We start from the raw sequence: 57031 nt of genomic DNA on the forward strand, positions 1-57031 counted from the left end.
TTTCGGTAACCGGCAGTTCCTGCTCGCTGAGTTTGGCGTAGCGAGGATCGTGGCCCGGATAGCGCTCATCTTCTTTGGTTAACTCAGGAGGTGTAACGGCAAAGCCACGACGCCACAGTTTGACCTGATCGTCGCCATATTTTTGTGCGGTTTCAGCCTTATTCAGCCCCTGCAAAGCACCGTAATGACGTTCGTTCAGTTTCCATGATTTTTCAACCGGCAGCCATTGCTGCTCCAGTTCATCCAGCACATTCCACAAGGTGTGAATCGCACGTTTCAGCACTGATGTGTATGCAAAATCAAAAGAGAAACCTTGTTCTTTTAAAAGCTTACCCGCCGATTTTGCCTCGGAACGTCCTTTGTCAGAAAGCTCAACATCCGTCCAGCCAGTGAAGCGGTTTTCTTTGTTCCACTCGCTTTCACCGTGTCGTACCAAAACTAATTTAGTCACAGCCATGGGTAAACTCCTTAGCGTAATTTATTAAATGATAACTATTATCATTATATTGCCATCGTATAGGAAACAGCAATAGCTGAGTCTAAACATAGCTAATTTCAGCGCGTATGTGTACGTGTTGAGTGGGGAATTCGTGCGAGATGCAATGTGTTATGTCTGTGGATGGATGGGGAAATAAGCTCGCGTCCTCCCATAACGTGAAGAACGCGAGCCAGACCGCAGAATTATTTTTTCTTCAAGCAGTCGCTCATGAAGGTTTTACGTTCGCCTTCTTTAAAGGTTTTGCTTTTGGCTTCCGCGTTACAGGTTTTCATTTTCTGCTGCTGTGGCGTTAGCGTGGTGGCGGTTGGATTCGTTTCCGCTTTTAAGCAGGTGCTCATAAAGGTTTTACGAGCGTCACCGCTCAATGACTGGCTGCTTGCCTGCTGGCTACAGTCGGTCATTTTCTTTTGCTGAGCTAACTGTTTTGCCGAAGGCGCTTTTACTGCTTTTGCATCGGTAGATGCCGGATCTGCCGCCAGAGCGCTGCCAGCCAGCAGTAAACCCGCCATTAAAGGGAGAACTTTGCGCATGAACATAACTGTTTCCTTATTTGCCGAATTGTAGCTTTTTAGATGAATTTTTACTGACCCATTCATTTACGTAATAAGCGTAGATGGCAAATAGCAGAATTGGAATGAGACTTTTATAAAAAGCGCTTTAAAACAGTGAGAAACGGATAAATCTCAGAGGAATAGACAAAAAAAACACAGCCGAGACAGGCTGTGTTTTGACTTCAAACGTCGATTTTAATGTGGTTGCTTGGGAGCCGCTTTAACCGGATGAAGTAACAAATACACCGCAGGGATAACTAGCATCGATAGCAGCGGGGCGCTGACCATCCCGCCAATCATCGGCGCCGCAATGCGCTGCATGACTTCTGAACCGGTTCCGCCTCCCCACATAATCGGTAATAAGCCCGCCATAATGGTGGCAACCGTCATCACTTTGGGTCGAACGCGCAGCACCGCGCCTTCATGCAGCGCTGCCAGCATTTGTTTATGAGTGAGAGGTTGATCGCCATGCTGATGTTTGGCTACCGCATGGTTGAGGTACAGCAGCATAATGACGCCAAATTCTGCCGACACGCCCGCCAGCGCAATAAAGCCAACGGCTCCGGCGACCGAGAGGTTATAGCCCAATAAATAGAGCAGCCAAACGCCGCCGATCAAGGCAAAAGGAAGGGTGCCCATGATCAGCAAAGCATCGCGAATTTTGCCGAATGTGATATAGAGCAGCACGAAGATAATCATCAATGTTAACGGCAGAACCATCTGTAATTTGGCGCTGGCGCGTTCCATATACTCAAACTGTCCTGACCAACTTAAAGAAACGCCTTCGGGCAGTTTTACCTGTTCTGCCACGGCCTTCTGCATATCTTCCACCGCTGATTTCAGATCGCGCCCGCGCAGGTCAACGTATACCCAATCTGACAAGCGCGCATTCTCGCTTTTTAACATCGGCGGGCCTTCGCTGATCCGAACTTCGGCTAAATCTCCCAGCGCAACCTGAGCGCCGCTCGCCGTGACTACCGGCAAAGCACGTAGTTTTTCAACGGAATCGCGCACTTCACGCGGGTAACGGATATTGATAGGAAAACGCTCGCGGCCTTCAATGGTTTCACCAATATTTTCACCGCCGACAACGCTGGAAACCAGAGACTGAAGCTCTTTGACCGTGACGCCATAGCGAGCGGCTGCGGTGCGGTTAATATCAATATCGATATAGCGCCCACCGGTCATGCGCTCGGCCAGAGCCGACGTGACTCCGGGCACTTTTTGCACTACGCGTTCGATCTGCTCAGCCACTTCGCCGATCTGCTGCAAATTGTTGCCGTTTACCTTGATCCCTACCGGACTTTTGATGCCCGTAGACAGCATATCTAAACGGTTACGGATCGGCGGCACCCAAATATTGGCGATGCCGGGAACCTGTACGCGAGCATCCAGTTCGGCAATCAGTTTGTCCATCGTCATACCCGCGCGCCATTGGTCACGTGGTTTGAAGCGAATGGTCGTTTCCAGCATCGTGAGCGGGGCGGGATCGGTCGCGGTATCCGCTCGGCCTGCTTTGCCAAATACGGTCTCAACTTCAGGCACGGTTTTGATCAGGCGGTCGGTGAGCTGTAACAGTCGGCTGGCTTCGCGCGCTGAAATACCGGGCAATGCGGAAGGCATATACAACAAATCACCTTCGTCCAGCGACGGCATAAACTCGCTGCCTAAGCGGCTTAAAGGATAAGCCGTTGCCAGCAACAGCGCGGCGGCAATCACCAACGTGGTTTTCGGGCGGGCCAACACCCAGTCTAATAACGGGTGATAGGCTTTAATCAGCCAGCGGTTTATCGGATTAGCATTTTCATCCGGTATCTTGCCACGAATAAAATAGCCCATCAGCACCGGAACTAGCGTAATCCCTAAACCGGCTGAGACCGCCATGGCATAGGTTTTCGTGAACGCCAGCGGGGAGAACATTTTCCCTTCCTGCGCCTCAAGTGCAAACACAGGAATAAAGGACAGCGTAATAATTAATAAGCTACAAAATAGCGCTGGGCCCACTTCGACCGCGGCTTTCTCTGCGATCTTCCAATATTCTGCGCTGCTTGGCGTGCGGTTTTCATGATCGTGTCGCCACTGTTCCAGCACCTTATGCATGTTTTCGATCATCACGATCGCCGCATCCACCATCGCCCCAATGGCGATCGCGATCCCGCCGAGTGACATAATATTGGCGTTGACCCCCTGATAATGCATGATGACAAATGCACAGAGTATTCCTAACGGCAGGCTGATAATTGCCACTAACGCCGAACGGAAATGGAACAGGAACAGAGCACAGATAACGGCGACCACCACGAACTCTTCCAGCAGCTTATGTGAAAGGGTTTCGATAGCGCGTTCAATGAGCTGAGAACGATCGTAGGTGGTGACGATCTTCACGCCCGGTGGCAAACTTTTTTGCAGCTGGTTCAGCTTGTCTTTCACCGCGTTAATGGTGTCTAAGGCGTTTTTCCCTGAACGCATCACGATGATACCGCCAGCTACTTCGCCTTCACCGTTAAGCTCGGCCACGCCGCGACGCATCTCAGGCCCTAAACGCAGCGTTGCCACATCTGAGAGCATGACGGGAACGCCGTTACGCGTGGCGATAACCACGTTGCGGAAATCATCCAAGGATTGCAGATAGCCCGAGGTGCGAACCATATACTCCGCTTCGCCAAGCTCTAAAACTGAGCCTCCGCCTTCCTGATTTGCCGCCTTAATGGCCGCCGTTATTTGCTCATGCGTCACGTTAAGCGCACGCATTTTTTCAGGCTGCAAAACGACCTGATATTGACGCACCATACCGCCCACGCTGGCGACTTCTGATACGTTTGGCACCGTTTTTAATTCATATTTCAGCGTCCAATCCTGTAACGCGCGAAGATCGGCCAAACTGTATTTCCCGGTGGTATCTGTGAGCGCATATTCATATACCCAGCCGACGCCGGTGGCATCGGGGCCAAGAGAGGCTTTAGCCTCAGGCGGTAGCGTTGACTGCACTTGGCTGAGATATTCGAGAACGCGTGAACGCGCCCAGTAAGGGTCTGTGCCATCGTCAAAAAGTACATACACATAGGAATCACCAAACATCGAAAAACCGCGCACGGTTTTCGCACCGGGCACCGAAAGCATGGTGGTGGTGAGTGGATAGGTGACTAGGTTTTCGACCACCTGTGGAGCTTTTCCCGGATAGCTGACACGAATAATGACCTGCGTATCAGAGAGATCGGGCAGCGCATCCAACGGGGCTTTTTGTACGGCCCACAGCCCCCAGACAGCTAAACCGATAGCCGCCAGCAGGACCAATAGACGGTTTTTGAGCGACCAGCGAATAACGGCGGCAATCATGGGCGGCCTCCCGACATATCCATTTTCATGTCTGCGGGCATGATGTGGCGGATGACAATTCCGCTGTCATCCATCGTAAAGCTAAAGCTGACATGCGACCCAGTCTGGACGCCTTCAGGGAGCTTGCCGCCTGGCAGGGTGAAATCCATGGTCATCGGACCCCATTTCAAGGCCGGAATCGCTTCGTGGCTGATCGTTAAACTCTCGCCCGTTATCGCCTTAATCACGCCGGTGGTGGAGTATTGAGTCTCCTCCGGCTCTTGCTTAGCTTGAACTTCAGTAGACGTTTTTGCCTCGCTAAACTGCGGCAGCGCGTTACGCAGGCTGGCTTCAGAATCCAGCATAAATTGACCGGACGTTACGACCGGCTGGCCTTCTTTTAGACCCTCTAAGATCTCCACCCAATCGCCTTGGCTCTCGCCGGTACGCACCTCCACCGGGGTGAAATGCCCGTTGCCATCGCTGAGCAGCACATGGCTGTTTTCACCGGTGGTGATTAACGCGGATTGCGGAATCGCCAAGGCGCTGCGTTCGTGACTGCTGGCACTTGCGACGTTGAGGTACATCCCCGGTTTTAATTGTTGCTGCGGGTTGCTGAGCTCAATTCGGGCTTTCAGGTTACGGGTGGTGGCATCGAGTTCGGGCAAAAGCTCGCTCACGCGGCCATCATAGCCGACGCTAGGCCATGCGCTGCTGGTGGCGGTGACGCGATCGCCCAAGCGGATCCTCTCGGCCTGTGACTGCGGATAGTCAATAACCACCCAAACTGGATCGAGGCTTGCCAATTCAAATAGCGGCTGAGCGGTGGCAACCTGCTGTCCTTCACGCACTTCCAGTTTAGATACGTAGCCACTGCGTGGTGCGGTGATGGTCATTCGCGGCTGCACTTTGCCGCTACGTTCTACGGCTCGGATAACGCTTTCGGGCATGAACTGTAGCGCTAGGCGCTGACGAGCTGCCTGCGTTAGCGCCGAATCGCCCACGGCGCGGATAGCCAGATACTCCTGCTGAGCGCTGCTCCAGCTAGGGTTCCAGATAACAGCCAGCGTTTCACCGGCTTTAACGCTTTGCTGTAGCGCTCTCACTTTCAATTGCTCGATAATACCCGCGCTGGGCGCAGAGAGCGTGCTCAGCGTGCGCTCGTTAACGGCGACGGTGCCATAGGCTTTCAGGTTGCTGCTAAACGTATGATGCTCGGCGGGTGCCGTTTTAATGCCGAGATTCTGCTGCTGGCGAGCGCTAATGCTGACGCCGGTATCCGATTCCGACCCTGATTCACTGGCATAGCGTGGCACAAGCTCCATATCCATAAACGGAGATTTCCCCGGTTTATCAAATCGCTGGCCGGGAACCATCGGATCGTACCAATACAGCACTTTACGTCCCGCTTCGGCGGTCTGTTTGCTGGGGACTGCACCATTGTTATGTTGGGATTGTGAACCTAATTTGTATCCGCCCCAGCCCGCAGCGAGCAAGGCAATGACAATGGCGCTAAGGGTAAATTTGTTATTCATTGGGCAAACTCCTGCGGGATGAGATAGCGGATCGAGGCCCAGATTTTGGCCATTTCACGTTCAGCCGTGACGGATGCCAACTCGCTCTCTAACAGGGCGCGGCGACCACTCATCACCTCGGCTAAGGAGCTGCTGCCTGCACGATACTGTGCTTCTAGCAGACGGATTTTCTGTTGCTGTAGCGGCACGATTTCCTGCTGCTGGCGCTGCCAGCGGCTTTGGGCGGCCTGATACTGAGCGATTAACGTATCTAACTGTGCGCGATGATCGCGTTGGAGTAACGTAAGCTGGTCGTTCGCTTCCATGCTGCGGGAAACTTCGGCAGCGTAATCTTTATCCTGCCGTTTGGATTTAAACAGCGGGAGATCGACGGTAAACATCACGCCAGCCATATCTTCGTAGTCATCCCCACGCTTGGCGTAATAAACCTCAACGCCCACGTCGGGTACTGCGGCCAGTGCGGTTTGCTCAGAACGGGCATGCGCAACGTCTGATTCACGCTTGGCCTGTAGAACTTCAGGATGTTCATCAATGGCCTGAATCAAAACATCGCGCTCGGCGGGTAAACGCTGATACCGCGGCAGCGAGCCCGCAGTACGCACATCGTTTTCGCCGGTCAACTGCATCAGACGCGCCTGAGCAACCTGAACATCACGGCTGGCATCGGTCACGAGATCCTGCATGGCGGCGAGCGTAAGTCTGGCATCAATTGCGCTGCTCGGCGCACTGCCGTTGGCGACGCTGGCATTTTGCAATGGAACCTGACGTTGGCCTTCATGCACCAGTTTTTTTGCCTGTTCTTCGCTGCGCTGTGCCAAGGCCAGATCGAGCCACGCTTGCGCGGTATCTCGCTGGAGCTGAGCGCGGATCGCTAGCGAATTGGCCGCGGTTTTTGCCGCTTCAGCGCGTAAGGTATCGGCCTTACGTTCGCGTTTTTCGCTGCTGACGTAGTCCTGCATGATCCCTATACGCTGCATGGTCATCCCTTCGCGCGTAAGACGACGACCGTTATCCCCACCGACGGGGACGTTTTCGATGCCAAATTTTAATTTTGGATCGGGAAGTTGCGTGGCAGAGTCAGCCATGTTTTCCAGTGCATTAACCTGATGTTGGTTGGCCGAGAGCGCCGCAGAATATTTCTGCGCGGCGTTCAGGGCTTCATCCAAGCTCAGGCTTGCCGCCTGAGTGGCGGCAGGCAGGAAAAACATCGCCGCCAGCCACGCCGCAATGCGGCGCTGCTTTCGGTTTTGCATGATGTTTCTCCGTTACTGAGCTGGGGTGATTTCAGTTAATTGATAACCGGATTCAGTTTGAATAAAGCTGAAATTCACTTTGCTACCCACGGCCAGTGGCTTGATGGCTGGCGCAGAGGGCAATGCAAAGGTCATGGTCATGGCTGGCCAATGCAGTTCAGGGATCGGGGCGTGCGTTAATGAAACGCCGCTTTCTTGGCTCCAGCTTTTTACCACACCGGTCGCGTGGTAAGACGCCGCGTTTGATTCATGATGCGGCATGTCACTCATGTTATGCATGGTGCTCATGTCGTGGCCGGTGTTGGCCATAACTGGTGCAGCAAGAGTAAAAACAGAAAAAAAGGCAGTGGTTGCGAGTAGAGCGCGGATGTTTTTAGCGTAAGACATAAGATTAACTCCTGTAAAAATAACGAAAACCCGCTGCGTATAGGCGACGCCACGCAGCAAAACGACATTGAGGTTTTACGTCAGGAGTTATTCTCTAAAGCGGCAAAAACGTATTTCGGCTGGAGGGCCGATAGAAGGGGGCTGGCGCCATTCGGTATCGCAAGGCAGTTCTACTGCGGCCACATCAATGGCGGCGAGTTCAGAACTGACAGGGATCGCGTGGAGCGTGAGCTGGGTTTCACCGTTGTCTTGTTTCATGCTGTCAGGGGAACAGTGTTTTTCACACATGGTTTCCGACACTTGCATGTGATGCGCCACAACGTCGGGTGCGCCTTGCATATGCGTGATGTGCTGCACCATCGGCGCAGGGCCATCAACGTTCATATTGCATTGATGTCCAGCGATGGCGAGCTGAGCGTTCAACAGCGTCCAACAAGCCACTAATACAATCGCCCACACGTTTTTCACGCGTAGATTATGCATTTGTTGCTGAAGCTTGCTGCTCATAAACATAGAAATTGACAGTCACCCTAATGAAACGGCTTTCAGTGTAGCGTTTAGCATTGCGTGCTAACAAGGAATGATGGGTAAAGAACTGTCAGGAGGAGATATTTCGGATAATCAGGGAGTTGATTTAACTTTTTGGTTACTGGGGGGATTCAATTTTGTATCAATTATATTTAAGTCCTGTCGAGTTTAGTGTTCCGTTTGGCTTGAGCCTATGGAAAAAAGGGAGCCCTGCGGCCTTTGTCCTACTTTCTTTCTCGATCATGGATGAGTACTAACGTGTGCCGGTAATTTTTCCATTGGCGCTGTCGACTGGGAGGTTGATACCGTGGCTCATACCGATAACTTCAATACTGCCTTCACGAACTTCGACGTCAACTGATATCTTTGATGTCAGCGCCGCCATCATCTTAAGCCATAAGTACGGATGATTGGCGTATCATTCGCCCCTGATTTTTCTAATTGACTTCATTGCAACCCAATAGATTACTGTGGTTATCGAGAACACCGTTAGGACGTCGAGATAGAAATAAGTGTCATAAATGGTTTCGGCGTTAACGTCGCCGTAGAAGAAATTGCATGCCTGTGATGCGAAGTCTTGGTTAATGTAGACTTCAGGATTATTCAGCGTACGGCATATTACCAGGGAGATAGCGATATAGACTGCTACCTTCCCGACCCTACGGGCAAGTGTTGGTATAGCCACCGTCTACCACCTCAACCCATCCACGGGCCATAAGGGAACGCATACAGGGAACCTGCATAGGGGGAGTATTCAGAAGGGCATTGCGGATAATAGCGAAATCAGAGTTATGGACAATGGTGATACAGCCTTCAGACAAAGTACCGGGATGCAGCCGGAACAGGCCACGGTAAACGTCACCAATCCACGTATTGTCATCAATGCTCCAGTCATCCTTGTACAGTGCAAACCATTCATCACGTCCGAACGCGGCACCGTGCCGGTATTTGTTCCAGGTGTCCTGTATCTCAGCCTTACGCTTTGAGAAGAAGCCACCGCCTCCACGCTCAACAATCCAGTATTTACCCGGCGGTAATGGACCATCCCCTTTAACAGTCCGGCAAGCCGCTTTATTGCGATAAATGCCATTTCCAGAGAACGCCATGAACACGCCGACGCTGAACAGATTGAATGGCGCGTAATAGGCACCGTTTAAAACCAACTTCCCTTGTAACGCCATAAACCACCAATATCCATGTTATTTGTATTGGTAATACTACGAGCAAACACAGGGATTAAAATCGTTTTTTTGTTACATAAAAATACCAGGAATCAATATATTGAAAGGACAAATAGCTCAGTGGTATTCATTATGAAAATCCGCATTGCGCGCTATTTTTAGAAGTTTAAAGTTCGATAGTACGAACACATGAATCGGCACCGATAATCTAGACATTTCTGAGTCGTTGATAATCTTGATTTTCATAATCCGTCGGTGGCATTTGCTCACTCGAACCATGCTGACGCTTAATGTTATAAAACATTTTGATGTAATCAAAAATATCACTGCGGGTTTCTTCCCGCGTTCCGTAGATCTTTTCTGTATCCGTTCACGATTCAGTAACTGGAAAAAACTTTCTGTAACAGCGTTATCGTGACAGTTATCACGACGCCTAATACTGTCCTCCCCTTTACGCGCTCGTGGACTTAGGTACCCGCCCTGAATTTTTATTCCGGCACGCTTCATCAACTGCCAGACTTGGTCAATCCCGCACTGTTGCTCGCTATTTCTCAGTTCGATATGGATCTTGCGATAGCCATAAACGCAACCGGACTCCAGCCAGAACTGTTTGATTTGTCCTGTTAGCCCCAGATCTGCCTGGTGCCGTCTTGAATGTGGTTGTTGAAGCCAGATGAAAATCCACTAGGATGAACATCTAGCACCCGACAAAGCAGATGAATAGGCCAGCAAAAGGTGCTGTCACAAATAAAGGCGTACCTCATCGGACGCCTTCAATAATGTACTAATTTAGCTCGATACAGATAGGCGGATGAAACCTTACACCAAGCCCCCACAAACGGATACGTCTGAACCCTTATGGGTTATCCCCTAAAAAATCAGCTTAAACACGCCCGTAATCGTCAACAGCCCCACAATAAAGATAATCGCAATAACCCATAAGAGAATTTTCATTTGCTGCTCCTTATCTATTTTTAGTCGCTGAAAAAAACGCCCTAAGTGGGCGTTAGTCATATTGAGTATAGATCAAGAAAAGCAAATGCTTAGGATATTGCGATCTACCACCCTTGTACGGCACCGCCGTTGAATATCTTCTGAGCTGCGGCGGCAACTTCTGGTGATTCATAAGATTTCACGAAGTCTCGGACATTCTCGGCGTCTTTATTATCTTCGCGGGTGACGATGATATTGACGTAAGGCGACTCTTTATCTTCAATAAATACGCTGTCTTTGACCGGCGATAGCCCGGTTTGCTGTAGATAGGTAGTGCTGATAATCGCCACGGTGACTTTCGGATCTTTTAACACGTGCGGAAGCTGCGCGCCTTCAAGCTCCATAATATTTAAATCGAGCGGGTTGGAGGTAATATCAATCGAGGTTGGCAACAGGCCTTTATCCTGTTTTACCGTAATCAGCTTCTCTTTTTGCAGCAGCAATAATGCGCGACCCAAGTTGGTGGGATCGTTTGGAATTGCGATGGTGTCTCCCTTTTTCAGCTCAGAGACAGCTTTGATTTTGTCTGAATAGCCTGCCATCGGAAAAACAAAGGTGTTGCCGACGGCGACTAATTTATAGCCGTGCGCCTGATTTTGTTCGGCTAAGTAAGGGCGATGCTGGAAAACGTTAGCATCGAGTTCGCCTTTATCGGTGGCATCGTTAGGCAGCAGCGAACCACTAAATCCAACCAGCTCCACGTCGAGGCCATATTTTTCTTTTGCTACTTTTTGAGCCACCTCAGCCACATCCTGTTCAGCCCCGTTAATCACGCCCACTTTTATATGATGGGACTGATCGCTTTTTTGATCACAACCAGAGAGCAATGCAGCAGTGCTAAATAGCGCAACGAATAGCGTTGCGTTAAACGCAGATTTCATGAGTACCGTCCTTATGTTTTTCAATGGGGTGAGAAAGGTGCAACGCCAATATTAATTGCTTTTCTCAACCTTCCGCTTAATGGCTTTTGCCGACGTTAGCGCTTCTGTCGAAAGGTTATTTTGACGTCATATTCAGCATCGCTTTTTCACCTGCGTTTGTATGCTGATTATTTTTCATCATGCAGCCTGTTCTGCCCACTTAGCAAAGTAAATACCTGTTTTATAAGTCACCTCAATCATTACTCTCTGGCTAACGATTACGTGAATTGGTTAATTGATAGACGACTTTAGGAATTTTATGCTGGCCTCACTGCAAAAATTCTTACTCGCATGATGCGCTAATGAATTAAACCGGGGAGGTTTAGGTATGTCGCTTCATCAAACACCCACTCGCGTCTGGGATACCCGCCGTCAGGAAAAAAGACGTCGCGTTGAAAGCGTGCAGGGGCTCATCAACGGAAAAGTGATTCCAACCGATGATTTAACCGCAATTCTCGAAAAACTGATTGTCTCTGGCGACCGCGTTGTTATGGAAGGTAACAACCAAAAGCAGGCTGATTTCTTATCGCGCAGCTTGGCTGAGGTTGATCCGGCTAAAGTCCACGATTTGCATATGATCATGCCAAGCGTGGGTCGTGCAGAACATCTGGATATCTTTGAAAAAGGGATTGCTCGCAAGCTGGACTTTGCCTTCTCCGGCACCCAGAGCCTGCGCATCTCACAGCTGCTTGAAGATGGGCAGTTAGAAATTGGTGCCATCCATACCTACATCGAACTGTATTCACGCCTTTATGTGGATCTGGTGCCAAACGTGGCGCTGGTCGCCGGTTTCAAAGCAGACCGCCACGGCAATCTTTATACCGGACCCAGCACCGAAGATACGCCCGCGTTGGTTGAAGCTGCGGCGTTCAAAAATGGCTTAGTCATTGCACAGGTTAATGAGCTGGTCGATGACGAAACCGACCTGCCACGTGTTGATATTCCGGGTTCTTGGATTGACTTCGTTGTAGTTGCCGACAAGCCATTCTTTATCGAACCTCTGTTTACCCGCGATCCTCGTTTGATTAAACCCGTGCACGTCTTAATGGGCATGATGGCCATTAAAGGTATTTATGCCAAGCATCAGGTGCAGTCCCTCAACCACGGGATTGGGTTTAATACCGCCGCCATTGAATTGCTGCTGCCAACCTACGGTGAGCAACTGGGGCTGAAGGGCAAAATTTGTAAACACTGGACACTGAATCCGCATCCAACGCTGATCCCTGCTATCGAAAGCGGCTGGGTTGAAACCGTTCACTGCTTCGGCGGCGAACTGGGGATGGAAGATTACATCGCGGCACGTCCGGATATTTTCTTCACCGGTAATGACGGCTCTATGCGTTCAAACCGTGCTTTCTGCCAGATGGCAGGGCAGTACGCGGTGGATATGTTTATCGGCTCCACGCTGCAAATTGACGGCATGGCGCACTCTTCAACGGTTACCCGTGGTCGCCTGTCTGGTTTCGGCGGTGCGCCAAATATGGGACACGATCCGCACGGTCGCCGTCACGCGACACCAGCTTGGCTCGATATGATCGAAGAGCCGGATATGTTAGCACGCGGCCGCAAGCTGGTGGTTCAGATGGTTGAAACCTTCCAAGCCGGTGCGAAACCGACCTTCGTTGAAAAACTGGATGCGATTGACGTGGCCAAAGAATCGGGCATGCCGCTGGCTCCGGTCATGATTTACGGCGATGACGTAACTCACGTACTAACCGAAGAGGGGATTGCCTATCTCTACCGTGCCCGCTCGTTAGAAGAGCGTCGTGCGATGGTGGCGGCAGTGGCGGGGATCACCGATATCGGTTTGGGCGTTGATGCTAAGCGCGTTGCCGACCTGCGTCGTGAAGGCAAAGTCGCCTTCCCTGAAGATATGGGGATCCGCCGTACCGACGCAACGCGCTCGTTGCTGGCTGCGGGTAGCGTATCCGATCTGGTTGAGTGGTCTGACGGTTTATACAACCCACCCGCTAAATTCCGGAGCTGGTAATGAAAATCCAACCCTATTCACGCCATTCCGACGCCGATGACGCGGCCAGTTTACTCGCTAAACAGGCAACGCAAGCGCTGCTGGACGAGGCTCGTCTGTCTCCAAAACCTGGCTTGGTTGATAGCCGCGGTTCTGGCGCACATCAGGATTTAACGCTGGATCTGATGGAGCGCTCGGCACACAGCTTAACGCCCGCGTTTCAGCAGCTCGCTATCGCAAGCTGGCAGCGTCCGGTAGACAGCGCGCTGCGTCAGGAGATTGGAAGAATAGGGCGGGACGGTGAGCGCAGCATGATGCTGGCGACGCAGGGCGTTAATACCCACCGTGGTGCTATTTGGGCGCTGGGATTATTGGTGAGCGCCGTCGCCATGCAGGCAGCGAAGGGGGACGTGTACTCAACGCTCAGTCTGGCCGCGCAGGTTGCACGTTTGCCCGACCATGCAAGCCCAAAAGTATTCAGTAAGGGGCTTCGAGCGACTCAACGTTACCAGGTTCCCGGTGCACGTGAAGAGGCACAGCAAGGCTTTCCACATGTGATAACGCTGGCTTTACCTCAGCTGTGGCGCAGCCGTCAGCAAGGGGCAACGGAACAAGAAGCTCAGATTGATGCGCTGATGGCCATTATGACCTCGCTTAGCGATACCTGTGTGCTTTCTCGTGGTGGTTTATCTGCCCTGAAAGCGATGCAACAGGGGGCCGCCGAAGTACTTGCCAACGGCGGATATCAAACGCCAGCGGGTCGTGTAGCGTTAGCGCATTTGGAAGCCCGTATGCTGGCTGACCACGTTTCTCCCGGTGGAGCCGCAGATTTACTGGCCGCCGCGCTGTTTTTAGACAGAACCTGCCGCCAATAGGTGGGGCGTCAAGATGCGCGTCGGCGGTTAGACAACGAATAAAGAGGACGTTATGGAACGTATTGAACTGAGTTATCCGGCAAGCGAAACGCTGCCGAACAAAGCATTAAGCGGCGTCGTCGGTTCCGGCGATATGGAAGTGCTGTTTGCGCCTGAACAGAGCGCAGGCACGCTGTCCGTGGTGATTAAAACATCGGTAGACGGCAGCGGTCTGCGTTGGCAACACCTGTTTGAGCGCTTAGCTAGCCTGCGTACTTTGCCCGCAGGGCGGTTAGAGATTAATGATTTCGGTGCAACGCCGGGTGTGGCTCGCCTACGTATCGAACAAGTCTTTGAGGAGGCAACTCATGCGTAACGATCTCAGTTTTATCGAACTCAGTGCTCGCGAACGTGCGCGTCGTTTACTGGATGCCGGTACTTTCCGTGAATTATTAGGCCCCTTCGAGCACATCACATCGCCGTGGTTAGAACCTCAGGGTATTGTGACGCAGGCCGACGACGGCATGGTAGTAGCTAAAGGCACCATCGAAGGGAAACCCGCGGTCGTGGTTGCGGTTGAAGGCGCTTTCCAAGGCGGCAGCATGGGCGAAGTGTCCGGCGCCAAAATGGCCTCAGCGTTAGAGCTGGCCGCAGAGGATAACCGCAACGGTATTCCAACGCAGGCTGTTTTGCTGTTAGAGACCGGCGGCGTGCGTTTGCAAGAGGCTAATCTCGGTTTGGCAGCCATTGCGGATATTCATGCGGCGATTGTCGATCTGCGTCGTTATACGCCGGTAGTGGGTATTGTTGCCGGTACCGTTGGCTGCTTCGGCGGTATGTCGATTGCGGCCGCGCTGTGCAGCTATTTGATCGTAACCCGTGAAGCGCGCTTAGGCCTTAACGGCCCGCAGGTGATTGAGCAAGAAGCGGGGATTGAAGAGTATGACTCGCGCGACCGTCCATTCATCTGGAGCATGACCGGTGGTGACGTTCGTTATCGCAATGGTTTTGTTGATGTCGAAGTCCCTGATGGTTTAAACGCGGTAAAACAGGCGATGAATCAGTGCATTGCCCGTGGCGTTCCGGAACAACATCGTTCAGATAAATTCGCCCAGTATCTGACCGCGCTGCAAGGGTTCGATACTCGCCAGCAGGCAACGGCTGAACTGGCCGCCGAACTTTTCTCTCAGAATCATCTCTCTGCTAAAGACCGTTCACAGGAGGATCGCGCATGAGCACCTCAACAGCACACACCGCCAGCCGTGGCCGCTACTGGTTTTCCTTACTGACTCAGGGCGCCACTCAGCGTCAGGGGCAATGCGAATCGGTGAAAGCCGCCGATGGTGAAATTGATGGCCAGGCCGCACGTTTTATCGCGGTGGTTCCAGACGCAAACAATCATTACCCGCGTGCGGTTAACGGCGAAGTCGGTCTGCTCGAAGGCTGGACGTTGGCACAGTTGGTGAGTGAAGTCGTTGAAGCTGACCAAGACAAGCCGCAGAAGCGCGCCGTCGTGGCCGTGATTGATGTGCCAAGTCAGGCCTATGGCCGCCGCGAAGAGGCGTTTGGTATTCATCAGGCCTTAGCCGGTGCCGCAGGCGCTTACGCTAAAGCGCGTTTGGCGGGTCATCCGGTGATTGGCTTAATCGTCGGTAAAGCGATGTCCGGCGCTTTCTTAGCGCACGGCTATCAGGCTAACCGTCTGATTGCGTTCAATGACGCGGGCGTAATGATTCATGCGATGGGGAAAGAGTCTGCGGCGCGCATCACGCTGCGTTCCGTGGAATCGCTGGAGAAATTAGCCGCGACTATTCCGCCGATGGCCTATGACATTAAAAACTACAGCACGCTGGGCCTATTAGACCAGCTGCTGGACATCAACGATCCGCTTAATGCCAGCGCAGACGATCTGGCTCGCGTGAACAGCGTACTGAGTGAGGCCATTGCCGATGCTCGCCAACAGGGCGTTGATCTCAGCAACCGTTTAGGCGCCCACAATCGCCAAAGCTCTTCTCTGGTTCGCAGCCGTATGCGCGCCGAGTGGTAACGCGTTAAACACTCTAAGACCGACCGTTAGTTTTAATTATAACGCTGGGAACGATGCAAATGTATCGCACCCAGCGAGTCTTCACCTGCCCGCTAACGACTGTTTTATAAAAAGAAAATAACGTTTTAACTGAATTTTTCTGTAACGCTTTTTGTTTTTATACAAGGTGATTTATGACATACGTAATTATTCACGCCCTCGCTCCCATCTTCGTCATCATGCTGCTCGGCTTTTATGCCGGTAAAGCAAAGATGGTCGATAACAAAAATGTTTCTTTACTCAATATCTTCGTGATGGACTTTGCTTTGCCTGCGGCGCTGTTTAGCGCCACGGTGCAAACGCCGTGGAGCGGCATTGTTCAGCAGTCTCCGCTGATTGTCGTTCTGGTATTAGGCATGTGGATTACCTATGCCGCCATTTATTTTATCTGCACCAAAGTCTTTAAGAAAACCCCACAGGACGCAGCGGTTCTGACGCTAACCGTAGCGTTACCTAACTACGCCGCACTGGGCTTACCAATTTTAGGCAGCGTGCTGGGCGAAAGTTCTGCTACGTCGCTGTCGGTTGCGGTGGCTATCGCCTGTGGTTCCGTGCTGATGACGCCGTTCTGTCTGCTGATCCTCGAACGTGAAAAAGCGCGTGAGTCGGGTGCGATTCAGGGTTCAACTCTGACCATGCTGCCGGTTCTGATGTGGCGTTCGGTGAAAAAACCTATCGTGTGGGGGCCGTTGCTGGGGGTTGTGCTGTCAGCCATCGGTATTCATATGCCTGAAATGGTGCTGGCTTCAATTAAACCGTTGGGCCTGTCTGCCACGGCTTCGGCGCTGTTCCTGACCGGTGTGATCCTGTCTGCGCGTAAACTGCAAATCAACACCTGCGTGGTGCTGTCTAGCGTCACCAAGCTGCTGATTCAGCCCTTCATTGCGTGGGGAATCGTGTTGGCGATGGGCTTGCATGGCGATGTTGCCGTCACGGCCATTCTGATGATCGCGCTTTCTGCGGGCTTCTTCGGTATCGTATTCGGCAACCGTTTCGGTGTGCAGTCTCCTGATGCCGAAGCCACGCTGTTGATAAGCTCCGTGCTGTGTATCATCACACTGCCGCTGTTTATTACGCTCACCGCAGGAATTTAAATAAGGAATCCGTATGTTACGCCCGCATGACTTGATCTGGATTAACAACGCACAGTCACTGACCACGCAAGACACCATGCCGGAGTGGGTGACGCAGCAGTGGCGCACATCATTGCCATTGGTAGTGCGACGCGATGTTCAAGATGGCGGGCGTATTCCAGTCGGGATCCGTGGTATGAAGCGCAGCCAGCGTGCGGCGGGTTGGGTCGATGAGCAAAGCGTGGTGCGATGCGTCACGCCGGAGTCGTTAATCGCCGATCCTATCGCGTTACTGCAATCTTCTTTTGTATCCCTGCCTCCGGTTCAGGTGCTGATTATGTTGATGCAGACGCCGTGGCCGTGGGTATGGGGCGTGACAGGAAGCTGCGGTTACGCCTTAGCGACGGATATTCCGGTGATGCATACCGATAGCGATCTCGATTTAGTGTTGCGCTGTCCGCAAAAAACTACCGCGGAAGAGTTGGCGCACTTTGCCGAGCGCATTGCTCAGGTTCAGCTCCCGTGCCGAACCGACGTTCAAGTTGAAACCCCACTCGGGGCTTTTGCTCTGACAGAATGGCTACGCGATAAGCGCGTCATGCTGAAAACGTCAACCGGACCGGTGTTAACCCGCGATCCGTGGTTGCCGTCAGAGGAGGCATAATGAAGGTCTTATTTACTTTTCCCGGTCAAGGGCAGCAGCGCCCTGCGATGCTGCATGACTTACCTGATAATGCTCTTTCACGCTCGCTCATTGAACAGGCTAATACCGCGTTAAACGAAGACGTGTTGGCGCTAGACAGCGCCTCTGCGCTGCAAAGAACGCGCGCAGTTCAGCTATGTTTACTGATCGCGGGCGTTGCCTATGCCAGAGAGCTTCAGACGGCAGGCGTTCAAGCTGATTTCGTTAGCGGCCTGTCTATTGGTGCTTTTCCCGCGGCGGTGATTGCGGGGGCGTTGGACTTTTCGGACGCCGTGCGTTTAGTCGCCCTACGCGGTGAGCTGATGGAGAATGCCTATCCTACTGGTTTTGGCCTTTCTGCCATTGTTGGTCTGAATTTGAATCAGCTAGAACCGCTGATTGCTGAAGTGAACTCGGCGGATTTGCCGGTTTATTTAGCCAACATCAACGCGGAAGAACAGTTTGTGATTGCCGGTAGCGAAGCCGCTATGCAGCAGGTGATGGGGCTGGCGCAGGCTAAAGGCGCGCATAAAACGCAGCGTCTGGCGGTAAGCGTTCCTTCGCACTGCGCGCTGTTGCTGGAGCCCGCACACCAGCTGGCGCAGGCGATGCAAAACGTGGTACTGCAACGACCGAACATAGCCTATCTCAGCGGCAGCACGGGGCGTGTGTTATGGCAACCCGAACGCATTGCCGACGATTTAGCATTCAATATGTCGCGCACCGTGCGTTGGCATGAAGCTATGGTTGCGGCCTATGAACGAGAAGTGCGTTTGGCGATTGAAATGCCGCCGGGAGCGGTACTCACAGGACTAACCCGAAAAGTGATGGAGCAGGGGGAAGCGCTTTCGCGCTGCCAGCTTGGTTTGAAATCGGTCACTGATATTGTGGCTCGCTATCAGAAACTAGCTTAATTGAGTGAAGGATGGGCGCGTGCGTACATGCGTCCTTCTGCGGTGAGTGCGAGTAGGTTAGGATCTTGTTCTCGGCTACGAGAAAATACCAACGCAATGGTCTGGCGCATTTGATATTCACTGCACAGCGGCAGCAGCTTCACGCTGCTTTCATACACGTTTTTCATTCGACCTGGGATTAGCGTATAGCCCACGCCAGCCTGAACCAGACTGAGCATCGAGAAAATATCGTTGACTCGGGTCACGATGTCCGGCTCGAAACCGGCTATTTGAAATGCCTCGCTAAAACCGTGATAGGTGGCAAATCCTTCCGCTAAGGCAACGAACTTCTCGCCTCGATAATCACGCAGATCCGCCAAACCGGGTTTCACTAGCGCTGATGAAGCCGGTGCCGCAAGAAAAATATCGTCTTGAAACAGCGGTACGGTTTCGAATAATTGTTCGTTCACTTGGCTGTCGGAAATAGAAATCAGAATGGCGTCGAGCTGCTGGTTTTCTAGCTGCTGTAATAAATCCTGATTCGAGCCCATGGTAAGGCTGATTTCCACTTCAGGGCGGCGCAGCTTAACGCCCATGATGAGCTTAGGTATGGTTTCCAGCGTTAGCGAATACATGGTGCCAATTTTCATCCGCTGCTGACCAAACCCAGCGGCAATCCGCGTTTCTTCAATGCCTTTCTGAGCAAGCTCCACCAGATCGCGAGCATATTCCGCCAGCGTATGTGCGGCTGGAAGCGGTAATAAATTCCGCCCTTTATGCACAAATAGCGGGCAGCGAAAACCTTCTTCTAGCGTGTGCAATGCTCTATGCACGCTCACACTGCTTAACCTCAGAGATTCTGCCGCGCGGGTAATATTTTCTTTTTCCATGAAGGCTAAAAAGATTTCTAATTTTCGCAGAGTTATTTCGCTGTCGATCATGATGCCGCCGCATAAAATCATACCAATATTAGGGAATACTTTAGCAAAATAAGGAATTTATGTTTGGCAAAAAGACAGCTTCGAAAAATTAAAACAAATTCAGTCCAAACCCAATGAGGGCGCGGCTTATAGAGATAAAAAAAATCCTATTTTTTTCTGTACTTTTGTGGGGGCGTTCTATACTGAAAGTGAGGGGAAAATGTGAGTGAACGTGATTCCCTCGATAGACGTCAGGGGGTGTGTCATGAGTAACCATGTTTGGGGACTGTTATCGCATCCGGCACAGGAGTTCCGGCAAATACGGCAGGAAAATGAGTCGGTATCGCATATCTATACTCACCATGTGCTGCTGATGGCTGCTATTCCTGTCATCTGCTCTTTTATCGGTACCACCCAGTTTGGCTGGGATTTCGGCGGAGACCGCGTTTTTAAAGTTATGCCGATGACGGCGTTAGCTATTGCAGTTGTGTTTTACGGCTTAATGCTCGCCGCGGTAGGTTTTGTTGGTATGGTCATTCGCTGGATGGCTCGGGAATATGAAAACTGCCCGAGTTTAAATCAATGTATTGTGTTTGCGGGCTACGTCGGTACGCCCATGTTTATTAGCAGTATCGTATCAATATATCCGATGGTATGGTTGTGCATGCTCGCTGTTATTGTTGGTGTATGTTATAGCGGGTATTTGTTGTATCGCGGTATTCCGAATTTCCTCGGTATCACTGAAGGTCAGGGGTTTATATTTTCTGGCTCCACCTTTGCAATAGGCGTTTTGGTACTCGAGCTGTTATTAGGGATCACCGTTATCATGTGGGGCTATGGTTCACATATTTTCTAGCCCTGCGGTGTTCAACGCGGTAGAAGTGAAAATCGTTTTGTTAATGTCCACCTAGCAGGCGCTGAAGTTTATCTTCAGCGCCTTTTCTTTTTCCTTTTCATATTTCAAGCCACAGAACGGCAATTTGAATTATTAAGGAAAATAGAGAGCGGTCGCTTATTTCTTATTCAGCATCGCTTTAAGATCGGCAAACGGATTATAGGTGGCTTCACCTACGTCTTTTTGCGCATCTTCACCCGCAATTACGGTTGAACCGTATTGGTCGGCTTCGGTGTATTTTGAGTGTTCATGATCGTGACAATATAAACACAGAAGCTCCCAGTTGCTGCCGTCTTCTGGGTTATTGGTGTGATCGTGATCGATATGATGCACGGTTAATTCACGCAGATTGGAGTACACAAATTCGCGCGAACAGCGACCGCACACCCAAGGATAGATTTTAAGCGCTTTTTCACGGTAGCCAGTTTCTAAACGGGCATAGTTTTTAGGGATAACTGCCATCAGGGACAAACCTTAACAAGACTGAGGGATATTTCCCTATAGTAGGCGAAGTCGCGGCTCAGGCCAATATTTAGCAGGAATTATGAGCGAACGTAGATAATAATTCCGGCCAGAATCACTCCGCCAACGCCGCCCAGTGTTAACAGTGCCATTCCGGCGATGATTGCTTTTTTCAGCATGATTATTCTCCTAAATACAATTGCGCTGATTATACCCCGCAGTAGGCTTTGCCTCTAACCATTTTGTAACATTCAAGTCACTTTTCTCATGAAACACATATTCATTATCGTAATAAAAACAAATTTTTTAGTATTTAGTGGAATTTAAGCTTTCAGGAATACTGAGCCACATCGGATTGAGGGAGTGGCTTATTGATGACATCAGCAACCAGCAAAACGCGAACTTCGCACTATCTGCATGCCGAGCAGAAAAGCCGTATTCGTTTATGGCAACGTCAATGGCTGTGGCGCAGCGAGCTTCCAACGTGGTGTGTGCTGCTCGCCGTGTATGGCGGATGGGCGCTGGTGGTTTACCACTGGCAGACGCTTGGCAAAGCCGTTGGAACACCGTTGCTGATATTCATCGCTTGCTGGTATATGTCATTACAGCATGAGCTTATCCACGGGCATCCAACACGTTGGCCGCACGTGAACCAATTACTTGGCCTGCTGCCGCTGGCGGTTTGGTATCCCTATGGAATTTACCGAGACGCCCATTTAGCCCATCACAACGATGACTCTTTAACTCATCCGCTGGACGATCCTGAGTCCTACTATTTTTCCGAGTCACGCTGGCAGCATTCATCGGCGCTATGGCGCGGCGTCATTGCGTTTCGAAATACCTTTTTTGGTCGGATTTTGTTGGGTCCTGCGCTGGGCATTGGCGCACTGCTCAAAGATGAGCTACGAGAAATAATTCGCGGTAATGGCAAAAAAATTACCATGTGGTTGATTCATCTTTCATTGCTGGCGTTAGTGCTCTGGATCGCCCAACTCGCGGGGATGTCAGCGTGGTGGTACCTGCTGGCGGTGAGCTATCCGGCCTTAGGACTTGCCATGGTTCGCTCGTTTTACGAGCACCGCGCAGTGGACGAACCCTCAGCTCGTTCTATTATTAATGAAGCAGCATGGCCTTGGCGGCTGCTTTTTCTCAATTTGAACTATCACATTGTTCATCATGATTTGCCGGGATTGCCTTGGTATGGGTTACGTAAAGCCTATCTGGCAGACCGCATCGAGTATCAGCAGCGTAATCACGGGTTTGTGGTGCAGGGCTATTCGCAGTGGTGGCGAAATTATGCGTGGCGCGCTATTGAGGTGACTCAACATCCCTTAATGGGGCGAGAAGAAAAGGGCTTAATCGAGCTTTCTGATGCAAACAAACACAATAACAATGATGAGGAACCGTTATGGCAGGAAATATATTTATGGGACGTAAGATTCTGGCATCTTTGGCGTTAATGGGCGCGACGATGTGCACCGCACAGGCGGCCGATGCAGTAACGGTGGGCTCTAAAATTGATACCGAAGGTTCACTGTTGGGCAATCTCATTGTGCAAACCTTGGACGCAAACGGCATCAAAACGGTAAACAAAACCCAGCTTGGCACCACCAAAGTTTTACGGGGTGCGATCGCCGCGGGCGAAATTGATATTTACCCAGAATATACCGGCAATGGGGCTTTCTTCTTTGCCGACGAAAAAGATCCAGCATGGAAAAATGCTCAGCAAGGCTATGAAAAAGTGAAGCAGCTCGATTTGGCGAAGAACCAAATTGTCTGGTTGACGCCAGCACCGGCTAACAATACGTGGAGTATCGCGGTGCGCAACGACGTGGCGCAGCAAAACCATCTGGAATCGTTAGACGATTTAGGTAGGTGGCTGAAGCAGGGCGGTAAATTTAAGCTGGCCGCGTCGGCTGAGTTTATCGAACGCCCTGATGCATTACCGGCGTTTGAAACGGCCTATGGTTTCAAACTGGATCAAGATCAGCTGTTGTCTCTGGCCGGTGGCGATACCGCAGTGACGATTAAAGCGGCCGCGGAGCAAACTTCAGGCGTTAACGGCGCGATGGCGTACGGCACCGATGGCCCCGTTGCCGCATTAGGTTTGAAAACGCTTAGCGATCCTAAAGGCGTGCAGCCAATCTACGCGCCAACGCCAATCGTGCGCGAGGCTACGCTGAAAGCACATCCCGAAATCGCGGCCGTGCTGAAACCGGTATTTGAATCTCTTGATGGCCCAACGCTGCAAAAACTGAACGCTAAAATTGCCGTTGATGGGCAAGATGCGAAGAAAGTCGCAGCAAAATACCTGAAAGATAAGGGATTTGTTAAGTCTTAAGTTAATACCCCCTCCCAACCTCCCCCTTGACAGGGGGAGGAGCAGATCGTGTATCGCGCTGTTGCGGCCTCCGTTGATAAGAGGAGGATTTGGGTGGGGAAAACTATAGGGAATTCCGTTTTGGTAAAAAACAGAGTCGTTCTCACACTCTGGCTGCTGATGATGTTGGCGCTCTGGCAAATGCCGCTGCTGACTCAGGCGGCAAACCGCTTGGTGTCTGGTACTGGTATGCCGCTAAGAGACATTATTCATGGCTTTGCATGGATTCTTATCCTACCGTTTCCTGTCTTGCTCATCCTTTGCTTCTGCCCACAAAACCGCCTTGCGCTATGGCTGATTTATCTCGTCAGCGGCGCATTGTTTGCAGGTTTGCTGCTCTTGATTGCATGGCAAGCACACCTGTTAGCCGGTGATGAAGATAGCTTGGTGCGCGTTTCTTTAGGCGGCGGATTTTGGTTTATCGGTGCGTTAAGTTTGCTGAGCGGTGCCGACGCCGTTAGCCGTTTAACTCAAAGCAGCGGGATACGTATTTTGGCAGCGCTGCTGATTTTGGCTCCGATACCGATCTTATTACTCAGCGGTGCGCTGGATACGCTTTCGCTGATGAAAGAATACGCCAACCGTGACGATGTGTTTAATCAGGCGCTTGGGCAACATCTCACGTTGCTGTTTAGTACGCTCGCGGCGGCAGTGCTCATCGGTGTGCCGCTTGGCATTGTTGCTGCGCGCTGTGAAAAACTGCGTAAGCCGATGTTTTCGGTGCTCAATATTATTCAGACCATCCCCTCAATTGCGCTATTTGGCTTGTTGATTGCGCCGCTTGCGGGATTAGCTCAGGCATGGCCATGGTTGGGAACGCTGGGTATTAGCGGAATTGGCGTTGCACCGGCGCTGATCGCCTTGGTGCTGTATGCGCTGTTGCCGCTGGTACGTAGCGTGGTTGCGGGAATTGAACAGGTTCCGCAGCCGGTGATTGAAGCGGCGCGCGGCGTGGGTATGACGCAAAGCCAAATCCTACGTAAGGTTGAATTACCTTTGGCCCTGCCCGTTGTGCTCAGCGGTGTGCGAATTGTGGCGGTTCAAACCGTGGGGATGGCGGTTATCGCCGCGCTGATCGGCGCGGGAGGATTTGGTGCCATCGTCTTCCAAGGCTTACTCAGCAGCGCGTTGGACCTGGTGTTGCTGGGGGTTATTCCGGTGGTTGTGATGGCGGTGACCGTAGATACCTTATTTAAATTTTTAGTTTCTCGAATTGAAGCGACGCGACAATGATTCATTTCAAGCATGTTAATAAATACTTTGCCGGACGTCCGGCGGTAGAAGACCTCTCTTTGCATATTGCCGAGGGTGAATTTACCGTGCTGATCGGCACCTCTGGCTCGGGGAAATCGACCACGCTGAAAATGATCAATCGCTTAATCGATCATGACAGCGGTGAGCTAACCTTCGCCGGACAGGATATCAGTCATTTTAAGCCTGAGGCTTTGCGGCGGCGTATGGGATATGCCATTCAATCTATTGGATTATTTCCACATTGGACGGTTGAGCAAAATATTGCCACCGTGCCACAGCTGTTGAAGTGGCCCGCAGCCCGTATTCGCCAGCGCGTGACGGAGCTGATGAAAATGCTCAGTTTGGATGTGGCCGAGTTTCGCCATCGTTATCCGCATCAGCTTTCAGGGGGGCAGCAGCAGCGCGTGGGGGTGGCGAGAGCTTTGGCTGCCGATCCTGAAGTTTTACTGATGGATGAGCCTTTTGGCGCGCTCGATCCCGTTACTCGCACCACCTTGCAGCAGGAAATCGCCCGCATTCATACCTTGCTCGGCCGCACCATTGTTTTGGTGACTCACGATATTGATGAAGCGCTGAGTCTTGCCGACCGTATCGTGCTGATGGATGCCGGAAAAGTGGTTCAGCAGGGAACGCCGCAGGCGTTGCTGAATCAACCGATAAATGATTTTGTGCGCCAATTCTTTGGGCACAGCGACGTTGGGATCAAGCTGTTGGGATTAGACGTGGTGGCTTCCCGCGTGCGTCGCGGCGAACTTCTTCACGGTGAACCGATTCGCTGCGATCTTAATTTACGTGATGCGATGTCGGTCTTTATTTACCGTCAGGTTGACCGTTTACCCGTCATCGATGAAGCAGGGCAGCCGGTTGGCGTGCTCTATTTCGCCGACTTGGTGAAGAAAGCGGAGGCATGATGCAGGGGAAATATCATGCGATAACTCGACGCTGGTACTTCGATCCATTGCTGTGGGGGATCGTGCTGCTTATTGGGCTGAATAGCGGAATGGCGCACATGGGGCGTTTATTTAGCGCTTTATTTCCTGAGCTTTCACGGCCGGTGTATCAGCAAGACAGTTTTTGGTCGCTCACGCTGGCGCATGTTTCGCTAGTGGCGATTTCCAGTCTGATTGCCGTGGTGATTGGCGTGAGTGCAGGGCTATTGGTCACCCATCGCGGCGGACGCGAGTTTCGCTCAATGGTGGAAACTATCACGGCGGTGGGGCAAACATTTCCACCTGTGGCGGTGCTAGCGGTGGCGGTACCGCTGATGGGCTTCAGCCCTGAGCCCGCGGTGATTGCCTTGGTGCTGTATGGTTTGTTGCCGATTTTGCAGGGAACCATTAGCGGGATTGAATCGGTGCCTGCCGCGGTGCGAGAGACTGCCCGAGGGGCCGGAATGAATCCTTGGCAGATCCTGTGGCGAGCGGAAATTCCGTTAGCCGCGCCGGTGATTTTGGCCGGAGTGCGCACCTCCGTCATTATCAATATCGGCACCGCAGCTATTGCCTCAACGGTTGGGGTAAAAACGCTAGGTTCGCCTATTATTATTGGGCTAAGTGGTTTTAACACCGCTTACGTCATTCAGGGCGCATTGCTGGTGGCGCTATTGGCGATGATTACCGACGCGGCGTTTGAGCGCTGGGTAAATTATTTAACACGTTGGCGACAGGTGCCACCGTCGACAGAGGGATGATAAACATGCGGGTTTCGTTGCCGATGTATGGCATCAATCGCGATGATGTAGAGCTGCTCTGGCAGGGACTTTCTCGCTGGCTGGCGCAGGAGGGTGAAGAGGATTTGCCGCCTCATTTGTGCTGGCCGGATGATCTCTATGCACATTGGCAGCAGCCTGATTTATTGCTCAGCCAAACCTGCGGCTATCCGCTTCAGGAAACATTAAGTGCAAAAGTCGACGTCGTGGGGGTGTTTCGCTATCGCGCGCCGGGATGTGAGGGTAATGATTATCGTAGTTTTTTAGTGGCGAGAAAACAGGACGCCGGTGCCGATATTGGTTCGTTTTTAGGCCGCAAAGCGGCGTATAACAGCGAGGATTCCCAGTCCGGATACAATGCGTTGCGCTCGGTGATTGCGCCATTGGCGCACCATGGGCGCTTTTTTGCCAGCACGTTGCAGACCGGATCGCATCGTGCCTCGCTGTTGGCGATTAAACAGGGCGAAGCCGATATTGCCGCTATTGACTGCGTGACGCTGGCGCTGCTGCAAAAAGCGGAGCCGCAATGCCTGAGTGGTTTGAAAATTATCGGGGAAACGCCACCGGCGCCCGGTTTACCGTTGATTACCGCAGCGGGAAATGAAGCCCGTCTGCTGCGTTTGCGCCGTGCGCTGAAAAAAATGGTGGAAGATCCGTCAATGGCAGCGGTGCGATCGCGTTTATTGATTAGCGGTTTTAGCCCGATATCCGTGGATGAATATCAGCGTTGTAGCGATATGAAACTACGGGCAGCCGCGCTAGGCGTGACGCGGCTGTAAAGTTTTCGAGGCGCTTAGCGTTTTTGCAGCCAGCGATCGAGCTGGTTGGCAAATTCTTGTCTATCGCGCTGATGCAGCGTCGCTGGGCCGCCGGTTTGTACACCGCTGGCGCGCATGGTATCCATAAAATCACGCATGTTCAGGCGTTCTTTAATGTTGGCTTCGGTATAAAGCTCACCGCGAGGGTTTAGCGCTACGCCACCTTTTTCCAGCACTTCGGCTGCCAACGGAATATCTGCGGTGATGACTAAATCACCGGGATTGACGCGACGCACAATTTCGTTATCCGCAACGTCAAAACCTGCTTCGACGCGCAGGCTACGAATAAAGCGCGACGGTGGAGTGCGGATGGTTTGGTTAGCGACCAAGGTGACAAATATCCCGACGCGATCGGCGGCGCGAAACAGTACCTCTTTGATCACGTTTGGGCAGGCATCGGCATCGACCCAAATTTGTTTTGCTTCTGACATTACTCTTCCTTTAGCCAGTCTTGAACCGGCAAAAAATCACGCTCAAGCGCGGCCTCGGGTGAATTGGGCTCAGGGTGGAAATCATATTCCCAGCGAACCAGCGGCGGCATCGACATTAAAATAGATTCGGTTCTTCCTCCGGTTTGCAGGCCAAACAGCGTACCGCGATCCCATACCAAATTGAATTCAACGTAGCGGCCACGACGATACAGCTGGAACTGACGTTCGCGTTCACCGAAGGGGGTGTCTTTGCGCTTGGCCACAATAGGCAGATAGGCGGCATTAAAACCGTTTCCCACGGCTTGCATGAAATCAAAGCAGCGATCGAAATCAGGGGTATTTAAATCGTCAAAGAACAGGCCACCCACGCCGCGTGATTCCTGACGATGTTTGATAAAGAAATACTCATCGCACCACTTTTTATAGCGCGGATACACCTCTTCGCCAAACGGCTGACACAGATCGCGTGCGGTTCGATGCCAATGCAGGACGTCTTCTTTGAAAGGATAAAACGGGGTGAGATCGAAACCGCCGCCAAACCACCACACGGGCTCTTCACCCTCTTTTTCAGCGATAAAAAAACGCACGTTGGCATGGCTGGTGGGGACATAAGGATTAAGTGGATGGATCACTAACGATACGCCCATCGCTTCGAAACTGCGTCCGGCTAATTCAGGACGGTGCGCGGTGGCCGAGGCGGGGAGTTGCCCACCGGTAACGTGGGAGAAATTGACGCCAGCCTGCTCAAACACGGCACCCTGAGTCAGCACGCGGCTGCGTCCGCCGCCACCGGCCTCGCGCTGCCAGTTATCCTCACGAAACATGGATTGCCCATCGGCGGCAGCAATTTGCTGACAAAGAGAATCCTGCAGGCTCAGCAAAAAAGCTTTTACCTGCGCAGAAGAAGGCTTGCTCATGACGTTTTCCGCTACATTGCTCAATGAAATAAAATGCATCTAATGATGCAAATAAGTGCGCCAGTATAGCGGAAAACGGGGCTTTCCTGTGGGATTAACTTCCCACGCTATTTGGCCAAATTAACTCGGACGCCGACGCTCGTGGGCATCGAAATAGTCGAGGTATTTGACGATGCCGTTCGCGATAGCCTGCGAGATCTGCTGGCGGAAGGCCACTGAGGTTAACAACTGTTCTTCCTGATGATTGGTGATAAACGAGGTTTCAACCAACACCGAGGGAATCGACGGTGATTTTAAAACCGCAAACGCGGCTTGTTCGGTATGCTGGCTGTGCAGATGATGCACCGGTTTAATATGGTCTAACAGGTGTCGGCCTAGCGTGAGGCTATTTTTGATGGTGTCGGTTTGCACCAAATCGAACAGCACCTGCTGAAGATAATTATTATCCTCATCGGCGTATTTCGCCCCAGCCACTTTGTCGGCATCGTTTTCGCGCTGCGACATATATTTTGCCATCGTGCTGCTCGCGCCGCGGTTGGAGAGGGCAAACACCGATGCGCCTGATGCGGTTGGGCTGGTAAATCCATCGGCGTGGATAGAAACGAACAGATCGGCCTGATGCTGATGGGCAATTTCTACCCGCTTATACAGTGGGATAAAGAAATCATCTTCACGCGTCATTTTCACGTCAATATTGCCGTGTTCGCGCAGGTGATCGCGCACGTAGTGGGCAATCTCTAACACCACATGTTTCTCTTTGGCTCCTTGATGACCCACAGCCCCTGGATCGATGCCGCCGTGACCCGGATCGAGCATGATGACCTTGCGAGCACCCGGTGCTTTTTTTGCCGGTTTTGCCGTTAAGGCGGTGCTGCTGGCGGAGGCCGCGTCGATTTTACTTCCCGCCAGCGCCATCGCCGCCAATCCAGACAGGAGGAACTGACGACGGGAAGTGTATTTAGGCAATAAACGGAAGTGGGAGAAATTCTTCATGTGATGAATGATTCATTAGCCATTGATAACAAACAGAGGCTGAATAGTAGCGCGTCGCTACCGCAATGATCGAGTTGAGAACTATTTCGAACTGTTACCTTGTTTGAGGCTGTTCATAGAACGGGACTTTACTGCTTTACAGCGCTGGGTTTGTTATTCATTTTGATGTTCTATTCGATATTGAAGATGCATAGGCCATCGCGATGAAATCTAATTCTGCTGATAACGCTGTTAATTCGCTGTCTGTTGTCCTTTCTCGTCGTGACTGGGAAAACCCTATTTGCACGCAATATCAACGCTTACCGGCTCATCCGCCTTTTAATAGCTGGCGTAATACGCAGGATGCGCAAAACGATCGGCCTTCGTTGCAGCGGATTTCACTGAATGGCGTTTGGGCATTTAGCTATTTTAGCCAACCTGAACAGGTGCCAGAATCTTGGCGGCATGCGGACTTAGACGATGCCGATGCCTTACAGGTGCCGTCTAACTGGCAAATGGCGGGCTATGATGCACCTATCTATACCAACATCACCTATCCGATTCCGGTCAATCCTCCGTTTGTGCCACAGCAAAACCCCACGGGATGTTATTCGCTGGCGTTTAGCGTGGATGATGCGTGGCTGGCGCAGGGGCAGACGCGGGTTATTTTTGACGGCGTAAATTCTGCTTTTTATCTGTGGTGTAATGGTCAGTGGATTGGTTATTCGCAGGATAGCCGCCTGCCCGCCGAGTTTGATCTCACCCATGTGCTGCATTCGGGGGAAAACCGGCTGGCGGTGCTGGTGCTACGTTGGAGCGACGGCACCTATCTTGAAGATCAGGATATGTGGCGCATGAGCGGCATTTTTCGTGATGTAACGTTGCTGCATAAACCCGCCACTCACCTGTGCGATGTTCAGATTAGAACGCATCTGGGAGCCGGCTTTTATCATGCCGATCTTGAGGTTTTGGTGCGGCTAAATCGTCCTGAACCGAGCTATTATGCCCGTGTGGAGCTGTGGCGAAACGATCGCTGCGTTGCCGAACATCAGCAGTCTATCGTCAGTGATATTGTGGATGAGCGCGGAGCCTATGACGATCGCACTACGCTGCGTTTGCGGGTGGATAAGCCTCTGTTGTGGAGTGCGGAAGAACCCCATCTCTATCGTGCGGTGGTTTCACTCTGTGACGAGCAGGGCGGTATTGTTGAGGTTGAAGCCTATGACGTTGGATTTCGTCAGATAGAAATCAGCCATGGGCAGCTCCAACTGAACGGAAAACCCTTATTGATACGCGGCGCCAATCGTCATGAGCACCACCCTGAACATGGGCAGGTGATGGACGAAGAAACCATGCGCCGCGATATTATTTTACTCAAGCAGCACAATTTTAATGCGGTGCGCTGTTCCCATTATCCCAACCATCCACTGTGGTATCGGCTGTGTGATCAATATGGCTTGTACGTAGTGGATGAGGCCAATATCGAAACGCACGGCGTGATCCCCATGAATCGCTTGAGTGACGATCCGGTTTGGTTCAACGCCATGAGCGAACGCGTGACGCGTATGGTGCAGCGCGATCGTAACCATTCGTCGATTATTATCTGGTCGCTGGGGAACGAGTCTGGCCACGGCTGTCATCATGATGCGCTTTATCGCTGGGTAAAAACTAACGATCCGACTCGACCTGTTCAATATGAAGGGGGGGGCGCGAATACTGCCGCCACCGATATCCTTTGCCCGATGTATGCGCGCGTAGATCAAGATCAGCCGCACCCAACGGTGCCCAAATGGTCAATTAAAAAGTGGGTCGGTCTGCCGGACGAAACGCGTCCGCTGATCCTGTGTGAATATGCTCACGCGATGGGTAACAGCTTGGGTGGTTTTGATCGCTATTGGCAGGCATTCCGCAAGTATCCGCGTTTACAGGGCGGTTTTGTGTGGGATTGGGTCGATCAGGCGTTGACTAAAGTGGATGAACAGGGCGAAGCGTATTGGGCATACGGAGGAGATTTTGGCGACACGCCAAACGATCGCCAGTTTTGCCTGAATGGTTTAGTGTTCCCCGATAGAACACCGCATCCGGCGTTGTTTGAAGCTCAGCGTGCCCAGCAGTTCTTTCAGTTCCGTTTGGTCGAACAAAACCCGCTCAGCGTAGAAATCACCAGTGAATATCTGTTTCGAACCAGCGATAACGAGCAGCTGTTTTGGAACGTCGCGCAGGATGGAGATATTCTGGCTGCGGGATGTATTGACCTCAATCTGCTGGCGGAAACCTCGCAGCATATCGTGTTGGGCAATATGCCTGAGAGTATTTCTTCAGGTGAACGGTGGCTTAACGTCGAAGTTCGCCAGCGTGAAGCGACGCCGTGGTCGGATGAACATCACCGCTGCGCGTGGGATCAGTGGCGATTGGCTCAGCCGCTTGCTCTAACGATGGCTAGTGAAGCGTGCGGCACAATGCCGCGTTTGGAAACGTCTGGTGATGAGCATTGCGTCATTTGGCAAGATCAGCGCTGGCAGTTTAGCCGCCAAACTGGCCTGCTCGAACAGTGGTGGCAGGGTGACAAAGCCACGCTGTTAACACCGCTGCAAGACAACTTTACGCGCGCACCGCTCGATAATGATATTGGGGTGAGTGAAGTGGCGCGCATCGATCCCAACGCGTGGGTTGAGCGCTGGAAGAAAGCGGGCATGTACGCATTGGACGTTCAGTTGTTGCAATGTGCTGCGGATGTGGTTTCTCAAGGTATTCAAATCACGACAGAGCATGCTTACCATAGCCAGCAAGCGGTGTTGTTTATCAGCCGGAAAACCTATCTGGTCGATCATCAGGGCAAGCTACATATCACCGTGGCGGTGGATGTGGGCCACGGGATGCCTGCGCCTGCTCGCATTGGCTTAAGCTGTCAGGTGGCTGAAGTGACTTCTGATGTCACATGGCTGGGGCTTGGCCCACATGAAAACTATCCTGACCGACAGCTCGCCGCGCAGTATGGGCGCTGGACGTTGCCACTTTCTGAGTTGCATACCCCTTATATTTTCCCAAGCGAAAATGGACTGCGCTGTCATACGCGCCAGCTGGAATTTGGACGCTGGCAGTGGCAGGGGAATTTCCATTTTGGCTTAAGCCGATTCAGTCAGAAGCAGCTGATGGAGACCTCTCACCAGCATCGATTACATGAAGAACAGGGCGTGTGGGTTAACATTGATGGCTTTCATATGGGCGTCGGTGGAGACGATTCATGGAGCCCCAGCGTGAGCCCAGACTTCCTGCTCAGCGATACGCATTATCGCTATTCGCTGGTTTGGTTCGCCGACCGACCAGCGTCCGTCGGATAAGCCCATGGAAACAGTAAGATAACTTTTTCGTTGCGTATCGAAAGATTCCGGCGATAATTAGGTATTAATACAAATAATTACGGTCAGAACCATGGAAATCCGCGTTTTTAAACAAGCTGATTTTGAAGAAGTTACTACGTTGTGGGAGCGCTGCGACCTGCTGCGACCGTGGAACGATCCGGAGACGGATATTGAGCGTAAGCTCAATCACGACGCGGATTTATTTCTCGTCGCGGAAGTCGGCGGTGAGGTGGTGGGGACCGTCATGGGCGGTTATGACGGCCATCGTGGCACGGCGTATTATCTGGGCGTCCACCCTGATTTTCGCGGCCGTGGCATTGCAAATGCGCTGATCAGTCGGCTAGAGAAAAAGCTGATCGCCCGCGGCTGCCCAAAGATTCAAATCTTGGTCAGTGAAGAAAATGATGCGGTCATCGGCATGTATGAGAAGCTGGACTACGAAACGCAGGACACCTTGTGTCTGAGCAAAAGGCTTATTGAAGATCACGAATACTGATCGCGCTTTTATGTTGGGCTCGTTATTGTGCAAAGCAGGATAACGAGCTGAAACGTCTGGTTTATTTCCTATGAGTGGCTATGCTCCATCGCACCTATTCCCCCGATGATTTTAATACCCACGGCATGTTGCGCTTACCGTGGGTATTTTGGCTGGTTTTGATATTACAGGCTAAAACCTGGTTTTTATTTGTGGTGGCGGGCTCGTCGCGCCAGCAAGGTGCCGATCTGCTGGCGCTGTTTTATCCCGATCGCGGGTTATTTTGGAGCGGAATGCTTGTCGGTCTTCCGGCGGCTTTGGGCTTTTTATTGATCGGTCGCCGCCATTTATGGAAAGGCCTTTGGAAACGCTGGCGTTGGGTATTAATTCTCACCACGCTGGCACAAATGGGGCTACAGGCCGTACCTTTTTGGACCAACAGCAATGATGTCACGCTGCTCTCTTTAGTCATTCTGTTGTTGGATTTGCTGGCGGTAGCCTATTTGCTGTTTAACTCCCGTCTGATTGATAGCTTCAAAATTAGCGAGTCGTTTCACACTGAGACCTAAGTGCGAATGACACGTTAAGGTGAAATTAGGAAAAAGTTTTCGGCACTTTTTCCCAGATGTGCACTCCAACCAGCCAGATAAACTTTCTCGGGCGTGCTGACCACGACTCGATACCAAGGAGCATTCGCATGAATTTTCGTCCTCTGTTGTTAGTGGTTCCGCTGTTATTAACGGGCTGCTCTACGATGAGTCATATGTCATGGTCCAGCTTGTCACCGCTAAACTGGTTTGGTAGCTCGGTAGAAGTGAGCGATATGGGTGTTGCCGGTATCAATGCCAGTACGCCGCTAAACGAAGCCGCTATCAATAAGGCGCTGGATGATGATTATCGCCTACGTTCTGGTATGGGCACGCGTAACGGAACCGTCACCTCGTTTTATCAGGCGCTGGACGGTGACACGCTGGTGATGATCATCAGCGGCGATGACAAAGGCACCGTGAAACGCGTTAACGTTGAGAGCGATGCGATTAAAACGGCATGGGGCGTAAAAATAGGCACGCCGTTTAGCGATCTCTATGAAAAAGCCTATGGCGTGTGCCAGAAAGGTCAGGGCGATAACGCCAACGACGTTGAATGCGTAGCGAAAGAGAGCCGCCATGTGAGCTATCTGTTCAGCGGTGAATGGCATGGGCCAGAAGGCTTAATGCCGTCTGACGATACGCTGAAAAACTGGAAGATTACGCAGATTGTTTGGCACGCCAACGCGATCTAAATTCTTTCACTCAGCGCGACAGCCTACCTTTTGAAGCGCCGATTTGAATGTTTAATTTCGGCGCTTTTCCTCACTAAATACCTCTTTTTTGTTCTGAATTCTTGCTTTTTAGCAAGGCAACGCCCTCGGCATAGCGTAAACTACGCGCAATTAAATCGCGCTTTGAGCGTTACGCCGTTCGTTTAAGAGATCGAGATACACGGGTCTACCACACCGCGGGGCGCTCCGGCGGCTTACGCCGCTACGACCCCATCGGTGTGCTCCCCTAAAATCGAGCTGAAGTGAACGATGTTAGCTTTGAGCGCGGCAAATCAGTCAAAAAGGGAGATGAGGTTTAATGTCTCAGCCACAAAGCGGTATTTTATTAGAGCATTGTCGTTTTGGTATTTTTATTGAAGCCATGGTGCAAGGCGATCTTGATGCAGTACGTCAGGGATGCAAAGCCTTCGTCAAAAGCTTGGAAGAACTGCAAGCACAATATCCTCAGGAACGTTTAGGCGCGGTTATCGCTTTCGGTAACGATGTTTGGCGCGATCTTTCCGCAGGCGTTGGTGCGCCAGATCTGAAACCTTTTACCCCACTTGGCAAAGGTTTGGCTCCGGCAACGCAGCGTGACCTGCTGATCCACATTCAGTCTTTACGCCATGATATTAACTTCTCTTTAGCTCAGGCCGCGCTGGCTGCCTTTGGTAACAGCATTCACGTTGAAGAAGAAGTGCACGGTTTCCGCTGGGTTGAAGAGCGCGATTTGAGCGGCTTTATTGACGGCACCGAAAACCCGAAAGATGAGCAGCGTCCTATCGTAGGCGTGATCGGCAATGACGACGCCGATGCAGGCGGTAGCTACGTATTTGTGCAGCGCTGGGAGCACAACCTTAAGCAATGGGGTCGTTTCAGCACTGAGCAACAAGAGCAGATTATCGGTCGTACTAAGCACGACAGCGAAGAGCTTGATCCAGAATCACGCCCAGATACCTCACACGTTAGCCGTGTTGACCTGAGCGAAGATGGCAAAGGCCTGAAAATTCTGCGTCAAAGCCTGCCGTATGGCACCGCTAGCGGCGCACATGGTCTGATGTTTATTGCGTATTGTGGCCGTTTGCACAATATCGAAAAACAGCTGCTAAGCATGTTTGGTGACTTAGACGGCAAGCGCGATCAGCTATTGCGCTTCAGTAAAGCGGTAACCGGCAGCTACTACTTTGCGCCGTCGTTAGATCGCTTATTGTCACTGTAATTCGCACCTAACCGCCTGCTTCTGCGGGCGGTTATTTCTCTCACATTCACCCTCAATTTCTCCCTCACACCGCCATTCTAAAATGCCTTATAGCATTTGATGCTTTCTGAGTCCCAAACGATATATAAAACCGTTACAGGTTAGCCTCCAGTTATAAATACACTAACAGTCATAAAGACGACATGCGTGGTCGTTTTCACAGACTGACTGAAGGTGAACGATGAAACTGAATAAGCTCAAAGGATGGACGCTGGCGACGTTGCTGATTTCTGGCGGAGCGTCGGCGGCAGAACTGCTGAACAGCTCTTATGACGTTTCTCGCGAGCTGTTCACCGCACTTAACCCGGCCTTTGAAACCCAATGGCAGAAAGAGGGGAACGCGGCGCTGACCATCAAGCAGTCTCATGCGGGTTCCTCTAAACAGGCTTTGGCCATCTTGCAGGGGCTGCGTGCGGACGTTGTGACCTACAATCAGGTCACCGACGTGCAGATCCTGCACGATCGCGGCAATCTGATCCCCGCAGACTGGCAGGCTCGCCTGCCGAATAACAGCTCACCATTCTATTCCACCATGGCGTTTTTAGTGCGTAAGGGAAACCCGAAGCAGATCCATAATTGGAACGATCTGGTGCGCAGCGATGTGAAGCTGATCTTCCCTAATCCAAAAACCTCAGGCAACGGGCGTTATACCTATCTTGCCGCATGGGGCGCGGCGAATTTAAGCGATGGTGGCGATCAGGCCAAAAGCCGCGAGTGGATGAAACGCTTTCTTGGCAACGTAGAAGTGTTTGACACCGGCGGTCGTGGTGCCACGACGACGTTTGTAGAACGTAATTTGGGCGACGTGCTGATTAGCTTTGAATCAGAAGTGAAAAACATTCAAAAACAGTACGGTGACGCGGGCTATGAGGTGATCGTTCCTCCGGTGGATATTCTGGCTGAATTCCCCGTTGCGTGGGTAGACAAAAACGTTGAGCGCAACGGCACAGAAAAAGCCGCCAAGGCCTATTTGAACTACCTCTATTCGCCGGAGGCACAAAAAATTATCACCAGCTTTAACTACCGCGTGTATGACAAACAGGCGATGGCCGCGGCCAAAGGGCAGTTCCCTGAAACCAAGCTGTTCCGCGTTGAAGATCAGTTTGGTAGCTGGCCGAAGGTGATGCAAACGCACTTCGCCACCGGCGGTGAGCTTGACCAACTGTTAGCAGAAGGGCACCGGTAATGTTGTTGTCTCGCGCTGCACCTAAAAGGGTTTTGCCCGGCTTTACCCTGAGTCTGGGCAGTAGCCTGCTGTATACCTGTTTAATTTTGTTGTTGCCGTTAAGCGCGCTGGTCATGCAGCTCGCGCAGATGACGTGGCAGCAGTATTGGGACGTGATCACCAACCCACAGGTGGTGGCCGCCTATAAAGTGACGTTGCTGGCGGCGGGTGTTGCCAGCGTATTCAACGCGATATTTGGCATGCTGATGGCGTGGATCCTAACTCGCTATGAGTTTCCTGGGAAAACCCTGTTGGATGGGCTGATGGATCTGCCGTTTGCTCTGCCAACGGCGGTAGCAGGGCTAACGCTGGCGGGGCTGTTTTCGACCACGGGCTGGTATGGGCAATGGCTGGCGATGATAGATATCAAAGTCGCTTTCACGTGGCTTGGTATTGCCGTCGCGATGGCGTTTACCAGCATTCCGTTTGTGGTGCGTACCGTACAGCCCGTGCTGGAAGAACTCGGCCCTGAGTATGAAGAGGCCGCGCAGACGCTAGGCGCTTCACGCTGGCAGAGCTTCCGCAAAGTGGTGTTTCCCGAAGTCGCGCCTGCGCTGTTAGCGGGAACCGCGCTGTCGTTCACCCGTAGCCTCGGTGAGTTTGGCGCGGTGATTTTTATTGCGGGCAATATTGCATGGAAGACGGAAGTGACGTCGCTGATGATTTTTATCCGTCTGCAAGAATTTGATTATCCAGCGGCGAGTGCGATTGCCTCGGTGATCTTGGCGGCATCGTTGCTGCTGTTGTTTAGCATTAACACGTTGCAAAGCCGCTTCGGCAAACGTATTGGGGGGCATTAATGGCTGACTTATCTGCATGGCAAGGCAACAGCCAACAACTTCGCCCCAAGATCGACTGGCTGAAATGGTTTTTGATCGGCAGCGGCGTGCTGCTTTCGGTGCTGTTGTTGCTGGTGCCGATGATTTCGATTTTTGCTTTGGCGTTTTCTGAAGGCGCTGGCGTGGTGTGGAAGAACCTTAGCGATCCCGACATGCTGCATGCGATTTGGCTCACGGTGCTGGTGGCGTTGATTACGGTTCCGGTCAATCTGATGTTTGGTACGTTGCTGGCATGGCTGTGCACGCGCTTTGTGTTCCCCGGTCGCCAGCTGTTGCTGACGCTGATTGATATTCCTTTTGCGGTGTCGCCGGTGGTGGCAGGGCTGCTCTATCTGCTGTTTTACGGATCGAACGGCCCGTTGGGCGGTTGGTTGGATGCGCATGATATTCAACTGATGTTCTCGTGGCCGGGCATGGTGTTAGTTACGGTATTTGTGACCTGTCCGTTTGTGGTTCGCGAACTGGTGCCGGTGATGATGAGTCAAGGGAGTCACGAAGATGAAGCGGCGGTGCTGCTGGGTGCCTCTGGCTGGCAGATGTTTCGTCGCGTGACGCTGCCGAATATCCGTTGGGCGCTGTTATATGGCGTGGTGCTGACGAACGCGCGTGCGATTGGTGAATTTGGCGCGGTGTCGGTGGTTTCCGGTTCGATACGGGGTGAAACTTACACGTTGCCGCTACAGGTTGAATTGCTGCATCAGGATTACAACACCGCCGGAGCGTTTACCGCCGCCGCGCTGTTGACGCTGATGGCGATTGTAACGTTGTTCTTGAAAAATATGCTGCAATGGCGCTTGAACCGACAGGTGGTTCACGCTGCGCGGGAGGACGTGAAATGAGCATTGAAATTAAACAGGTCAACAAATACTTTGGCCGCACCAAAGTTCTGAACGACATTTCTCTGACCATTCCGTCTGGCCAGATGGTGGCGCTGCTTGGCCCATCCGGATCGGGTAAAACCACGCTGTTGCGAATTATTGCCGGTTTAGAAGGGCAGAGCGGCGGTCAGCTCAGTTTTAACGGTAATGACGTGAGTCGCCTGCATGCGCGCGATCGTCGCGTGGGTTTTGTCTTCCAGCATTACGCCCTGTTTCGCCATATGAGCGTGTTCGATAACGTGGCCTTTGGCTTAACGGTGCTGCCGCGTCGCGAGCGTCCATCAACGGCGGCGATTAAACAGAAAGTGGAACAGTTGCTAGAAATGGTTCAGCTTGCCCATCTGGCCGATCGTTTTCCTTCTCAGCTCTCCGGTGGACAAAAGCAGCGCGTTGCTCTGGCGCGCGCGCTGGCCGTTGAGCCTGAAATTTTACTGCTGGATGAACCTTTTGGCGCGCTGGATGCACAGGTGCGTAAAGAGCTGCGCCGTTGGTTACGCCAGTTACATGAAGAGCTGAAATTCACCAGCGTGTTCGTGACTCACGATCAGGAAGAAGCCATGGAAGTGGCGGATCAGATCGTGGTGATGAGCCAAGGGAATATCGAGCAAATTGGCTCGCCTGACGATGTGTGGCGTGAGCCTGCCAGCCGATTTGTGCTGGAGTTCTTGGGCGAAGTGAATAAAGTCGGTGGCGAAATTCGTGGCTCGCAGATTTACATCGGTGAGCATCATTGGCCTTTGGCATTCTCGCCGTTGCATCAAGGCAAGGTTGATATGTTCCTGCGTCCGTGGGAAATGGAGGTCAGCTTGCAGGCTAATGCGCGCTGTCCGTTGCCCGTTCAGGTCTTGGAAGTGAGCCCACGCGGACACTATTGGCAGCTTACCGTGCAGCCGCAGGGTTGGCATCCTGAGCCTATCAGCGTGGTGATGCTTGAAGGCAATGGTACACAGGCTCCTAAACGCGGCGGTCGATATTTTGTGGGTGGTCTGAATGCGCGCTTGTATGCGGGCGATACGCCCTTGCAGCCGGTAGCACTGGCTAAAAGTGCTTAGACCCTTTCCCCGTCTTTTGCTTCGAAGGGCGGGGATTTAGATTGTGCCTCTTCAACATCTCCGCTTTTGCATTACACTAAACTTCTCATCTTTTTGTCTAAATAGGTAACCGCTCGTGAGTTCTCTGGAATCTTGTATTGGAAACACGCCTTTAGTGCAGCTGCAGCGCATGGCTGCGGGCACGGGGAGTGAGGTCTGGGTCAAACTGGAAGGGAATAATCCGGCTGGCTCGGTTAAGGATCGCGCAGCGCTGTCGATGATTCAGCAGGCTGAACTGCGTGGCGAGATTAAACCAGGTGATACCCTGATTGAGGCAACCAGCGGCAATACCGGTATTGCATTAGCGATGATCGCGGCGCTGAAAGGTTACCGCATGAAATTACTGATGCCGGAAAATATGAGCCAAGAGCGTCAGGCTTCCATGCGTGCATACGGTGCCGAGCTGATTTTAGTCAGCCGTGAACAGGGCATTGAGGGCGCTCGCGATCTCGCACAGCAAATGGCCGACCGTGGTGAAGGGATGATCCTCGATCAGTTTAATAATGCGGATAACCCGTTGGCGCATTTCACCACCACCGGGCCGGAGATTTGGCAACAGACGCAGGGTAAGGTGACGCATTTTGTATCGAGTATGGGCACCACGGGCACGATTACCGGCGTTGGCCGTTTCTTAAAGCAGCAGAGTGATACGGTAAAGATTGTCGGTCTACAGCCCTCTGAAGGCTCAAGCATTCCGGGGATCCGCCGTTGGCCGCAGGAATATTTGCCGGGAATTTATCGCCCAGAACTGGTGGATGAGGTAATGGATATGTCACAACAGTTGGCAGAAGAAACCATGAAACGCTTGGCGCGTGAAGAAGGGCTGTTCTGCGGCGTGAGTTCCGGTGGTGCTGTTGCTGGGGCGCTGCGCGTAGCGCAGGAGAATCCGGGGAGCACAGTGGTGGCGATAATATGTGACCGGGGCGATCGCTATTTATCGACCGGCGTGTTCAACGAATGAGATTCGTTGAATAGCTTGTATCGTTTGCGGGCGAAGGTTAAATCTCCGCGCGCAGCCAATAAAAAACGGAGCCTTAGGCTCCGTTTTTTCATGCTAAATCACATTATTTTTTAATGCGAATAACTGGGGTTTCGCCAACAACGACGGTACCAGAAAGCTTAGTCAGCTCTTTGATTTCGTCCATGTTAGAGATAACAACCGGAGTCAGGGTAGACTTGGCTTTTTCTTCCAGCAGCGCCAGATCGAACTCGATCACAACGTCGCCTTTCTTAACACGCTGGCCTTCTTCAGCGATGCGTTTGAAGCCTTCGCCTTTCAGTTCAACGGTGTCGATACCAAAGTGAACAAACAGCTCAATGCCACTGTCTGACTCGATTGAGAATGCATGGTTTGTTTCAAAGATTTTGCCAATGGTTCCATCAACGGGAGCAACCATTTTGTTGCCTGTTGGTTTGATAGCGATGCCATCACCAACGATCTTCTCTGCAAATACAACGTCCGGCACATCTTCAATGTTGACAATTTCACCAGACAACGGAGCAAAAATTTCAATGCTGCTCGTGTCTTTCTTGTCGTCTGAAACCAGAGATTTCAGTTTATCAAACAAACCCATGATCTTCTCCTAAGCAAGTAATGTTGGGCGGCGCCCAGCGCATGAATTAGCAGATAGTTTTTTCTTCAATGAACTTGTTGACCACGTTCATTAAATCTTCTGCTGTTGGCTGGTTCAGAGCTTCATCTGCCAGTGCCTTCACATCTTCAAAATTCGAATTACGAATGATTTTTTTGATGCGAGGGATAGAGATAGAACTCATGCTGAACTCATCCAGCCCCATGCCCAAAAGAAGCAGTGTAGCACGTTCATCACCAGCAAGCTCGCCGCACATACCGGTCCACTTACCTTCCGCGTGAGACGCGTCGATGACCTGTTTGATTAGGGTCAACACTGACGGAGACATAGGGTTGTAGAGATGAGAAATCAGCTCGTTTCCGCGATCTACCGCTAGAGTATACTGGGTTAAGTCATTTGTCCCAATACTAAAGAAGTCAACTTCCTTCGCTAAATGACGTGCGATGGTTGCCGCTGCTGGAGTTTCAACCATAACGCCGACTTCGATGGTTTCGTCGAAGGCTTTACCTTCTTCGCGCAGCTGGGTTTTCAGCATTTCCAACTCAGCTTTCAGCTCACGCACTTCCTCAACGGAAATAACCATTGGGAACATGATGCGCAGTTTGCCGAATGCAGAAGCACGCAGGATAGCGCGCAACTGAGCATGCAGGATCTCTTTACGATCTAAACAGATACGAATTGCACGCCAGCCCAGGAATGGGTTTTCTTCTTTTGGCAGATCCATGTACGGCAGATCTTTGTCGCCGCCGATGTCCATCGTACGCACGATGACGGCCTGAGAACCCATACCTTCAGCTACAGCTTTATAAGCTTGGAACTGTTCTTCTTCTGTTGGGAACGCATCGCGATCCATGAATAGGAATTCAGTACGGTATAAACCAACGCCTTCAGCGCCGTTACGTTCAGCACCGGCGATATCGCGCACGGTACCGATGTTGGCACAGACTTCAACCTGATGTCCGTCCAGCGTGATAGCTGGCAGATCTTTCAGTTTCACCAGTTCGTTCTTTTCAGACACATACTGGTTCTGTACCGCTTTCAATTCTTCAACGATTTCTGCCGTCGGGTTGACGTAGATTTTGTTGTTAACGGCGTCGAGGATCAGGAAATCGCCGTTTTTGACTTGTTTGGTCACGTCAGAGGTGCCCACAATCGCTGGCAGTTCCAGAGAACGCGCCATGATAGAGGTGTGGGAAGTACGGCCGCCCAGATCGGTGATGAAGCCGAGAACCTTGTTCAGATTCAGCTGTGCGGTTTCTGACGGAGTCAGGTCGGTGGCAACCAGAATAACTTCGTCCTGAATTGCGCTTAAATCAACAATGGTCATGCCGAGAATGTTCATCAGCAGACGTTTACCGATGTCACGTACGTCAGCCGCGCGCTCTTTCAGATATTCGTCGTCCAGCTCTTCCAGAGCCTTCGCTTGACCTTCGACAACTTCGTGAGCCGCAGCGTCTGCGGTCATTTTGCTGTCTTTAATGAGGGCTATGATTTCCTGCTCAAGCTCTTCGTCTTCCAACAACATGATGTGGCCTTCGAAGATGGCGGCTTTCTCTTCGCCAAAGGTCTCGCTTGCTTTCACTCTGATGGCTTCAAGCTGTACAGATGCTTTATCACGACCAGATTTAAAACGAGCGATCTCTTGCTCCACTTCTTCAGCAGCGATTTTTTTCCGGTTGATGATAATCTCATCTTCTTTCAGTAAGAGTGCCTTACCAAAAGCAATGCCCGGCGATACTAAGATACCTGAAATCATAACCCTACCTTACTGTTGACTGGTTAAACTAAACGGATTGGACTTGAGGATTACTCAAGTTCTGCCATCAGTTTTACCAAATGTTCAACGGCTTTCTGCTCATCTTCACCTTCAGCGGCGATAGTCACTACGGTGCCTTGGGTCAGACCCAGAGTCTGCAGTTTAAACAGGCTCTTAGCGCTTGCGCTTTTACCGTTAGAGGTCACGGTGATGTCAGAAGTGAAGCCTTTTGCTTCTTTAACGAACTGAGCAGCAGGGCGGGTGTGCAGACCATTCGGAGCGGTAATCGTAACTTCTTGCTGGAACATAGGTTTCCCCAACTATTTTTGAATTAATGTTGTGGGGCTAAAGTTTAGCTTAAATACTGAACTTCAGCCTGTTTTCAGTTAGCGCCTAACTCGTGGAGCAGTAGCAGCCTGAGCGTTGTAGAAAATGTGTTCAAGATAGAAACTATCGTGAATACGTTCGCTAATAACATCCGTATTATGCCGCTATCGTGATGCTCAGGACAAATCAGTAAATCGATTCAGCTGACTTGACGCAACACTCCGCTTTATTTCGCGCTTCAAAATAATTGCTTGGTTAAATACTAGACCCGGGCAGGAAAAGCAAGTTTGGGCAGGTAAAAACTTTGAACTGCGCCACAAAAAAGCACCCATTTGGGTGCTTTTTTAGCATGATTAGAACATCAGCATCACTGTTGCAATTCTTGTTCTGTGAACAGATCTGCGAACAATGCCGTGCTTAAATAGCGTTCACCCGAGGAAGGCAGAATAACCACAATTGTTTTGTCAGTAAAGTCTGGATCGTTAGCAAGTTTTTCCGCTGCAACAACTGCCGCACCCGAAGATATTCCGGCCAAGATGCCTTCTTCTTCCATCAGACGGCGAGCCATCGCAATGGCTTCGTCGTTGCCAACCAGCGCCACGCGGTCAACCAGATTTAAATCGAGGTTTTCAGGAATGAAGCCAGCGCCGATACCTTGAATTTTATGCGGGCCTGGTTTGATTTCTTCTCCGGCCAGCGCCTGAGTGATAACCGGTGAACTTTCAGGTTCAACGGCAACGGTGATGACTTTTTTGCCTTTGGTGTTTTTCAGGTAACGGCTGGTGCCGGTTAGAGTACCGCCGGTACCGACGCCAGAAATCAGCACGTCGACTTGACCATCGGTGTCTTCCCAAATCTCTGGGCCGGTGGTTTTTTCATGAATTTCTGGGTTAGCGGGGTTGCTAAACTGCTGGAGCAGAACGAAACGTTTTGGATCGCTCGCCACAATTTCTTCGGCTTTAGCAATGGCGCCTTTCATGCCTTTGGCACCTTCGGTCAGTACCAGATTCGCGCCTAAGGCCTTGAGGAGTTTACGGCGTTCAAGGCTCATGGTTTCTGGCATGGTGAGCGTCAGCTTGTAACCACGCGCGGCGGCCACAAAGGCCAATGCAATACCGGTGTTACCGCTGGTTGGTTCAACCAGCTCAATGCCCGGTTTTAAAATGCCGCGTTTTTCGGCATCCCAGATCATATTGGCGCCGATGCGGTCTTTGACGCTAAAACTTGGGTTACGAGATTCCACTTTCGCCAAAATACGACCATTGCCGATACGATTCAGACGAACAAGCGGCGAATGACCGATTGTCAGGGAGTTGTCTTCAAAAATCTTGCTCATAGCACGTCCTTTAACTCTATGAAATACAGGGAACATTAATTGAGCATACGCGAATACAACCCGTTGGGAAGTAAAGAAATCATATATGCTTATTTCAATATGCGATTAGGTTTCATGAAGCGGAAGTTTAGCTGAGACAGGAATCGAGCAGAGCAGCCGGAGCTGCTCTTGGAAGGAGTACGGGGGAGGGTTACGGCTGAATGCGAGAATACTCTGCGCGGTAACGATCAACCCACATGGCAGTCGCGCCACAAACGGCAACCGGCATGATCACCAGATTTAAAATCGGGATCATGGTAAACAGGCTGGTCAATGCGCCAAACTGTAGGTTATCGACTTTATTGCGGCGCAGGGCGTCGCGCATGTCTGGGAAACTCACCTTGTGGTTATCAAACGGATAATCACAGTACTGAATAGACATCATCCATGCGCTGAACAGGAACCACAGCACAGGCGCAACGGTTTGTCCCACGCCCGGAATAAAATACAAAATCAGCAAGACGATGGCGCGTGGCAGATAGTAGGCCAGCTTTTTCCATTCACGCGCCATAATTCTCGGCACGTCTTTGACCACGCTCCAAATACCCATATCCGGCAGCGGTTTACCGGTTAATACGCCTTCTAACTGCTCAGCCAGCAGGCCGTTAAACGGCGCGGCTATCCAGTTGGCTATGGTGCTGAATAAATAACTGAAGACCAAAACGATCGAAATAACGGCCAGCGGCCAGAGTAAATAACTGAGCCACTGTAGCCAGTCTGGGACGTGACTCATTAAACTTGGGATCCAAGCGCCTAGCTGATTGAATAGCCACCAGAACGCTAAGCCCATTAAAACGATGTTCACCAACAATGGCATAACCACATAACGTTTAATTCCCGGCAGGCGAACTAAACGCCAACCTTCAGAAAAGTAGTGAACGCCATTGGTTTTTGTTGGGATATTTCTTTCATTTGACCCGATAGGGGTGTTTTTCATAACTGCTCTTTTAACTGTGTTAGTTATAATAAAAAAAATCTCAGCTATCATAACTATGAGTTAAATCGCTTTCCAGTTCAGAATCGACCGAAAAATCAGCAAAAAAGTGCGAAAAGTCATCTTTCTTAAGGTAAATTTCAGTCCAGACTTGCACTTGTACCGACAGCCAAATAGAGTTATGCGTTAAGGGTTTGCCATTATGGCAATAGTATTAAAACAACAGAGATTGCGATGATGCAGGATTTGCGTCTGATATTAATTGTTGTTGGTGCGGTCGCCATTATAGCGTTGTTACTGCACGGCTTGTGGACCAGTCGTAAAGAACGTTCTTCGCTATTTCGCGATCGTCCAGCAAAAAAAACAAAGAAACAGCGTGACGAACAGCCTCTGGCTGATCTAGATGAAGGCGTGGGCGAAGTTCGGGTGCAGCGTTCTAGCAACCCGGTACAGAAACCTGTTGAGCCAGCATTTGGGCAGTTCAGCGCGTCACAGGATGAACGTCCGGATCCATTGGATACGGCTCGTGCACCTTCACGCCCTGCAGCGCAACCAAGCTCTGTCGTTCCAGAACAGCGTGAACATAGCGATCCGTTACTGGGTGATGCCTTGTTCGGTGACGATGATGAAGATGATTACCGTCGTCCGAGTAAGCCGGTTCGCCATTCTCAGCCTGCTGAGCCTGTTATTCAGCCGAAGCAGCAGCCCGCTCATTACGCTGAAGAAGAAAATGAGCCTGAAGCTCCTCACGTAACATCTTCTTATGATGATGAATACGAGGAAGAAGCGCCGCAGGCTGTACCTGACGTTGCGCCTGAGCCTGAGAAAATTACCGAAACGGTGTTAGTGCTGCATGTTGCTGCGCATCACGGCAGCGTGATTGGCGGTGAAGTGCTGCTGCAAAGCGTTTTGCAGTCAGGCTTCCAGTTCGGTGCGATGAATATTTTCCATCGTCATCTGAACCCAGCGGGCAGTGGCCCTGTGCTATTTAGCATGGCGAATATGGTTAAGCCGGGTAACTTCGATCCTGACAATATGTCTGATTTCACCACGCCGGGGATCTCCTTCTTTATGATGGTGCCTTCTTATGGCGATGCGAATCAGAACTTTAAGTTGATGCTGCAATCTGCTCAGCGAATCGCTGATGATGTTGGTGGTGTGGTGCTGGATGATGAGCGCCGTATGATGACGCCACAGAAGCTAGAGATTTACAAAGCGCGTATTCGTGAAGTTTTGGATAACACCGCGAAATAGCGCAACGGCGATAGAATCGAATAAAATGAAACCCCCGTATATCGGGGGTTTTTTATCATTAATCAATCATGGTGGATTATGACCTCAACGACTGGACCCCAACTCCAACAACAACTCGAACACCTTAGAGCCGCGTTGCGCCATCATGAGTATCAGTATCACGTACTTGATGCCCCTGAAGTTCCAGACGCCGAATACGATCGCCTGATGCGCGAGCTGCGCGCGCTCGAAGAGCAACACCCCGAACTTATCACGCCAGATTCACCGACCCAGCGCGTGGGAGCGGCTCCGCTCTCGGCGTTTAGTCAGGTTCGCCATGAAGTGCCGATGCTCTCTCTGGATAACGTCTTTGATGATGAAAGCTATTTAGCCTTCGACAAGCGCGTTCATGATCGTTTGAAAACCGCAGAGCCATTAACTTTTTGCTGTGAGCTTAAACTGGATGGTTTGGCCGTTAGCCTTCTGTATGAAGATGGCGTATTGGTTCGCGGCGCGACTCGCGGCGATGGTACGACCGGTGAAGATATTACGGCCAACGTAAAAACGATCCGCGCGATCCCTCTACGTTTGCAGGGCAATAATATTCCACGTCGCGTTGAAGTGCGCGGCGAAGTGTTCATGCCGCTCGCTGGTTTTGAAGCTATGAACGAAGAAGCGCGCCGTAAAGATGGCAAAGTTTTTGCCAACCCGCGTAACGCCGCTGCGGGGTCGCTGCGTCAGCTCGATCCACGCATCACCGCGAAACGTCCGCTGACGTTCTTCTGCTATGGCGTTGGGCTGATGGACGGCGGTGAGCTGCCAGCGAGTCATTATGGTCGCTTACAGCAGTTTAAAGCGTGGGGCTTGCCGGTCAGCGATCGTGTGAAATTGTGTACCGGTAGTGAAGAGGTGTTGAAATTTTACCGTCAGGTTGAGCAGGATCGACCAACGCTCGGTTTTGATATCGATGGCGTGGTGATTAAAGTTGATAGTATCGCGATCCAAGAACAGCTTGGTTTTGTGGCGCGTGCACCTCGTTGGGCCACGGCGTTTAAATTCCCCGCGCAAGAGCAGATGACCACGGTAAACGGCGTTGAGTTTCAGGTTGGGCGCACTGGGGCAATTACGCCTGTGGCGCGCTTAGAACCGGTGTTGGTTGCCGGTGTTATCGTGAGCAATGCAACGTTGCATAACGCCGATGAAATCGACCGTCTGGGTCTGCGCATCGGCGATACCGTGATTGTGCGCCGCGCCGGTGATGTTATTCCGCAGGTGGTGGGCGTGGTGGAGGCTGAACGCCCTGAGAATGCGCAGGAGATTGTGTTCCCGCTGCATTGTCCGGTCTGTGGTTCTGACGTTGAGCGCGTGGAAGGTGAAGCAGTGGCGCGCTGCACCGGTGGATTAATCTGCGGTGCACAGCGTAAAGAGTCGCTTAAGCACTTTGTTTCCCGCCGTGCGATGGACGTTGACGGCATGGGCGATAAGATTATCGAACAACTGGTCGAAAAAGAGTATGTGAAAACGCCAGCCGATCTTTATCGCCTGAGCGCCGGTATCTTAACCGGACTTGATCGCATGGGGCCAAAATCTGCGACGAACTTGGTCAATGCGTTAAACAAATCTAAAGAGACTACGCTGGCTCGATTCCTGTATGCACTCGGCATTCGTGAAGTGGGCGAAGCAACCGCGGCGAATCTGGCAGCGCATTTTGGCTCATTGGATGCTTTGCGCGAGGCCGACGTTGAGGCGTTGAAAGCGGTGCAGGACGTGGGTGAAGTGGTGGCGAAACATGTGCGTCATTTCCTGAGCGAAGAGCATAACCAGAAAGTGATCGAGGAACTCATCAGCCCAGAGATTGGCATCAACTGGCCTGCGCCGCAGGTGGTGGTGGCTGAAGAGATCGACAGTCCGTTTGCCGGTAAAACCGTCGTTCTGACCGGATCGCTGAGCTTGATGCCGCGTGATGAAGCGAAAGATCGCCTTGCGGCGTTGGGCGCTAAAGTCAGCGGCAGCGTTTCTAAGAAAACCGATATGGTTATCGCGGGCGAAGCCGCAGGCTCTAAACTGGCTAAGGCGCAGGAGTTGGGTATTCCTGTGATTGATGAAGCCGAGATGATCCGGCTGCTAGGCCTGTAAGCGTATTCGCTGCGATAGCGTTCAATGACAACAGCGCGATCGGCTCCTCTCAATCGAGGTGAGCTAGTGACGGACAGAAATGTAATGGAAAAAGAAAACCTGATTGAAATTGCCAATATGGTGATGCCGTTTGGCAAGTACAAAGGTCGCGTGTTGATTGATTTACCGGAAGAGTATCTTTTGTGGTTCGCCCGCAAGGATGAGTTCCCGCAGGGAAAACTGGGTGAGCTGATGCAGATCACCCTCGCCATCAAAATTGAAGGTCTTGAAGGCTTAGTTAAGCCGCTCAAGTGTCAACGTAGTTAAATGCAGCGGCGATAAGGGCAGTAAAATACTGTAATACGCTTGTTTAAGATATCGAGATACACGGGTCTACCACACCGCGGGGCGGTTATGGAACACATCCGTGTGTTCCACCCTAAGGGTCAACGCTGAAGCGTTGTTCAACTTTGCTCCAGGCAAAGTAGTCGGCGGCTTACGCCGCTACGACCCCATCGGTGTGCTCCCCCTAAAATCGAGCTTAAGTAAATTGTATTAAGTAAGATACTGCCCTTATGTTTATTTACTGCGGCTGAATATGCGTGATGTTGCCCGCTTCATCATGGATCACTTTGACAATTCGGTGCGCCTGCTCGGGATGGGTTTCCGCCATGCGTTGATGCAGTTCATGTTTACGCATTAGCATCAATACCCGCCATAGATAACGTAGTGCAAACCATAGCGCCAGAATGATCCCCATCGATATTATTATCAGGCTGTAATCACCCAGCCGGTTTAGATTGCTTAGCAAATCATGGCTGTTGAGCATGTAGCGATAAAGGAAAAAGACAATCGCGAGCCATACCCCGATAATCAATAACGGTTGCCCGAAGCCAAACCAAATGTAGAGCAGCATGCGCTGGCGCTTATTCACCGTGGAGGCCTTAAGGAAGCTTTTTGCTGATATTTCGATGATCGGATTTTCCATGTTGAATACCCCTGTCAGGACTAACCCATACCGCTCGTGCGCCTTGTCGGCGAAGCAATACGGACGGAACGGCAACCAAACTGGTTACCACGTTGATTAACCAAAACATCAATGGATACCAAATCGTCCAGAGATAGCATTTCATAATCCCTCGGTCATAGCGTCGGTCGATAAGACAGCTGACTAAGAGCTGCAATAGACAGGTCACGCCGAGCACCATGCCATTCCAGACCGGAACGACCGAGATTTGCCACTTGGTGGGCAGCGTGAAAAAGAGATCGGCAAACATCAATACGAAGGCAAAGGCCATGCAGTAGGCCCAAAAAATACTCACCACGTATTCACAAAACAGAGGCAGCATCATGCGGTTGCGCGGAGTGAACATCGCAGGAAAATATTTGAATACGGTTTGCACCCCGCCTTTAGACCAGCGCAGCCGTTGGCGATAAAGTCCAACCAATGTTTCCGGTGTTAATATCCACGTGAGTGCGCGTGGTTCGTAGCGTATTTCCCAGCCGTGAGTCTGTAATTTCCAACTGATATCAATATCTTCGGTTAGCATATCGACGCTCCAATAACCCACTTCTTCGAGCGCGCTTTTACGAAATAGGGCGATAACGCCGGATACGGTAAATAGTCGGCCAAAGACCTGCTGGCAGCGTTTAATGAGCCCCACCGTGGAGGAGAATTCTCCCACCTGCATGCGTCCAAGTAATGAAGTGCGATTGCGGATGCGTGGATTTCCAGTTACCGCGGCGATCTGCGGATTATCAATAAAGTGGCTAACCAAAAAATGCAGTGCGTTAGGATCGAGAAGTGCGTCACCGTCCATGCAAAGAATAAAATCGCCGGTGGCTAACTGTGCAGCGGTATTTAATCCCACGGCTTTGCCTTGGTTTTTATCCTGATGAATGGCCATCAGGCTGGGATATTGCTCAACCAGTTCATTAAGAATTTCGCCAGTTCGATCGTGACTGCCATCGTTAACGGCGAGCACTTCATAGTTGGGGTAATTCAGATTTTGCAAATGAGCGATCACTTCGCGCACGTTAGGCTCTTCGTTATAGCAGGGCACGATAATGGAAATGCGCGGCGTTTCTGCCTGCGTGAAATCAGGATGGGTGAAATCATCGTGGCGCTCGTAGGCGACAAAATAGATAAGCCCTCCGAGCATCCATAGCCAAGCCATAAAGAACGGATAGTAGAAGACAAAACCAAACAGCAGCGTCGGAATATCGGTGCTCAAAATGTGGTTCATTGTTGATTGCTCCACTGCTTAGGCTTTTCGCGCACCATGCGGCTATCGCATTTAGGTAACGGTTTCCGCTCGATAACGTTGCTTTGCGCCGACATGAGCGGGCGGATCACTTCGGTATCCGGCTGGTTGGTGATGAAGTCGTCTGGGTAATAGCCCAAATGGCGGGCACCGAGCGCGCGCAGCAACGTCAGTTGGTGTAGCAAAACGTCGTTGCCGACGGGGCGCTTTTTCGCCCAATCGTAGCTTTGGAGTTCAAAGACGGTTTTTTGAATGCCTAATGGCTGCGCGGCCACCTTTTCATACAGCTCGGTGAGCCAACGATCGGGCATGGTGGCCGATTCCATAAAGGGCATCGCCATCAGCGCGGTGTAATCATAGTTTGCCAAGAATTTAGGCAGGCTTTGCGCGTACCACTGCTCGGCCTGTGGATCCATAACGGGCTGGGCGTAAAGATTACGGGCAGTCATTTGCGTCGCGGAGGCAAACTGATTTTTCTGCACTTCAGCGGCCAATTGATGGGTGAAGTTAATCAGAAAATTGATTTTTTTATCTGTCCACCTGCGTAATAACGCAGGTTTTGCACGAATTTTATCCACATCACCCGGCAATCCCCATGCTTGGTATTGGGCTAAGGCGGCGGGGCGAGTGTCTTCGTCGTCGCTCAGCGCGGCATCATCATGAAATAGAACGCCCTGAAACGGCGTGTAGCGTGAGAGATCGTGATAAAGCTGAGTGATGGCCGTCCGAACATCGGGTTCAAAAGGGCTGAGGCGAGGGTAGGGGAACGTGCTGGGCTGTGTGCCGCTGTGGGTTGAGGTGATCCACTTATTCGCCGCCGGATTATCCTTGGGCAGAGCGATGCTGAGCACCGGCATCCATGCGAATACGTTCACGCCGGTGCGGGTTTGTAATTGCCATGAGACACGGCTGAAAAGGTCAGCACGCATCGGTAATACGCTGTTGGGAAAATAGACTTCTTTGACTAGGCCGCTGCCGTCGGGATCGGCAAAGGCCTGTAAGTAAATGGTGGTTGGGGAAAGATCTTTGATGCGATCTAACAGGCAAGATAAATTCTTGTCCTGCTGCTGAGGATCGGCGTCATAAACGTAATCTAAATCGACTTGAACCACGCGTTCAACAGGATAGATATCGCCGTTGTAGTTGGCTGGCGCTCTGAGTTCCTGCTTGAGCACGCTGGTCGTGGTGTCGTAGCCGATCAGGATACGGGTGATTTTTGAAAGCGGTTGCGAGGGCGGATTTGAACCTGAATCCAGCGTCAGCATGATAGGCATACCAAGCTGACGGGCAATTTCTTGCACGGGTTGATGGTATGCGCCATAAGGCCACACCATAATTCGCGGGGCGTGACCCGTATATTGCTGAATGAGCCGCGAACTGTGAGCCAAATCCTCTTTAACTCTGGTTTGATATTCGGCCTCGGTTTCATAGCGCTTTTTATCTGCCAAATACTGTAATGCGGTGGCCGCAGGAAACTCGCTGCCCTGTGGGTTTGCTAATATTCCACGATGTAAATTGTGGGTATGAGACGCAAATTCGACTAAACCAGAACGCTGCATTTCGGCAACGTCATTCCAATTCAGGAAATAATCACCAGGCAACTCTACCGTGGCGCTAATTTTTATTTTTTCATTAGCCGGGTGATTGACCCAATCGGTGATCAGCGCTTGCACTGCGGGATAGCCGTAGGCTTTAAGTAGCGGGAAGACACGGGTATAAAAACTGCGATATCCATCGTCGAAGCTTAACAGCACCGAACGCGGTGGCAGCTTTTTGCCGCCTTGGCGTGCAGCAATAATTTGATCGACAGATACCATGTGATAATCATTTTCCTTCAGCCAAGCAAACAGCGACGCCAGCGTTTTCGTATCAATGGCGGTGGCATCAGGATAAGTGGCAAAGCTAGCACGCAGATCGTCGCGCACATCGTGGAAAGCCAATACGCGGAAAGTAAGGCCATCGTCGGGATCGGCAGGAGGCTGGATATCAATAGGCGGTAACGACTGCTCGGCAGCGAATGCTCCTTGAAGCAACAGTAGGCTTAAAGCAAAAATTAAGATTGAACGAAAAAGAGACGTCATAGCGTGCTTCCTAGAGGCAAAGTCAGTGACAGATAAAAAAGAGTCCGGTTTTCGCGTGATTCGTCGTAGCGATGGCTATTCAGTCCAATACCGTAAATAAATTCCGAGTGGGAACTCAGCGCCCATTGGTGCTCGAATCTCAGCTCAGCAAACAGGCTTGAGCCAAAATGGCGCTGTTGGTATTCGCCTGCGGTGAGATAGGTTCGCTGGGTGAAGTGACGCCGCGCTGATTGCCATGGTGTCCACTGATGCAGCAGGGTGACACCTGCCGAATAGTCGCGTTCAGGGCTGAAATACTCCGCATCGGGCAAGCTATTGCTGCTGGTGGAAAGCGCTAGCGTGCCATCAAGCTGTTGGCGTGGATGTGTCCATAGCAGTTTTGTGGTCGAGGCTTGCCATATCTGGCTAAGGTTTCCATCGCTCAGCCGTTGGTTTTGATAGGCCAGTTCTGCGGAGGCGGTGCTATCGGTTTGATAGCGCAGCGCGGCACTCGTCTGCTTTGCGCTGATGCCGCTGTCATAGGCTTTCCAAGCAAGCTCGTTGCTGCTGTTATCGTAGCCTAGGTCGAACTGCCAATGGTCGGATGGAAGATAGCTAACCTGCGCTGCTAGGCCAGTTTTCGCCGCGTTGCCATTGCTGCGGTTGATTTCCATCGAGCCGAGCCACTCAGTGGCACGAAAATCGACGCCCGCGCCGTTACGTATCCGTTTTGCTGTACCTTCTTCAGTTTTCCCTTGACCAGTAAATTGGTGCGCAAACAGCCGCCAATTCTGGTTAATCGGTGACGAATAAAGTTGGCTATCGATTTGCCAATCATAATCACTGAGCGTGCCGTTACCGCGACCGCCGCTGGCATCGGTGGTGAAATAAGGCAGCTGCTCATAGCGATAATTATCCACGAATTGCGTAATAGAGTTGTCGTCTTCAAACCCTTGAGAGACTTGCTGATAGATCTCTTGGCTAAGGGCAAAATCTCGTTTGGCAAGCGACGCTTGGGCAAGGCCTGCGCGAGCCTCAAGGCTGTCGGGTGCTTGATTTAAGGCGATTCGGTAGGTCTGTGCAGAACGCGTCGGTAAATCGCGCAGCAAATAGGCCTGAGCCTGAGTGGTTAGCAGGTCATCATTCATAGGAGCCGTATGGACCAAAGTGTCTATCTGTCGCTGGCCCAGTGTGACATTTCCACTATACAGCGTGTACTGCGCGCGCATTTTTTTACCGTGGCGTAATCCTGATTCACCAGTCCTGGTGCGGCACTGAGCCTGACCCACTGTGGTGTATCGAGTTCTAATTTTGCCAGTAAAGCCTCGGCTTGCTCATAGCGCCCGCAGTCTAAAAGGGCATAGAACAGCATTTCCTGCGTGGGGATCGGTTCAATTTCCCCAGGTGCTGCGTGTGCCAACGCATATTCATAGCTGGCTACGGCGTTTTCTGGCTGCTCTAGCTGCATAAATGCGTCGCCACGTGCTGCGCTCACATAGGCAGGAAGGGGGGCGAGTTGTTCTAGCTGATGGGCGCGAATGATCGCGTTTTTCGCGTCACCTTTTGCGCTAAGTGTGACTATTTGATCGCCGAGAACCTGTTGCTGCACGCGATTGGCGCTGTTTGGCTGCCCAAGCGTGGCCAACAATCGTTGTTCTTCGACTAATGCCTTGTTTAATGGAGCAAGACGCAGGGAGCCGTTATCGTTTCGGCTTTCGTCTATGCCCCAGCGTAGTAAAAGGTTGAGCCGGTGTTGAGCAATCGTGGCTGCTTGTAATGTATTTTCATGGGATTGGACCATGGAGATCTTTTCCCAAGCGAGAGTCGGTGCGCCTAATGACATCAATGTGTCTGCCGATATTTCTTCCGTGTCGGCCGTACACAGAGAAGGCGTTAATATGAGATAGGCTGCAAACATCGTGTATTCCCAACGAGGTCTTAAATAAATCACAAACGACACCTTTTCGGTTGTTACTGGATAACGGTGCGATGGAGGCAGAAATAAAGTAAGCACTTCATCATTAAGCTATTTATAGATAAATAAAATCTTAGGTAAGCGAATTGGGTAAGTAACGAAAATGCTCATTTAGGAATATTCTCTAAACTTTGTCTGTAGCTAATTGTTCTATAACGAGGGAATGGATGTAATGATTCCATGCAATGAATTAATAGTAGAGTGAAAAAAAGTATAATCATGTGATGTTAATGTTTAGCGACCATTTGCTCTCTTGTTATAAAACGTTATCTGCGTAAAATAATAATGGAAATTTGAATGCTTTAATGAGAATGGTCAGTGATGTGGTTTTATTTTTATATGATGAGTTCAATAAAATAATCACAAAATTTCCTTCATCAGAAATAGGAATTATCTTGCATGTATAGATATTGAAAATGCGAGGGGTTTTCGGGAGCTTTATATGGCACAAGGGAAAATAACCATCAGTACGATAACACACAAAATTGTTACCGTTGATGGCGAGGAACACACGCTACGTAGCAAAGAATATCAGATGCTATGCCTGCTTTTAGAGCGCGCGCCGTTATGTGTGACGCGGCGTGAAATCATTTCACATGTGTGGAGTGGGACGTACAGCGCAGATGCAACGATCAACCAAACAATGAAATCCATACGGCGCAAACTAGGAGATAAAGATTTCACACTAATACAAACTATACCTAGGATGGGGTATCAAATAGAGCATCCCGAGCTCTTTTCCTTAGAACCGGCGGTTAATCATGAGCCGATAATTCAGGATAGTAGCGGTGAAGATAAGCAATTAAACACACAATCTCACTATGAGGGTAAAAGGCAAAACGTACAAAATATTCTGCCAGTTATTAATGAGAATCAAAGGATAAAACGCTGGGGGATGATGGTGGCTATTGGCATAGTCTGTTTTATTTGTGGGGTGGTTTGGCATGGCGTTGCCCCTTCATTTCCTTTACTGACAAAAATCAAAGGGCGTGATGAAATGTCTAATTCATTAATCTCCACCGTGGCTTCTGGCAAAGATAGTACGCTGCTCTATGATAATTATAGATTTGTTTGTAAGTATTCATGGCATGATGAATCGCAATTTGCTTTAGTTTGTACCAAGGTTGAATTACCAGAATCTAATCCCTCTTCAAGGTAGCTGTTATTATGTAAGTGATGTTATTTGTTTATTTCTTTGCAATAAGATTCATCCCAATATATGTGAAATTACACTTTCAAAGTGGATGAAAAATTATATTTTTATTTTCCTGAGTGAAATTAAATTTAATGATAGAGAATATGATTAAAGTTATGTCCACATTTTGCCGTATATGTATATAAAGCAGTGCGATGGTTGTTGTAAAATCGTCTCGGGAGACTTCTTTGAGGTCTAAACAAACTCTAGAAAAGCTCAAGCAGGCATAATGAACATACCTCCGGTGAATGCACGGTCTGACGCCTTACCTACTCTGCGAGGAGAAAAACTCACCGCGGAG

The 57031-nt window shown here is 51.1% G+C and carries 56 protein-coding genes and 2 pseudogenes (2 of these 58 only partly in view); 30 read left to right on the forward strand and 28 right to left on the reverse strand.

What is annotated here, in order from left to right; translation table 11 throughout:
* The 13 genes and pseudogenes from gpmA to nlpA all read right to left on the reverse strand — a co-directional run.
* Positions 1–457, reverse strand: partial view of a 2,3-diphosphoglycerate-dependent phosphoglycerate mutase gene (gene gpmA, locus U0008_RS06480; RefSeq protein ID WP_025800727.1) — the 5' portion only. It extends 296 nt beyond the left edge of the window; the window shows 457 of its 753 coding nt (coding positions 1–457); it begins with the start codon at positions 455–457; the stop codon falls past the left edge of the window.
* 224 nt (positions 458–681) lie between these two features.
* Positions 682–1035, reverse strand: coding sequence for a PsiF family protein (locus tag U0008_RS06485; RefSeq protein WP_025800728.1), 354 nt, complete (start codon positions 1033–1035; stop codon positions 682–684).
* A 210-nt stretch (positions 1036–1245) separates the two neighbouring features.
* Positions 1246–4386 (reverse strand): efflux RND transporter permease subunit, encoded by a 3141-nt coding sequence (locus U0008_RS06490; protein WP_043491922.1) that lies wholly within the window; start codon positions 4384–4386, stop codon positions 1246–1248.
* Positions 4383–5900, reverse strand: coding sequence for an efflux RND transporter periplasmic adaptor subunit (locus U0008_RS06495; RefSeq protein WP_043491925.1), 1518 nt, complete (start codon positions 5898–5900; stop codon positions 4383–4385). The genes U0008_RS06490 and U0008_RS06495 overlap by 4 nt, the downstream gene beginning before the upstream one ends.
* Entirely contained in the window at positions 5897–7153 is a 1257-nt protein-coding gene (locus tag U0008_RS06500) for a TolC family protein (protein ID WP_043491927.1), read from the reverse strand. The genes U0008_RS06495 and U0008_RS06500 overlap by 4 nt, the downstream gene beginning before the upstream one ends.
* A 12-nt stretch (positions 7154–7165) precedes the next feature.
* Positions 7166–7540, reverse strand: a complete 375-nt coding sequence (locus U0008_RS06505) for a copper-binding protein (RefSeq protein WP_043491930.1) — start codon at positions 7538–7540, stop codon at positions 7166–7168.
* Between the two features lie 87 nt (positions 7541–7627).
* Entirely contained in the window at positions 7628–8053 is a 426-nt protein-coding gene (locus U0008_RS06510; protein ID WP_043491932.1) for a hypothetical protein, read from the reverse strand.
* A gap of 268 nt (positions 8054–8321) precedes the next feature.
* Positions 8322–8453, reverse strand: coding sequence for an Hcp family type VI secretion system effector (locus tag U0008_RS06515; protein ID WP_268989300.1), 132 nt, complete (start codon positions 8451–8453; stop codon positions 8322–8324).
* Between the two features lie 274 nt (positions 8454–8727).
* The gene (locus U0008_RS06520; protein ID WP_043491934.1) at positions 8728–9249 is read right to left on the reverse strand and encodes a DUF2778 domain-containing protein; all 522 of its coding nucleotides are present in this window, start codon (positions 9247–9249) and stop codon (positions 8728–8730) included.
* A 208-nt stretch (positions 9250–9457) separates the two neighbouring features.
* A pseudogene (locus U0008_RS22575) lies at positions 9458–9690 on the reverse strand (IS3 family transposase); the annotation flags it as partial.
* Between the two features lie 105 nt (positions 9691–9795).
* Positions 9796–9930, reverse strand: a pseudogene (locus tag U0008_RS22580) (IS3 family transposase); the annotation flags it as partial.
* A 189-nt stretch (positions 9931–10119) separates the two neighbouring features.
* Positions 10120–10263, reverse strand: a complete 144-nt coding sequence (locus U0008_RS22585) for a small membrane protein YohP (RefSeq protein WP_441667601.1) — start codon at positions 10261–10263, stop codon at positions 10120–10122.
* A 44-nt stretch (positions 10264–10307) separates the two neighbouring features.
* Positions 10308–11123 carry a lipoprotein NlpA gene (nlpA, locus tag U0008_RS06530; RefSeq protein WP_043491938.1) on the reverse strand — a complete coding sequence of 272 codons (816 nt, stop codon included), beginning with the start codon at positions 11121–11123 and terminating at the stop codon, positions 10308–10310.
* Positions 11124–11490: 367 nt separating this feature from the next.
* Between nlpA and mdcA the strand changes: the two genes are divergently transcribed.
* The 8 genes from mdcA to mdcH all read left to right on the forward strand — a co-directional run bounded on the left by mdcA (position 11491) and on the right by mdcH (position 18740).
* A complete protein-coding gene (gene mdcA, locus U0008_RS06535) occupies positions 11491–13152 on the forward strand; it encodes a malonate decarboxylase subunit alpha (RefSeq protein ID WP_043491939.1) in 1662 nt (553 codons plus the stop codon).
* The gene (locus U0008_RS06540; RefSeq protein ID WP_043491940.1) at positions 13152–14006 is read left to right on the forward strand and encodes a triphosphoribosyl-dephospho-CoA synthase; all 855 of its coding nucleotides are present in this window, start codon (positions 13152–13154) and stop codon (positions 14004–14006) included. The genes mdcA and U0008_RS06540 overlap by 1 nt, the downstream gene beginning before the upstream one ends.
* 52 nt (positions 14007–14058) lie before the next feature.
* The gene (mdcC, locus tag U0008_RS06545; RefSeq protein WP_025800740.1) at positions 14059–14361 is read left to right on the forward strand and encodes a malonate decarboxylase acyl carrier protein; all 303 of its coding nucleotides are present in this window, start codon (positions 14059–14061) and stop codon (positions 14359–14361) included.
* The gene (locus U0008_RS06550) at positions 14354–15220 is read left to right on the forward strand and encodes a biotin-independent malonate decarboxylase subunit beta (RefSeq protein ID WP_043491941.1); all 867 of its coding nucleotides are present in this window, start codon (positions 14354–14356) and stop codon (positions 15218–15220) included. The genes mdcC and U0008_RS06550 overlap by 8 nt, the downstream gene beginning before the upstream one ends.
* Positions 15217–16032, forward strand: coding sequence for a biotin-independent malonate decarboxylase subunit gamma (gene mdcE / locus U0008_RS06555; protein WP_043491946.1), 816 nt, complete (start codon positions 15217–15219; stop codon positions 16030–16032). Before U0008_RS06550 ends, mdcE begins: the two co-directional genes overlap by 4 nt.
* Positions 16033–16205: 173 nt before the next feature.
* Positions 16206–17165, forward strand: a complete 960-nt coding sequence (locus U0008_RS06560) for an AEC family transporter (RefSeq protein WP_025800743.1) — start codon at positions 16206–16208, stop codon at positions 17163–17165.
* Between the two features lie 13 nt (positions 17166–17178).
* Positions 17179–17808, forward strand: coding sequence for a malonate decarboxylase holo-ACP synthase (locus tag U0008_RS06565; RefSeq protein WP_043491950.1), 630 nt, complete (start codon positions 17179–17181; stop codon positions 17806–17808).
* The gene (gene mdcH / locus U0008_RS06570; RefSeq protein WP_043491953.1) at positions 17808–18740 is read left to right on the forward strand and encodes a malonate decarboxylase subunit epsilon; all 933 of its coding nucleotides are present in this window, start codon (positions 17808–17810) and stop codon (positions 18738–18740) included. Before U0008_RS06565 ends, mdcH begins: the two co-directional genes overlap by 1 nt.
* Here the strand turns inward: mdcH and U0008_RS06575 are convergent.
* A complete protein-coding gene (locus tag U0008_RS06575; RefSeq protein WP_043492010.1) occupies positions 18737–19660 on the reverse strand; it encodes a LysR family transcriptional regulator in 924 nt (307 codons plus the stop codon). The two genes, mdcH and U0008_RS06575, sit on opposite strands and share 4 nt — an antisense overlap.
* Before the next feature lie 244 nt (positions 19661–19904).
* On the opposite strand from U0008_RS06575, the gene U0008_RS06580 reads away from it, so the two are divergent.
* A complete protein-coding gene (locus U0008_RS06580) occupies positions 19905–20495 on the forward strand; it encodes a Yip1 family protein (protein ID WP_043491956.1) in 591 nt (196 codons plus the stop codon).
* A gap of 156 nt (positions 20496–20651) precedes the next feature.
* On the opposite strand, the gene yajD is transcribed toward U0008_RS06580, so the two are convergent.
* Positions 20652–20996: an HNH nuclease YajD gene (gene yajD / locus U0008_RS06585; protein ID WP_025800748.1), complete on the reverse strand. Its 345-nt coding sequence runs from the start codon at positions 20994–20996 to the stop codon at positions 20652–20654.
* Between the two features lie 374 nt (positions 20997–21370).
* Between yajD and U0008_RS06590 the strand changes: the two genes are divergently transcribed.
* The 6 genes from U0008_RS06590 to U0008_RS06615 all read left to right on the forward strand — a co-directional run bounded on the left by U0008_RS06590 (position 21371) and on the right by U0008_RS06615 (position 27117).
* Positions 21371–22456 (forward strand): fatty acid desaturase, encoded by a 1086-nt coding sequence (locus U0008_RS06590; protein WP_043491959.1) that lies wholly within the window; start codon positions 21371–21373, stop codon positions 22454–22456.
* On the forward strand, positions 22405–23337 hold the full coding sequence (gene osmF, locus U0008_RS06595) for a glycine betaine ABC transporter substrate-binding protein OsmF (RefSeq protein ID WP_043491961.1): 933 nt from the start codon (positions 22405–22407) through the stop codon (positions 23335–23337). The genes U0008_RS06590 and osmF overlap by 52 nt, the downstream gene beginning before the upstream one ends.
* A gap of 159 nt (positions 23338–23496) precedes the next feature.
* The gene (locus tag U0008_RS06600) at positions 23497–24609 is read left to right on the forward strand and encodes an ABC transporter permease (RefSeq protein ID WP_051874096.1); all 1113 of its coding nucleotides are present in this window, start codon (positions 23497–23499) and stop codon (positions 24607–24609) included.
* A complete protein-coding gene (locus U0008_RS06605; protein WP_043491964.1) occupies positions 24606–25541 on the forward strand; it encodes an ABC transporter ATP-binding protein in 936 nt (311 codons plus the stop codon). Before U0008_RS06600 ends, U0008_RS06605 begins: the two co-directional genes overlap by 4 nt.
* Positions 25541–26320: an ABC transporter permease gene (locus tag U0008_RS06610; protein ID WP_043491967.1), complete on the forward strand. Its 780-nt coding sequence runs from the start codon at positions 25541–25543 to the stop codon at positions 26318–26320. Before U0008_RS06605 ends, U0008_RS06610 begins: the two co-directional genes overlap by 1 nt.
* A gap of 5 nt (positions 26321–26325) precedes the next feature.
* Positions 26326–27117, forward strand: a complete 792-nt coding sequence (locus tag U0008_RS06615) for a phosphate/phosphite/phosphonate ABC transporter substrate-binding protein (protein ID WP_025800754.1) — start codon at positions 26326–26328, stop codon at positions 27115–27117.
* A gap of 14 nt (positions 27118–27131) precedes the next feature.
* Here the strand turns inward: U0008_RS06615 and U0008_RS06620 are convergent, their stop codons facing one another.
* From U0008_RS06620 to amiA, 3 genes are all read right to left on the reverse strand, one after another.
* A complete protein-coding gene (locus U0008_RS06620) occupies positions 27132–27587 on the reverse strand; it encodes a YaiI/YqxD family protein (protein ID WP_025800755.1) in 456 nt (151 codons plus the stop codon).
* On the reverse strand, positions 27587–28504 hold the full coding sequence (gene hemF, locus U0008_RS06625) for an oxygen-dependent coproporphyrinogen oxidase (protein WP_043491970.1): 918 nt from the start codon (positions 28502–28504) through the stop codon (positions 27587–27589). The genes U0008_RS06620 and hemF overlap by 1 nt, the downstream gene beginning before the upstream one ends.
* 120 nt (positions 28505–28624) lie before the next feature.
* Positions 28625–29497, reverse strand: a complete 873-nt coding sequence (gene amiA, locus U0008_RS06630) for an N-acetylmuramoyl-L-alanine amidase AmiA (protein WP_025800757.1) — start codon at positions 29495–29497, stop codon at positions 28625–28627.
* Between the two features lie 203 nt (positions 29498–29700).
* Here amiA and U0008_RS06635 point away from each other — a divergent pair, with 203 nt between their 5' ends.
* The 10 genes from U0008_RS06635 to cysM all read left to right on the forward strand — a co-directional run bounded on the left by U0008_RS06635 (position 29701) and on the right by cysM (position 40865).
* The gene (locus U0008_RS06635) at positions 29701–32817 is read left to right on the forward strand and encodes a beta-galactosidase (RefSeq protein WP_043491973.1); all 3117 of its coding nucleotides are present in this window, start codon (positions 29701–29703) and stop codon (positions 32815–32817) included.
* Positions 32818–32908: 91 nt separating this feature from the next.
* Positions 32909–33334, forward strand: a complete 426-nt coding sequence (locus U0008_RS06640; RefSeq protein WP_025800759.1) for a GNAT family acetyltransferase — start codon at positions 32909–32911, stop codon at positions 33332–33334.
* An 80-nt stretch (positions 33335–33414) separates the two neighbouring features.
* Positions 33415–33882 (forward strand): DUF2919 domain-containing protein, encoded by a 468-nt coding sequence (locus tag U0008_RS06645; protein ID WP_043491975.1) that lies wholly within the window; start codon positions 33415–33417, stop codon positions 33880–33882.
* 128 nt (positions 33883–34010) lie between these two features.
* Entirely contained in the window at positions 34011–34595 is a 585-nt protein-coding gene (locus tag U0008_RS06650) for an RpoE-regulated lipoprotein (protein WP_043491978.1), read from the forward strand.
* A gap of 337 nt (positions 34596–34932) precedes the next feature.
* Positions 34933–35832 carry a Dyp-type peroxidase gene (locus U0008_RS06655; protein ID WP_043491980.1) on the forward strand — a complete coding sequence of 300 codons (900 nt, stop codon included), beginning with the start codon at positions 34933–34935 and terminating at the stop codon, positions 35830–35832.
* Positions 35833–36052: 220 nt separating this feature from the next.
* Positions 36053–37057: a sulfate ABC transporter substrate-binding protein gene (locus U0008_RS06660; protein WP_043491983.1), complete on the forward strand. Its 1005-nt coding sequence runs from the start codon at positions 36053–36055 to the stop codon at positions 37055–37057.
* Positions 37057–37896 (forward strand): sulfate/thiosulfate ABC transporter permease CysT, encoded by an 840-nt coding sequence (cysT, locus tag U0008_RS06665; RefSeq protein WP_040045762.1) that lies wholly within the window; start codon positions 37057–37059, stop codon positions 37894–37896. The genes U0008_RS06660 and cysT overlap by 1 nt, the downstream gene beginning before the upstream one ends.
* The gene (cysW, locus tag U0008_RS06670; RefSeq protein ID WP_043491985.1) at positions 37896–38774 is read left to right on the forward strand and encodes a sulfate/thiosulfate ABC transporter permease CysW; all 879 of its coding nucleotides are present in this window, start codon (positions 37896–37898) and stop codon (positions 38772–38774) included. The genes cysT and cysW overlap by 1 nt, the downstream gene beginning before the upstream one ends.
* Complete coding sequence (cysA, locus tag U0008_RS06675; protein WP_025800766.1) at positions 38771–39865, forward strand: sulfate/thiosulfate ABC transporter ATP-binding protein CysA; 1095 nt, start codon at positions 38771–38773, stop codon at positions 39863–39865. The genes cysW and cysA overlap by 4 nt, the downstream gene beginning before the upstream one ends.
* Positions 39866–39980: 115 nt before the next feature.
* Positions 39981–40865, forward strand: coding sequence for a cysteine synthase CysM (gene cysM, locus U0008_RS06680; protein WP_025800767.1), 885 nt, complete (start codon positions 39981–39983; stop codon positions 40863–40865).
* Between the two features lie 103 nt (positions 40866–40968).
* Here cysM and crr read toward each other — a convergent pair whose 3' ends face one another.
* From crr to cysZ, 5 genes are all read right to left on the reverse strand, one after another.
* On the reverse strand, positions 40969–41478 hold the full coding sequence (crr, locus tag U0008_RS06685) for a PTS glucose transporter subunit IIA (RefSeq protein WP_025800768.1): 510 nt from the start codon (positions 41476–41478) through the stop codon (positions 40969–40971).
* A 46-nt stretch (positions 41479–41524) separates the two neighbouring features.
* Positions 41525–43252 (reverse strand): phosphoenolpyruvate-protein phosphotransferase PtsI, encoded by a 1728-nt coding sequence (gene ptsI, locus U0008_RS06690; protein WP_025800769.1) that lies wholly within the window; start codon positions 43250–43252, stop codon positions 41525–41527.
* A gap of 50 nt (positions 43253–43302) precedes the next feature.
* The gene (ptsH, locus tag U0008_RS06695; RefSeq protein ID WP_002441228.1) at positions 43303–43560 is read right to left on the reverse strand and encodes a phosphocarrier protein Hpr; all 258 of its coding nucleotides are present in this window, start codon (positions 43558–43560) and stop codon (positions 43303–43305) included.
* A gap of 386 nt (positions 43561–43946) precedes the next feature.
* Positions 43947–44915 carry a cysteine synthase A gene (cysK, locus tag U0008_RS06700; protein WP_025800770.1) on the reverse strand — a complete coding sequence of 323 codons (969 nt, stop codon included), beginning with the start codon at positions 44913–44915 and terminating at the stop codon, positions 43947–43949.
* A 190-nt stretch (positions 44916–45105) separates the two neighbouring features.
* Entirely contained in the window at positions 45106–45891 is a 786-nt protein-coding gene (cysZ, locus tag U0008_RS06705; RefSeq protein ID WP_051874095.1) for a sulfate transporter CysZ, read from the reverse strand.
* A 231-nt stretch (positions 45892–46122) separates the two neighbouring features.
* Here cysZ and zipA point away from each other — a divergent pair, with 231 nt between their 5' ends.
* The 3 genes from zipA to U0008_RS06720 all read left to right on the forward strand — a co-directional run bounded on the left by zipA (position 46123) and on the right by U0008_RS06720 (position 49563).
* On the forward strand, positions 46123–47142 hold the full coding sequence (gene zipA, locus U0008_RS06710) for a cell division protein ZipA (protein WP_025800772.1): 1020 nt from the start codon (positions 46123–46125) through the stop codon (positions 47140–47142).
* A 78-nt stretch (positions 47143–47220) separates the two neighbouring features.
* Positions 47221–49257: an NAD-dependent DNA ligase LigA gene (ligA, locus tag U0008_RS06715; RefSeq protein ID WP_043491990.1), complete on the forward strand. Its 2037-nt coding sequence runs from the start codon at positions 47221–47223 to the stop codon at positions 49255–49257.
* 84 nt (positions 49258–49341) lie between these two features.
* Positions 49342–49563 carry a DUF3820 family protein gene (locus tag U0008_RS06720; RefSeq protein ID WP_043491992.1) on the forward strand — a complete coding sequence of 74 codons (222 nt, stop codon included), beginning with the start codon at positions 49342–49344 and terminating at the stop codon, positions 49561–49563.
* Between the two features lie 256 nt (positions 49564–49819).
* Here the strand turns inward: U0008_RS06720 and U0008_RS06725 are convergent, their stop codons facing one another.
* Genes U0008_RS06725 through U0008_RS06745 form a run of 5 tightly spaced genes read right to left on the reverse strand, consistent with a single transcriptional unit; the run spans position 49820 to position 55511 of the window.
* Positions 49820–50224 (reverse strand): hypothetical protein, encoded by a 405-nt coding sequence (locus U0008_RS06725; protein ID WP_043491995.1) that lies wholly within the window; start codon positions 50222–50224, stop codon positions 49820–49822.
* Complete coding sequence (gene pgaC / locus U0008_RS06730) at positions 50181–51482, reverse strand: poly-beta-1,6-N-acetyl-D-glucosamine synthase (RefSeq protein WP_043491997.1); 1302 nt, start codon at positions 51480–51482, stop codon at positions 50181–50183. Before pgaC ends, U0008_RS06725 begins: the two co-directional genes overlap by 44 nt.
* Positions 51479–53581 (reverse strand): poly-beta-1,6-N-acetyl-D-glucosamine N-deacetylase PgaB, encoded by a 2103-nt coding sequence (gene pgaB, locus U0008_RS06735; protein ID WP_043492000.1) that lies wholly within the window; start codon positions 53579–53581, stop codon positions 51479–51481. Before pgaB ends, pgaC begins: the two co-directional genes overlap by 4 nt.
* Entirely contained in the window at positions 53578–54708 is a 1131-nt protein-coding gene (locus tag U0008_RS06740; protein WP_043492002.1) for a PgaA family protein, read from the reverse strand. The genes pgaB and U0008_RS06740 overlap by 4 nt, the downstream gene beginning before the upstream one ends.
* Positions 54709–54731: 23 nt before the next feature.
* Positions 54732–55511: a PgaA family protein gene (locus U0008_RS06745; protein WP_131000432.1), complete on the reverse strand. Its 780-nt coding sequence runs from the start codon at positions 55509–55511 to the stop codon at positions 54732–54734.
* Between the two features lie 466 nt (positions 55512–55977).
* On the opposite strand from U0008_RS06745, the gene U0008_RS06750 reads away from it, so the two are divergent.
* Both U0008_RS06750 and U0008_RS06755 read left to right on the forward strand, forming a co-directional pair.
* Positions 55978–56694, forward strand: a complete 717-nt coding sequence (locus U0008_RS06750; protein WP_043492005.1) for a winged helix-turn-helix domain-containing protein — start codon at positions 55978–55980, stop codon at positions 56692–56694.
* A 265-nt stretch (positions 56695–56959) separates the two neighbouring features.
* A protein-coding gene (locus tag U0008_RS06755) for a hypothetical protein (protein ID WP_043492008.1) crosses the window boundary here: on the forward strand, positions 56960–57031 show its 5' portion. 594 nt of this gene lie beyond the right edge of the window; the window shows 72 of its 666 coding nt (coding positions 1–72); its start codon is at positions 56960–56962; the stop codon falls past the right edge of the window.

Source organism: Hafnia alvei (assembly GCF_034424155.1).
Lineage (GTDB): Bacteria > Pseudomonadota > Gammaproteobacteria > Enterobacterales > Enterobacteriaceae > Hafnia > Hafnia alvei.

What these genes read in the sequence shown, in the direction of transcription:
- U0008_RS06485 (WP_025800728.1), bottom strand. Translation starts at nt 1,035, where the DNA reads ATGTTCATGCGCAAAGTTCTCCCTTTAATGGCGGGTTTACTGCTGGCT.
- U0008_RS06490 (WP_043491922.1), bottom strand. Translation starts at nt 4,386, where the DNA reads ATGATTGCCGCCGTTATTCGCTGGTCGCTCAAAAACCGTCTATTGGTC.
- U0008_RS06495 (WP_043491925.1), bottom strand. Translation starts at nt 5,900, where the DNA reads ATGAATAACAAATTTACCCTTAGCGCCATTGTCATTGCCTTGCTCGCT.
- U0008_RS06500 (WP_043491927.1), bottom strand. Translation starts at nt 7,153, where the DNA reads ATGCAAAACCGAAAGCAGCGCCGCATTGCGGCGTGGCTGGCGGCGATG.
- U0008_RS06505 (WP_043491930.1), bottom strand. Translation starts at nt 7,540, where the DNA reads ATGTCTTACGCTAAAAACATCCGCGCTCTACTCGCAACCACTGCCTTT.
- U0008_RS06510 (WP_043491932.1), bottom strand. Translation starts at nt 8,053, where the DNA reads ATGTTTATGAGCAGCAAGCTTCAGCAACAAATGCATAATCTACGCGTG.
- U0008_RS06515 (WP_268989300.1), bottom strand. Translation starts at nt 8,453, where the DNA reads ATGGCGGCGCTGACATCAAAGATATCAGTTGACGTCGAAGTTCGTGAA.
- U0008_RS06520 (WP_043491934.1), bottom strand. Translation starts at nt 9,249, where the DNA reads ATGGCGTTACAAGGGAAGTTGGTTTTAAACGGTGCCTATTACGCGCCA.
- U0008_RS22585 (WP_441667601.1), bottom strand. Translation starts at nt 10,263, where the DNA reads ATGACTAACGCCCACTTAGGGCGTTTTTTTCAGCGACTAAAAATAGAT.
- nlpA (WP_043491938.1), bottom strand. Translation starts at nt 11,123, where the DNA reads ATGAAATCTGCGTTTAACGCAACGCTATTCGTTGCGCTATTTAGCACT.
- mdcA (WP_043491939.1), top strand. Translation starts at nt 11,491, where the DNA reads ATGTCGCTTCATCAAACACCCACTCGCGTCTGGGATACCCGCCGTCAG.
- U0008_RS06540 (WP_043491940.1), top strand. Translation starts at nt 13,152, where the DNA reads ATGAAAATCCAACCCTATTCACGCCATTCCGACGCCGATGACGCGGCC.
- mdcC (WP_025800740.1), top strand. Translation starts at nt 14,059, where the DNA reads ATGGAACGTATTGAACTGAGTTATCCGGCAAGCGAAACGCTGCCGAAC.
- U0008_RS06550 (WP_043491941.1), top strand. Translation starts at nt 14,354, where the DNA reads ATGCGTAACGATCTCAGTTTTATCGAACTCAGTGCTCGCGAACGTGCG.
- mdcE (WP_043491946.1), top strand. Translation starts at nt 15,217, where the DNA reads ATGAGCACCTCAACAGCACACACCGCCAGCCGTGGCCGCTACTGGTTT.
- U0008_RS06560 (WP_025800743.1), top strand. Translation starts at nt 16,206, where the DNA reads ATGACATACGTAATTATTCACGCCCTCGCTCCCATCTTCGTCATCATG.
- U0008_RS06565 (WP_043491950.1), top strand. Translation starts at nt 17,179, where the DNA reads ATGTTACGCCCGCATGACTTGATCTGGATTAACAACGCACAGTCACTG.
- mdcH (WP_043491953.1), top strand. Translation starts at nt 17,808, where the DNA reads ATGAAGGTCTTATTTACTTTTCCCGGTCAAGGGCAGCAGCGCCCTGCG.
- U0008_RS06575 (WP_043492010.1), bottom strand. Translation starts at nt 19,660, where the DNA reads ATGATCGACAGCGAAATAACTCTGCGAAAATTAGAAATCTTTTTAGCC.
- U0008_RS06580 (WP_043491956.1), top strand. Translation starts at nt 19,905, where the DNA reads ATGAGTAACCATGTTTGGGGACTGTTATCGCATCCGGCACAGGAGTTC.
- yajD (WP_025800748.1), bottom strand. Translation starts at nt 20,996, where the DNA reads ATGGCAGTTATCCCTAAAAACTATGCCCGTTTAGAAACTGGCTACCGT.
- U0008_RS06590 (WP_043491959.1), top strand. Translation starts at nt 21,371, where the DNA reads ATGACATCAGCAACCAGCAAAACGCGAACTTCGCACTATCTGCATGCC.
- osmF (WP_043491961.1), top strand. Translation starts at nt 22,405, where the DNA reads ATGGCAGGAAATATATTTATGGGACGTAAGATTCTGGCATCTTTGGCG.
- U0008_RS06600 (WP_051874096.1), top strand. Translation starts at nt 23,497, where the DNA reads ATGATGTTGGCGCTCTGGCAAATGCCGCTGCTGACTCAGGCGGCAAAC.
- U0008_RS06605 (WP_043491964.1), top strand. Translation starts at nt 24,606, where the DNA reads ATGATTCATTTCAAGCATGTTAATAAATACTTTGCCGGACGTCCGGCG.
- U0008_RS06610 (WP_043491967.1), top strand. Translation starts at nt 25,541, where the DNA reads ATGCAGGGGAAATATCATGCGATAACTCGACGCTGGTACTTCGATCCA.
- U0008_RS06615 (WP_025800754.1), top strand. Translation starts at nt 26,326, where the DNA reads ATGCGGGTTTCGTTGCCGATGTATGGCATCAATCGCGATGATGTAGAG.
- U0008_RS06620 (WP_025800755.1), bottom strand. Translation starts at nt 27,587, where the DNA reads ATGTCAGAAGCAAAACAAATTTGGGTCGATGCCGATGCCTGCCCAAAC.
- hemF (WP_043491970.1), bottom strand. Translation starts at nt 28,504, where the DNA reads ATGAGCAAGCCTTCTTCTGCGCAGGTAAAAGCTTTTTTGCTGAGCCTG.
- amiA (WP_025800757.1), bottom strand. Translation starts at nt 29,497, where the DNA reads ATGAAGAATTTCTCCCACTTCCGTTTATTGCCTAAATACACTTCCCGT.
- U0008_RS06635 (WP_043491973.1), top strand. Translation starts at nt 29,701, where the DNA reads ATGAAATCTAATTCTGCTGATAACGCTGTTAATTCGCTGTCTGTTGTC.
- U0008_RS06640 (WP_025800759.1), top strand. Translation starts at nt 32,909, where the DNA reads ATGGAAATCCGCGTTTTTAAACAAGCTGATTTTGAAGAAGTTACTACG.
- U0008_RS06645 (WP_043491975.1), top strand. Translation starts at nt 33,415, where the DNA reads ATGCTCCATCGCACCTATTCCCCCGATGATTTTAATACCCACGGCATG.
- U0008_RS06650 (WP_043491978.1), top strand. Translation starts at nt 34,011, where the DNA reads ATGAATTTTCGTCCTCTGTTGTTAGTGGTTCCGCTGTTATTAACGGGC.
- U0008_RS06655 (WP_043491980.1), top strand. Translation starts at nt 34,933, where the DNA reads ATGTCTCAGCCACAAAGCGGTATTTTATTAGAGCATTGTCGTTTTGGT.
- U0008_RS06660 (WP_043491983.1), top strand. Translation starts at nt 36,053, where the DNA reads ATGAAACTGAATAAGCTCAAAGGATGGACGCTGGCGACGTTGCTGATT.
- cysT (WP_040045762.1), top strand. Translation starts at nt 37,057, where the DNA reads ATGTTGTTGTCTCGCGCTGCACCTAAAAGGGTTTTGCCCGGCTTTACC.
- cysW (WP_043491985.1), top strand. Translation starts at nt 37,896, where the DNA reads ATGGCTGACTTATCTGCATGGCAAGGCAACAGCCAACAACTTCGCCCC.
- cysA (WP_025800766.1), top strand. Translation starts at nt 38,771, where the DNA reads ATGAGCATTGAAATTAAACAGGTCAACAAATACTTTGGCCGCACCAAA.
- crr (WP_025800768.1), bottom strand. Translation starts at nt 41,478, where the DNA reads ATGGGTTTGTTTGATAAACTGAAATCTCTGGTTTCAGACGACAAGAAA.
- ptsI (WP_025800769.1), bottom strand. Translation starts at nt 43,252, where the DNA reads ATGATTTCAGGTATCTTAGTATCGCCGGGCATTGCTTTTGGTAAGGCA.
- ptsH (WP_002441228.1), bottom strand. Translation starts at nt 43,560, where the DNA reads ATGTTCCAGCAAGAAGTTACGATTACCGCTCCGAATGGTCTGCACACC.
- cysK (WP_025800770.1), bottom strand. Translation starts at nt 44,915, where the DNA reads ATGAGCAAGATTTTTGAAGACAACTCCCTGACAATCGGTCATTCGCCG.
- cysZ (WP_051874095.1), bottom strand. Translation starts at nt 45,891, where the DNA reads ATGAAAAACACCCCTATCGGGTCAAATGAAAGAAATATCCCAACAAAA.
- zipA (WP_025800772.1), top strand. Translation starts at nt 46,123, where the DNA reads ATGATGCAGGATTTGCGTCTGATATTAATTGTTGTTGGTGCGGTCGCC.
- ligA (WP_043491990.1), top strand. Translation starts at nt 47,221, where the DNA reads ATGACCTCAACGACTGGACCCCAACTCCAACAACAACTCGAACACCTT.
- U0008_RS06720 (WP_043491992.1), top strand. Translation starts at nt 49,342, where the DNA reads ATGGAAAAAGAAAACCTGATTGAAATTGCCAATATGGTGATGCCGTTT.
- U0008_RS06725 (WP_043491995.1), bottom strand. Translation starts at nt 50,224, where the DNA reads ATGGAAAATCCGATCATCGAAATATCAGCAAAAAGCTTCCTTAAGGCC.
- pgaC (WP_043491997.1), bottom strand. Translation starts at nt 51,482, where the DNA reads ATGAACCACATTTTGAGCACCGATATTCCGACGCTGCTGTTTGGTTTT.
- pgaB (WP_043492000.1), bottom strand. Translation starts at nt 53,581, where the DNA reads ATGACGTCTCTTTTTCGTTCAATCTTAATTTTTGCTTTAAGCCTACTG.
- U0008_RS06740 (WP_043492002.1), bottom strand. Translation starts at nt 54,708, where the DNA reads ATGAATGATGACCTGCTAACCACTCAGGCTCAGGCCTATTTGCTGCGC.
- U0008_RS06750 (WP_043492005.1), top strand. Translation starts at nt 55,978, where the DNA reads ATGGCACAAGGGAAAATAACCATCAGTACGATAACACACAAAATTGTT.